At 73.1% G+C, this 56768-nt stretch carries 49 protein-coding genes (2 of these 49 cut by a window edge); 27 read left to right on the top strand and 22 right to left on the bottom strand.

The window, feature by feature from the left end:
• Window positions 1-364, top strand: the 3' portion of a protein-coding gene (locus tag ABZ135_RS07975; protein WP_356692946.1) for a hypothetical protein. 80 nt of this gene lie to the left of the window's left edge; only the last 364 of its 444 coding nucleotides appear in the window; its start codon lies off the left edge, out of view; it ends in the stop codon at window positions 362-364.
• A gap of 79 nt (window positions 365-443) precedes the next feature.
• Window positions 444-869, top strand: coding sequence for a hypothetical protein (locus ABZ135_RS07980; protein ID WP_356692948.1), 426 nt, complete (start codon window positions 444-446; stop codon window positions 867-869).
• A 67-nt stretch (window positions 870-936) separates the two neighbouring features.
• Here the strand turns inward: ABZ135_RS07980 and ABZ135_RS07985 are convergent, their stop codons facing one another.
• On the bottom strand, window positions 937-1383 hold the full coding sequence (locus ABZ135_RS07985) for an ATP-binding protein (RefSeq protein WP_356692950.1): 447 nt from the start codon (window positions 1381-1383) through the stop codon (window positions 937-939).
• A gap of 560 nt (window positions 1384-1943) precedes the next feature.
• Between ABZ135_RS07985 and ABZ135_RS07990 the strand changes: the two genes are divergently transcribed.
• Both ABZ135_RS07990 and ABZ135_RS07995 read left to right on the top strand, forming a co-directional pair.
• Entirely contained in the window at window positions 1944-2831 is an 888-nt protein-coding gene (locus tag ABZ135_RS07990; protein WP_356692952.1) for a helix-turn-helix transcriptional regulator, read from the top strand.
• Window positions 2828-3037 (top strand): DUF397 domain-containing protein, encoded by a 210-nt coding sequence (locus tag ABZ135_RS07995; protein ID WP_356692954.1) that lies wholly within the window; start codon window positions 2828-2830, stop codon window positions 3035-3037. Before ABZ135_RS07990 ends, ABZ135_RS07995 begins: the two co-directional genes overlap by 4 nt.
• Window positions 3038-3143: 106 nt before the next feature.
• Here the strand turns inward: ABZ135_RS07995 and ABZ135_RS08000 are convergent, their stop codons facing one another.
• From ABZ135_RS08000 to ABZ135_RS08015, 4 genes are read right to left on the bottom strand one after another with little or no spacing between them, the layout of a single operon-like run.
• Window positions 3144-4304, bottom strand: a complete 1161-nt coding sequence (locus ABZ135_RS08000) for an acyl-CoA dehydrogenase family protein (protein WP_356692956.1) — start codon at window positions 4302-4304, stop codon at window positions 3144-3146.
• Window positions 4305-4312: 8 nt separating this feature from the next.
• Entirely contained in the window at window positions 4313-5248 is a 936-nt protein-coding gene (locus ABZ135_RS08005) for a hydroxymethylglutaryl-CoA lyase (protein ID WP_356692958.1), read from the bottom strand.
• Entirely contained in the window at window positions 5245-7245 is a 2001-nt protein-coding gene (locus ABZ135_RS08010; RefSeq protein ID WP_356693097.1) for a biotin carboxylase N-terminal domain-containing protein, read from the bottom strand. The genes ABZ135_RS08005 and ABZ135_RS08010 overlap by 4 nt, the downstream gene beginning before the upstream one ends.
• A gap of 50 nt (window positions 7246-7295) precedes the next feature.
• A complete protein-coding gene (locus ABZ135_RS08015; protein WP_356692960.1) occupies window positions 7296-8903 on the bottom strand; it encodes a carboxyl transferase domain-containing protein in 1608 nt (535 codons plus the stop codon).
• 94 nt (window positions 8904-8997) lie between these two features.
• On the opposite strand from ABZ135_RS08015, the gene ABZ135_RS08020 reads away from it, so the two are divergent.
• Window positions 8998-9600: a TetR/AcrR family transcriptional regulator gene (locus ABZ135_RS08020; RefSeq protein ID WP_356692961.1), complete on the top strand. Its 603-nt coding sequence runs from the start codon at window positions 8998-9000 to the stop codon at window positions 9598-9600.
• A 74-nt stretch (window positions 9601-9674) separates the two neighbouring features.
• Window positions 9675-10457: a phosphatase gene (locus ABZ135_RS08025; RefSeq protein ID WP_356692963.1), complete on the top strand. Its 783-nt coding sequence runs from the start codon at window positions 9675-9677 to the stop codon at window positions 10455-10457.
• A gap of 35 nt (window positions 10458-10492) precedes the next feature.
• On the opposite strand, the gene ABZ135_RS08030 is transcribed toward ABZ135_RS08025, so the two are convergent.
• The 4 genes from ABZ135_RS08030 to ABZ135_RS08045 form a co-directional block, all read right to left on the bottom strand.
• Entirely contained in the window at window positions 10493-11458 is a 966-nt protein-coding gene (locus ABZ135_RS08030) for a cation diffusion facilitator family transporter (protein WP_356692965.1), read from the bottom strand.
• A gap of 23 nt (window positions 11459-11481) precedes the next feature.
• Window positions 11482-12351, bottom strand: a complete 870-nt coding sequence (locus ABZ135_RS08035) for an acyl-CoA thioesterase II (RefSeq protein WP_356692967.1) — start codon at window positions 12349-12351, stop codon at window positions 11482-11484.
• Complete coding sequence (locus ABZ135_RS08040) at window positions 12352-13509, bottom strand: acyl-CoA dehydrogenase family protein (RefSeq protein WP_356692969.1); 1158 nt, start codon at window positions 13507-13509, stop codon at window positions 12352-12354.
• Between the two features lie 76 nt (window positions 13510-13585).
• The gene (locus ABZ135_RS08045; protein ID WP_356692971.1) at window positions 13586-14782 is read right to left on the bottom strand and encodes a helix-turn-helix transcriptional regulator; all 1197 of its coding nucleotides are present in this window, start codon (window positions 14780-14782) and stop codon (window positions 13586-13588) included.
• 163 nt (window positions 14783-14945) lie between these two features.
• On the opposite strand from ABZ135_RS08045, the gene ABZ135_RS08050 reads away from it, so the two are divergent.
• Window positions 14946-15551 (top strand): hypothetical protein, encoded by a 606-nt coding sequence (locus ABZ135_RS08050; protein ID WP_356692973.1) that lies wholly within the window; start codon window positions 14946-14948, stop codon window positions 15549-15551.
• 18 nt (window positions 15552-15569) lie between these two features.
• Here the strand turns inward: ABZ135_RS08050 and ABZ135_RS08055 are convergent, their stop codons facing one another.
• Window positions 15570-17084 (bottom strand): PucR family transcriptional regulator, encoded by a 1515-nt coding sequence (locus ABZ135_RS08055; protein ID WP_356692975.1) that lies wholly within the window; start codon window positions 17082-17084, stop codon window positions 15570-15572.
• Between the two features lie 119 nt (window positions 17085-17203).
• Here ABZ135_RS08055 and speB point away from each other — a divergent pair, with 119 nt between their 5' ends.
• On the top strand, window positions 17204-18181 hold the full coding sequence (gene speB, locus ABZ135_RS08060) for an agmatinase (protein ID WP_356692977.1): 978 nt from the start codon (window positions 17204-17206) through the stop codon (window positions 18179-18181).
• A 212-nt stretch (window positions 18182-18393) separates the two neighbouring features.
• Entirely contained in the window at window positions 18394-20082 is a 1689-nt protein-coding gene (locus ABZ135_RS08065) for a thiamine pyrophosphate-binding protein (RefSeq protein WP_356692979.1), read from the top strand.
• A gap of 104 nt (window positions 20083-20186) precedes the next feature.
• On the opposite strand, the gene ABZ135_RS08070 is transcribed toward ABZ135_RS08065, so the two are convergent.
• Window positions 20187-20561 (bottom strand): hypothetical protein, encoded by a 375-nt coding sequence (locus tag ABZ135_RS08070; protein ID WP_356692981.1) that lies wholly within the window; start codon window positions 20559-20561, stop codon window positions 20187-20189.
• A gap of 150 nt (window positions 20562-20711) precedes the next feature.
• On the opposite strand from ABZ135_RS08070, the gene ABZ135_RS08075 reads away from it, so the two are divergent.
• The 4 genes from ABZ135_RS08075 to ABZ135_RS08090 all read left to right on the top strand — a co-directional run bounded on the left by ABZ135_RS08075 (window position 20712) and on the right by ABZ135_RS08090 (window position 27119).
• Window positions 20712-24563, top strand: coding sequence for an ABC transporter ATP-binding protein (locus ABZ135_RS08075; RefSeq protein WP_356692983.1), 3852 nt, complete (start codon window positions 20712-20714; stop codon window positions 24561-24563).
• A 48-nt stretch (window positions 24564-24611) separates the two neighbouring features.
• Window positions 24612-24992, top strand: a complete 381-nt coding sequence (locus ABZ135_RS08080; RefSeq protein WP_356692985.1) for a hypothetical protein — start codon at window positions 24612-24614, stop codon at window positions 24990-24992.
• Between the two features lie 45 nt (window positions 24993-25037).
• Window positions 25038-25472, top strand: coding sequence for a hypothetical protein (locus tag ABZ135_RS08085; RefSeq protein ID WP_356692987.1), 435 nt, complete (start codon window positions 25038-25040; stop codon window positions 25470-25472).
• Between the two features lie 183 nt (window positions 25473-25655).
• Window positions 25656-27119 (top strand): aminopeptidase, encoded by a 1464-nt coding sequence (locus ABZ135_RS08090; RefSeq protein WP_356692989.1) that lies wholly within the window; start codon window positions 25656-25658, stop codon window positions 27117-27119.
• 144 nt (window positions 27120-27263) lie between these two features.
• On the opposite strand, the gene ABZ135_RS08095 is transcribed toward ABZ135_RS08090, so the two are convergent.
• Both ABZ135_RS08095 and ABZ135_RS08100 read right to left on the bottom strand, forming a co-directional pair.
• A complete protein-coding gene (locus ABZ135_RS08095) occupies window positions 27264-29087 on the bottom strand; it encodes a glycoside hydrolase family 3 protein (protein ID WP_356692991.1) in 1824 nt (607 codons plus the stop codon).
• 92 nt (window positions 29088-29179) lie between these two features.
• The gene (locus ABZ135_RS08100) at window positions 29180-30091 is read right to left on the bottom strand and encodes a LysR substrate-binding domain-containing protein (RefSeq protein ID WP_356692993.1); all 912 of its coding nucleotides are present in this window, start codon (window positions 30089-30091) and stop codon (window positions 29180-29182) included.
• Between the two features lie 90 nt (window positions 30092-30181).
• Between ABZ135_RS08100 and ABZ135_RS08105 the strand changes: the two genes are divergently transcribed.
• Both ABZ135_RS08105 and ABZ135_RS08110 read left to right on the top strand, forming a co-directional pair.
• Window positions 30182-31147 (top strand): EamA family transporter, encoded by a 966-nt coding sequence (locus ABZ135_RS08105; RefSeq protein ID WP_356692995.1) that lies wholly within the window; start codon window positions 30182-30184, stop codon window positions 31145-31147.
• A 52-nt stretch (window positions 31148-31199) separates the two neighbouring features.
• Window positions 31200-31763 (top strand): AAA family ATPase, encoded by a 564-nt coding sequence (locus tag ABZ135_RS08110; RefSeq protein WP_356692997.1) that lies wholly within the window; start codon window positions 31200-31202, stop codon window positions 31761-31763.
• Window positions 31764-31823: 60 nt separating this feature from the next.
• Here ABZ135_RS08110 and ABZ135_RS08115 read toward each other — a convergent pair whose 3' ends face one another.
• On the bottom strand, window positions 31824-32879 hold the full coding sequence (locus ABZ135_RS08115; protein ID WP_356692999.1) for a LacI family DNA-binding transcriptional regulator: 1056 nt from the start codon (window positions 32877-32879) through the stop codon (window positions 31824-31826).
• 128 nt (window positions 32880-33007) lie between these two features.
• Between ABZ135_RS08115 and ABZ135_RS08120 the strand changes: the two genes are divergently transcribed.
• The 3 genes from ABZ135_RS08120 to ABZ135_RS08130 are packed head-to-tail and all read left to right on the top strand — an operon-like array spanning window position 33008 to window position 36167.
• Window positions 33008-34165: a Gfo/Idh/MocA family oxidoreductase gene (locus ABZ135_RS08120; protein ID WP_356693001.1), complete on the top strand. Its 1158-nt coding sequence runs from the start codon at window positions 33008-33010 to the stop codon at window positions 34163-34165.
• Window positions 34162-35367: a dihydrodipicolinate synthase family protein gene (locus ABZ135_RS08125; RefSeq protein ID WP_356693003.1), complete on the top strand. Its 1206-nt coding sequence runs from the start codon at window positions 34162-34164 to the stop codon at window positions 35365-35367. Before ABZ135_RS08120 ends, ABZ135_RS08125 begins: the two co-directional genes overlap by 4 nt.
• 26 nt (window positions 35368-35393) lie before the next feature.
• Window positions 35394-36167 carry a sugar phosphate isomerase/epimerase family protein gene (locus ABZ135_RS08130; protein ID WP_356693099.1) on the top strand — a complete coding sequence of 258 codons (774 nt, stop codon included), beginning with the start codon at window positions 35394-35396 and terminating at the stop codon, window positions 36165-36167.
• Window positions 36168-36292: 125 nt separating this feature from the next.
• Here the strand turns inward: ABZ135_RS08130 and ABZ135_RS08135 are convergent, their stop codons facing one another.
• Complete coding sequence (locus tag ABZ135_RS08135; protein ID WP_356693005.1) at window positions 36293-36742, bottom strand: hypothetical protein; 450 nt, start codon at window positions 36740-36742, stop codon at window positions 36293-36295.
• Between the two features lie 198 nt (window positions 36743-36940).
• Between ABZ135_RS08135 and ABZ135_RS08140 the strand changes: the two genes are divergently transcribed.
• Together ABZ135_RS08140 and ABZ135_RS08145 are read left to right on the top strand one after the other, a co-directional pair.
• Window positions 36941-39166, top strand: coding sequence for an ATP-dependent RecD-like DNA helicase (locus ABZ135_RS08140; RefSeq protein ID WP_356693007.1), 2226 nt, complete (start codon window positions 36941-36943; stop codon window positions 39164-39166).
• A 179-nt stretch (window positions 39167-39345) separates the two neighbouring features.
• Window positions 39346-40635, top strand: coding sequence for a citrate synthase (locus ABZ135_RS08145; RefSeq protein ID WP_356693009.1), 1290 nt, complete (start codon window positions 39346-39348; stop codon window positions 40633-40635).
• A 356-nt stretch (window positions 40636-40991) separates the two neighbouring features.
• Here the strand turns inward: ABZ135_RS08145 and ABZ135_RS08150 are convergent, their stop codons facing one another.
• Together ABZ135_RS08150 and ABZ135_RS08155 are read right to left on the bottom strand one after the other, a co-directional pair.
• On the bottom strand, window positions 40992-43244 hold the full coding sequence (locus ABZ135_RS08150) for a heavy metal translocating P-type ATPase (protein ID WP_356693011.1): 2253 nt from the start codon (window positions 43242-43244) through the stop codon (window positions 40992-40994).
• A gap of 76 nt (window positions 43245-43320) precedes the next feature.
• Entirely contained in the window at window positions 43321-43554 is a 234-nt protein-coding gene (locus tag ABZ135_RS08155; RefSeq protein WP_356693013.1) for a cation transporter, read from the bottom strand.
• A gap of 216 nt (window positions 43555-43770) precedes the next feature.
• Between ABZ135_RS08155 and ABZ135_RS08160 the strand changes: the two genes are divergently transcribed.
• Window positions 43771-44985, top strand: coding sequence for a cation:proton antiporter (locus ABZ135_RS08160; RefSeq protein WP_356693015.1), 1215 nt, complete (start codon window positions 43771-43773; stop codon window positions 44983-44985).
• Here the strand turns inward: ABZ135_RS08160 and ABZ135_RS08165 are convergent.
• On the bottom strand, window positions 44963-45652 hold the full coding sequence (locus ABZ135_RS08165; protein WP_356693017.1) for a TetR/AcrR family transcriptional regulator: 690 nt from the start codon (window positions 45650-45652) through the stop codon (window positions 44963-44965). The two genes, ABZ135_RS08160 and ABZ135_RS08165, sit on opposite strands and share 23 nt — an antisense overlap.
• A 240-nt stretch (window positions 45653-45892) precedes the next feature.
• Between ABZ135_RS08165 and ABZ135_RS08170 the strand changes: the two genes are divergently transcribed.
• Window positions 45893-48157 carry an MMPL family transporter gene (locus tag ABZ135_RS08170; protein WP_356693019.1) on the top strand — a complete coding sequence of 755 codons (2265 nt, stop codon included), beginning with the start codon at window positions 45893-45895 and terminating at the stop codon, window positions 48155-48157.
• A gap of 73 nt (window positions 48158-48230) precedes the next feature.
• Here ABZ135_RS08170 and ABZ135_RS08175 read toward each other — a convergent pair whose 3' ends face one another.
• Window positions 48231-48428 (bottom strand): MarR family transcriptional regulator, encoded by a 198-nt coding sequence (locus tag ABZ135_RS08175; protein WP_356693021.1) that lies wholly within the window; start codon window positions 48426-48428, stop codon window positions 48231-48233.
• 236 nt (window positions 48429-48664) lie between these two features.
• Entirely contained in the window at window positions 48665-49582 is a 918-nt protein-coding gene (locus ABZ135_RS08180; protein ID WP_356693023.1) for a sugar phosphate isomerase/epimerase, read from the bottom strand.
• Between the two features lie 145 nt (window positions 49583-49727).
• Between ABZ135_RS08180 and iolC the strand changes: the two genes are divergently transcribed.
• The 5 genes from iolC to ABZ135_RS08205 are packed head-to-tail and all read left to right on the top strand — an operon-like array spanning window position 49728 to window position 55686.
• Entirely contained in the window at window positions 49728-50759 is a 1032-nt protein-coding gene (gene iolC, locus ABZ135_RS08185; RefSeq protein WP_356693025.1) for a 5-dehydro-2-deoxygluconokinase, read from the top strand.
• 10 nt (window positions 50760-50769) lie between these two features.
• Entirely contained in the window at window positions 50770-51612 is an 843-nt protein-coding gene (gene iolB / locus ABZ135_RS08190) for a 5-deoxy-glucuronate isomerase (RefSeq protein ID WP_356693027.1), read from the top strand.
• On the top strand, window positions 51603-53465 hold the full coding sequence (gene iolD / locus ABZ135_RS08195; protein ID WP_356693101.1) for a 3D-(3,5/4)-trihydroxycyclohexane-1,2-dione acylhydrolase (decyclizing): 1863 nt from the start codon (window positions 51603-51605) through the stop codon (window positions 53463-53465). The genes iolB and iolD overlap by 10 nt, the downstream gene beginning before the upstream one ends.
• A gap of 11 nt (window positions 53466-53476) precedes the next feature.
• Window positions 53477-54979: a CoA-acylating methylmalonate-semialdehyde dehydrogenase gene (gene mmsA / locus ABZ135_RS08200; protein ID WP_356693029.1), complete on the top strand. Its 1503-nt coding sequence runs from the start codon at window positions 53477-53479 to the stop codon at window positions 54977-54979.
• Window positions 54980-55029: 50 nt separating this feature from the next.
• Window positions 55030-55686, top strand: coding sequence for a DUF4291 domain-containing protein (locus ABZ135_RS08205; protein ID WP_356693031.1), 657 nt, complete (start codon window positions 55030-55032; stop codon window positions 55684-55686).
• Here ABZ135_RS08205 and ABZ135_RS08210 read toward each other — a convergent pair.
• Both ABZ135_RS08210 and ABZ135_RS08215 read right to left on the bottom strand, forming a co-directional pair.
• On the bottom strand, window positions 55676-55930 hold the full coding sequence (locus tag ABZ135_RS08210) for a hypothetical protein (protein ID WP_356693033.1): 255 nt from the start codon (window positions 55928-55930) through the stop codon (window positions 55676-55678). The two genes, ABZ135_RS08205 and ABZ135_RS08210, sit on opposite strands and share 11 nt — an antisense overlap.
• Before the next feature lie 220 nt (window positions 55931-56150).
• On the bottom strand, window positions 56151-56768 hold the 3' portion of the coding sequence (locus ABZ135_RS08215; RefSeq protein WP_356693035.1) for a S8 family peptidase. It continues 561 nt past the right edge of the window; only the last 618 of its 1179 coding nucleotides appear in the window; its start codon lies off the right edge, out of view; it ends in the stop codon at window positions 56151-56153.

The raw sequence follows: 56768 nt of genomic DNA on the forward strand, positions 1-56768 counted from the left end.
GGCGTTCTGTGCCGAGGAGTACGAGCTCGACCCGGCGATGGCAGGTCGGGTCATGAACGAAGGGCTGGCGTTCCTCTGGACCATGGGGACGACCGGGAAGGGCGACGTGATGGCGCCCAGCAGGGACGTGGATCCGGCCTGGCACACGTTCATGCTCCACAGCCAGGAGTACGCCGAGTGGTGCGACGAGCACTTCGGCCGTTTCCTGCACCACGCGCCGAACTCCAAGACGCGTACCACCGGGCTCATGCTCGACGTCATGGACCTGATCCGCGACGCCGGGTTCGAGGTGGACCGGTCGCTGTGGGGGTTTGCCGCGGAGTGCAACGAGCCGGCGTGCTGTTCCGACGGCCCGTGTTGCTGATCTGACCCCCTCATCGGACGACGCGCGGCCCGGACGTGGAGAAGACGTCCGGGCCGTGCTGCTGAACGGAGTCGACGATATGCACGACAGCGCCGGCGTGGAAGGCCGCAGCCGGGCTTGCGTCTTCCGTCTGTTCGGGGCCGTCTTCGGCTACGCGACCCATCACCTCGACGGGCGGAGGCTGGGTGAGGTGGGGGTCGTCGAGCCACTGACTCCGGGTGTCGACTGGTCGAGGCTGTGGCAGTGGGCGGCCGACATGAACAAGGAGACGGCCACCGAGACGGAGAAAGGGCGGTGGATCATGCTCCAGGCCCACCGGGCCTTCGTCTGCGGCGATCTCCTCGCCCGGTGGGACCGGGTGGACTGGAAGCTGCAACCCGGAGGCCGGCGCATCGGCTTCGGTCACTCCTACTGCAACCGGTACGAACTGTGGACCGGCAACCTGACCGTCGAAGGCACCACACCGGACATGGTGGCGCCCCAGCCCTCGATCTACGGGGCGTAGAGCGGGAAAGGGCCCTGGCCGTCCGCCGGTAGGAATCCAGGCGGATGGCCAGGGCCGTTCGGTGGGGTCAGGAGTGATCCTCGTACGTGCCGGGGTGCTGCGATTGAGGCGTCAGCTCGGCCCAGACGAGCTTGCCCGAACCCTCTCGGTCGGAGACGCCCCACTTCTCCGAGAGCGTGTCCACGAGCGGAAGTCCCCAGCCGCCTCCGGCGTCAGCCGCGGGCAGGGCCATCAGTGGCCGATGCTCGGACGCGTCGTGGACCTCGATGCGGAGTCCGACGAGGTTCGAGACGAAGCGCGTCTCGATCTCCCGTCCCGGCACGCGTCCGTGCCGGACCGCGTTGGTCAGCAGCTCGGAGAGTACGAGCGCCGCCGCATCCTCGAGGTCCCGCAGCTCCCAGTCGGCCAGCGCCTTGCGCAGCGCGCGCCGGGCCAGCGGGACGCTCTTCGGGCCCTGGGGCCACCGCATGATGATCGGTTCGCGTTCGTGCGGGGTGGTGGAGGTCCGTTCCATCAGGCCGCCACCTCCACACCGTGGATCAGGCGCGGCCCCACGTCCACGCCATGAACGGCCAGCCACAGCGCCCGCCGCCTCTGCCGTTGCAAGCGGGCTCGCTCTCTTTCCTCGTGGGCAACGAGATAGGGGCGTACGAGCCGGCAGTCCTCGCCCCGGAGGGCGGGCACGCCACGAGGTGGAGGTGCCGCCGCCGTCACGGCGCGAGCGGAGTCGGCACACCGGCGTCGGCGGCCGGTCGGCGGCAGTAACAGCCGCAACAGCAGCCCGACGAGGCGGGCGATAGGGTGACGCATGTTGACGCTCCTCTGAAGCGTTGGCCATGCCCCCGGACCGGTCCCAAGTCGGTTGCGGGGGTCTCCTTTTCACAGGTGCGGCGCGCTGGTGAAAGCGGTGAGGGCGCGCCGTTGCACGTGGCGGACCACCGAGATCACGCTTCGTTCGGTGTCGCCTACGCTCAGTAGGATGCACGCAACGAAGAGATTGGGCAACGTTGCCCGACAGTTCTGTTGCCCAGGAGGGGTGACGGGCGAACTGGCGTCTGATAAACGGAGGTTGTGATGCAGGGGCGTCGAACACCCGAGAAGCCGTCCACCGTGCTCGGCCGCCAGCTCGGCGACGAGCTGCGGAAGTTCCGCGAGGCCGCCTCGATGACGACAGCCGACGCGGCGGCTCGACTCGACTGTACGAAAGGGAAGATCAGCCGTATCGAGAACGGCCGTGTGCCGGTACGGACGCCCGACCTTCTCGCCTTGCTCAGCGCGTACGGTGTTGATCCCGACGGCGAGACGGCCCAGCGCCTCACGGCGCTCGCCCGCACAGCGAACCGGAGGCGCCGCGCCGGCTGGTGGAACCAGTACGGGCCCGTGCTCGCGGATACCTACCGCGACTACATCGCCCTTGAGGCGACCGCTTCGAGCATCCGCACGTTCCAGGGTCAGCTCGTCCCCGGGCTCTTGCAGACCGCCGACTACGTACGGGCGGTGACGGTGGCGTCCAAGGCGTGGCAGACCCCGGACGAGATCGAGCGGTTCGTCGAAGTCAGGCTGGCGCGACAGGAACGGCTCACCGCGAGCGATCCGCTACGCCTGTGGGCGGTCGTCGCGGAAGGGGTGCTCTGGCAGGAGGTGGGCGGGCGGGACGTCATGCGTGCGCAGCTCGATCATCTGGTGCGGGCTGCAGATTTGCCCAACGTCGAGATCCAGATCCTGCCGTTCCAGCGCGGTGCGCACGCGAGTATGTTCGGCCCGTACCTCATACTCGGCTTCTCCGAAGGATCGGCACTGGACGTTGTGTTGGCCGACAACCCGACGGGGTCTATCTGGCTTGAGCAGGAGTCGGATGTCTCGCGCTACCGTGCGTTGTTCGATGACGCCCGGACGGCCGCGCTGTCGCCGGTGGAGTCGATCGCCCGGATTCGCAAGGTCGCCAAGGAGCACGGACGATGACAACCCCAAGCCGCCCCCTGCCCGATCTCACGGGTGCCCGCTGGCGCAAGAGCACGTACAGCGGCGGCAACAACGAGTGCCTTGAAGTCGCCGACGGTCTCAGCGGCGGCACCGTCCCCGTACGCGACAGCAAGACGCCGGACGGTGCGGTCCTGATATTCACGCCCAGGGCGTGGGGCGCCTTTGTCGCGGGGGTTCGCGACTGAGAGGCCCGGCCCCCCAGGGCGCGTCGCCGGCACGACGCCGTGAAAAGCAGCGTGCCCGTCGCCCCCCAGCAGGGGGCCGACGGGCACGCGGGGCAACGGGACCGGCTCAGCCGCCCAGGCCCAGCTCCCGTGCGATCAGCATCCGCTGGACCTCGCTCGTGCCCTCGCCGATCTCGAGGATCTTGGAGTCGCGCCACATGCGGGCGACCGGGTACTCGTTCATGAAGCCGTAGCCGCCGTGGATCTGGGTGGCGTCGCGGGCGTTGTCGACGGCGACCGTCGAGGAGTACAGCTTCGCGATGGCCGCCTCCTTCTTGAAGGGCTCGCCGAGGACTAGGCGGGAGGCCGCGTCGCGCCAGCCGATGCGGGCCATGTGGGCGCGGGTCTCCATGTCGGCGATCTTGAACTGGATGGCCTGGTTGTCGCCGATCGGGCGGCCGAAGGCGTGACGTTCCTTCGCGTACTTCACCGACTCGTCCACACAGCCCTGCGCGAGGCCCGTCGCCAGCGCCGCGATCGCCACCCGGCCCTCGTCGAGGATCCGCAGGAACTGCGCGTAGCCGCGGCCCTCCTCGCCGAGCAGGTTCTCCACCGGGACCCGTACGTCGTCGAAGGACAGCTCGCGCGTGTCCGAGGCGTTCCAGCCCACCTTCGAGTACGGGGCCGCGACCGTGAAGCCCGGCGTGCCGGAGGGGACGATGATCGAGGAGATCAGCGGCTTGCCGTCCGGCTTGCGGCCGGTGACCGCCGTGACCGTCACCAGGCCGGTGATGTCCGTACCGGAGTTGGTGATGAAGCACTTGGAGCCGTTGATGACCCAGTGGTCGCCGTCCCGGACTGCGGTGGTGCGGGTGCCGCCCGCGTCCGAGCCCGCGCCCGGCTCGGTCAGCCCGAACGCGCCCAGCATGTCGCCGGAACACAGCTTCGGCAGCCAGGCGCGCTTCTGCTCCTCCGTGCCGAAGCGGTAGACCGGCATCGCGCCCAGCGAGACGCCCGCCTCCAGCGTGATGGCCACTGAGGAGTCGACCCGGGCCAGCTCCTCCAGGGCGATGCCGAGGGCCAGGTAGTCGCCGCCCATGCCGCCGTACTCCTCGGGGAACGGCAGGCCGAACAGGCCCATGCGGCCCATCTCGGCGACGATCTCGTACGGGAACTCGTGCCGCTCGTAATAGTCGCCGATCTTCGGCGCCACGACGTCGTGCGCGAACTCCTCGACGGTACGGCGGAGTTCCTCGTGCTCTTCGGAGAGCCGGTGGTCGAGGGACATGGGTTTCGTCACTCCTTGTGGGAGAGGGCGCGGACGGTGCGGGACGGGCTCGGCCGGCCCAGGTGTTCGGCCATCCACGCGCTCGTGGCGGTGAGCTTGGCCAGATCGACCCCGGTCTCGATGCCGAGGCCGTCGAGCATCCACACGAGGTCCTCGGTGGCGAGGTTGCCGGTGGCGGACTTCGCGTACGGGCAGCCGCCGAGGCCGCCGGCCGACGCGTCGACCGTGGTCACGCCGTGCCGGAGCGCGGCGAGCGTGTTGGCGAGGGCCTGCCCGTAGGTGTCGTGGAAGTGCACGGCGATACGGGAGGTGGGCACCCCGGCCTCGTTCAGGGCCGTGAGCAGCGCCTGGACGTGGCCGGGCGTGGCGACGCCGATGGTGTCGCCGAGGCTGAGCTCGTCGCAGCCCATGTCGGCGAGGGCCTTGGTGACGCGGACGACCTGCTCGATCGGGACGGCGCCCTCCCAGGGGTCGCCGAAGCACATCGACAGATAGCCGCGGACCCTGAGCCCCGCCTCTATGGCCCGGGTGACGGTCGGCGCGAACATCGCGAGCGCCTCGTCGACGGTCCGGTTGAGGTTGGCCTTCGCGAAGGACTCGGTGGCGGAGGCGAAGACGGCGACCTCGCGGGCGCCGAGGGCGAGGGCCCGGTCGAGCCCCCGCTCGTTCGGCACGAGCACGGGCAGCCGCACGGGCAGGTCCCGCACCCGCGGGAACAGCTCCTCGGCGTCGGCCAACTGCGGCACCCACGTGGGGTGGACGAAGCTGGTCGCCTCGATCGTGGACAGGCCCGCCGCGGCGAGCCGCCGGACGAACTCGGCCTTCACCTCGGTCGGGACGGCGGTCTTCTCGTTCTGCAGCCCGTCGCGGGCCCCGACCTCGTGGATCCGGACCCGGGCGGGCAGCGCCGGGTCAGCCACGGTCATCGGCAGACCGGTGCTCATGCGTCCTCCTCGTCGCGGGGCGTCACCACGGCCAGGATCTGGTCCATGGCGACGGTCGTGCCGGGCCTGACGTCCAGCTCGGTGACGGTGCCGGCGTGCGGGGCGGAGATGACGTGCTCCATCTTCATCGCCTCCACCACGAGCAGGCTCTGCCCGGCCTCCACCTCGTCCCCGACCGCGACCTTCACGACCGTGACGGTCCCGGGCATCGGCGCGGCGAGCGTGTCGGCCCCGCCGTGCCGGGCGCCGGACAGCGCGGCGGCGACCGGGTCGTGGTCGAGCAGGTGCCAGGAGTCGCCGTCCCGGCCGAGCCACAGCCCCTCCGGCGAGGCGGCGACGGTGAAGCGGTGGGTGACACCGTCCACGGTCACGACCAGCGCGGAGCCGGTGGCGTCACCGGCGAGGGCGGCGGAGACGGTCTCGGTGTCCTCGCCGAGCAGCAGCTCCGCGCTCCGTGCCGCGCCCCGGGCCCGCACCGCGACCGGCTCGTGGCCGGGGACGCGGAAGTGCAGCACCGTCCAGGCCGGGGTGCCGCCGAGGCGCCAGCCCGTGCGGGCGTCGAACGGGTCGCGCCACGAGGAGCCGGTGCCGGCCGGGGCGGCCGGGAAATGACGTACCAGCGCCGCCGCCGCGTACACCTCCCGGGGGACGCCGGACGCGACCAGGCTCTCCACGTCCCGCTCCACCAGGCCCGTGTCCAGGTCGCCGGAGACCACGTCCGGGTGGGCGAGGAGACGGCGCAGGAAGCCCGCGTTGGTGGGCACGCCGAGTGTGACGAGCTCGCCGAGCGCCGCGCGCAGCTTGCGCAGGGCGGTGGGGCGGTCGGGCGCGTGGACGATGACCTTCGACAGCATCGGGTCGTAGAGGGACGAGACCTCCGTGCCTTCCGCGAGGCCCGAGTCGGTCCGTACGCCCTCACCGCTCGGCTCGCTCAGCGCGAGGACCGTGCCGCCGGACGGCAGGAAGCCGCGCGCCGGGTCCTCGGCGCAGATGCGGGCCTCGATCGCCCAGCCGTCCAGCCGGACGTCGTCCTGCCCGAAGGACAGCGGCTCGCCGGCCGCGACCCGCACCTGCCACTCCACCAGGTCCAGGCCGGTGATCAGCTCGGTGACCGGGTGCTCGACCTGGAGCCGGGTGTTCATCTCCATGAAGTAGTACGAGGAGGGGTCGCCGCCCGGGACGATGAACTCCACCGTCCCCGCGCCCACATAGCCGCAGGAGCGCGCCGCCTCCACCGCCGCCGCGCCCATCGCGGCCCGGATCTTCTCGTCGAGCAGGACGCTCGGCGCCTCCTCGATGATCTTCTGGTGGCGGCGCTGCAGCGAGCACTCGCGCTCGCCGAGGTGCACCACGTTGCCGTGCGCGTCGGCGAGGACCTGGATCTCGATGTGCCGGGGGCGGTCGATCCACCGCTCCACGAGCAGGGTGTCGTCGCCGAAGGAGGACCGGGCCTCGCGCCGGGCCGCCGCGATCTCGTCCGTCAGGACTGCGAGGTCCCGCACCAGGCGCATGCCCTTGCCGCCGCCGCCCGCCGAGGGCTTCAGCAGCACCGGGGCGCCCAGCTCGCGCGCGGCCGCCTCCAGTTCGGGATCGGCGGCGCCGGGGACGACGGGCACGCCGGCCGCCTTCACGGTCTCCTTCGCCCGGATCTTGTCGCCCATCAGGGAGATCGCCTCGGCGGGCGGCCCGATGAAGACGAGGCCCGCTTCCGCGCAGGCCCGGGCGAAGCCCGCGTTCTCCGCGAGGAAGCCGTAGCCGGGGTGGACGGCCTGCGCGCCGGTGCGGGCGGCCGCGTCGAGCAGGGCCGGCACGGAGAGGTACGACTCCGAGGCCGGGGCGGGCCCGATCCGTACCGCCGTGTCCGCCTCCCGTACGTGCCGGGCGTCGGCGTCCGCGTCGCTGTACACGGCCACCGAGCGCACGCCCATCGCGCGCAGGGTGCGGATGACGCGGACGGCGATCTCGCCCCGGTTGGCCACGAGGACGGTGTCGAACATGTGCTGCGTCTGAGGCTGCATCGTCTGAGGCTGCATCGCTCGGGGATCCCTCACATCCGGAAGACGCCGAACTGGGGGTCACCCAGGGGCGCGTTGGCACAGGCGGTCAGGGCCAGACCGAGGACCTGCCGGGTGTCCAGCGGGTCGATCACCCCGTCGTCCCACAGCCGGGCGGTCGCGTAGTAGGCGCTGCCCTGCGTCTCGTACTGCTCGCGGATCGGGGCCTTGAACTCCTCTTCCTCCTCGGCGCTCCACGCGTCGCCGAGCTGGTCGCGCTTGACGGTGGCGAGGACGGAGGCGGCCTGCTCGCCGCCCATCACCGAGATCTTGGCGTTGGGCCACATCCACAGGAAGCGGGGGGAGTAGGCCCGGCCGCACATCGAGTAGTTGCCGGCGCCGAAGGAGCCGCCGACGACGACCGTCAGCTTCGGCACGCGCGTGGTGGCCACCGCCGTCACCATCTTGGCGCCGTGCTTGGCGATGCCGCCGTGCTCGTACGCCTTGCCGACCATGAAGCCGGTGATGTTCTGCAGGAAGACCAGCGGGATCCCGCGCTGGTCGCACAGCTCGATGAAGTGCGCGCCCTTCTGGGCGGACTCGGCGAACAGGATGCCGTTGTTGGCGACGATGCCGACCGGGTGCCCGTGGATCCGGGCGAAGCCGGTGACCAGGGTCTGCCCGTACTCGGCCTTGAACTCCTGGAAGCGGGAGCCGTCCACCACCCGGGCGATCACCTCGCGCACGTCGTACGGGGTGCGGGAGTCCACCGGCACCGCGCCGTACAGCCCGTACGGGTCGACCTTCGGCTCCTCGACCGGCTCCACCGACCAGGGCAGCGGGCCGCGCTCGGGCAGGGTCGCGACGATGTTGCGCACGATCCGCAGCGCGTGGGCGTCGTCCTCCGCCAGGTGGTCGGTGACGCCGGAGATCCGGGAGTGGACCTCGCCGCCGCCGAGCTCCTCCGCCGTCACGACCTCGCCGGTGGCCGCCTTCACCAGCGGCGGGCCGCCCAGGAAGATCGTGCCCTGCCCGCGGACGATCACGGCCTCGTCGCTCATCGCCGGGACGTAGGCGCCGCCGGCCGTGCAGGAGCCCATGACCGCCGCGATCTGCGGGATGCCGGCGCCGGACATCCGGGCCTGGTTGTAGAAGATCCGGCCGAAGTGCTCGCGGTCGGGGAAGACCTCGTCCTGCATCGGCAGGAAGGCGCCGCCGGAGTCGACCAGGTAGAGGCAGGGGAGACGGTTCTCCAGCGCCACCTCCTGGGCGCGCAGGTGCTTCTTGACCGTCATCGGGTAGTACGTGCCGCCCTTGACCGTCGCGTCGTTGGCGACGATCACGCACTCGCGCCCGCCGACCCGGCCGATGCCCGCGATCACGCCGGCCGCCGGGGCCTGGTCGCCGTACATCCCGTGGGCGGCCAGCGGGGCCAGCTCCAGGAACGGCGAGCCCGGGTCGAGAAGCGTGTCCACGCGGTCGCGCGGCAGCAGCTTGCCGCGCGCGGTGTGCCGGGCGCGGGCCTTCTCGCCGCCGCCGAGCGCGGCCGCCGCGAGCTTGGCGCGCAGGGTCGCGGCCAGCTCGTGATGGGCCGCCTCGTTGGCCTGCCAGGCCGCGGACGCGGGATCCGCCGCGCTCGTCAGCACAGGTGCCTGCTGCATCCCTCGAGCTCCCTTGCTCGGTTAATGAGCGTTAACGCATGTCGTATGGCGCTCAGGTTAACGACCGCTAACCGGGTTGTCTAGAATCGAATCCATGACCACCACTTCCACCCCGACGACCGGCCGCGTCGACGCCCCGACGCGACGCGAGCAGATCCTCAAGGAGGCCGCCCGCCTGTTCGCCGAGCGCGGCTTCCACGGGGTGGGCGTGGACGAGATAGGGGCCGCGGTCGGCATCAGCGGCCCCGGCCTCTACCGCCACTTCCCCGGCAAGGACGCGATGCTCGCCGAGCTGCTCGTCGGCATCAGCGAGCGGCTCCTCGACGGCGGCCGGCTGCGGGTGGCCGAGTCGGACGGCGACCCACGCGCCCTGCTCGGCTCCCTCATCGACGGGCACATCGACTTCGCCCTCGACGACCGGCCCCTCATCACCCTCCACGACCGCGAGCTCGACCGCCTCAAGGACGAGGACCGCAAGCGGGTACGGCAGCTCCAGCGCCAGTACGTCGAGCTGTGGGTCGCCGTCGTGCGCGAGCTGTACCCCGACGCGGGCGAACCCCAGGTCCGCGCCGCCGTCCACGCGGTCTTCGGCCTCCTCAACTCCACTCCCCACCTCGGCGCCCCCCTCGGCCGCCCGGCCATGGAGACCCTCCTGCGCGACCTGGCGCACGGCGCCCTGGGAGCCCTGGCCGGCTGAGGTCCGCCCGGGGCCCGCCCCGGCGGCGGGAAACGGCGTACGGGGCGGGGCGGGTGCCCGGCAGAATGGGGGGCATGCCGATACTCAGCCGCGCCGCCCTCGTCGAGCACCTCGTCCGGACCCGTATCGCCGGGGACGTCGCCACGCCCCGCGACAACAACCTCAGCCACTACCGGAAGCTCGCCAACGGCGACCGGCACTACTGGCTCGGCCTGGAGTTCGGCGACCGCTGGAGCGACGAGCAGGACGTCCTCGCGGTGATGGCCGAGCGCTGCGGAGTCGTCGACGACCCGGCGCACCGCACCGGGCAGGACACCATCGACCCCGAGCTGACCGTCGCCGCCCTCGACCGCATGGCCGCCCGCCTCGCCAAGGCCGCCGCCGGGAAGGAGCGAGTGCTCTTCGCGACCGGCCACCCCGGCGCCCTGATCGACGCCCACAGCCGGGTCGCGGCGGCGCTGCGGGCCCGCGGCTGCGAGATCGTCCGCATCCCCGGCGGGCTGGTGGCCGACGAGGGATACGTGGTGCAGTTCGCCGACGTCGCCGTCTTCGAGCGGGGCGCCACCCTGTGGCACACCCACTCCCCGGAGCCGATGAACGCGATCCTGGACGCCCTGGAGTCCCTCGGCGAGCCCGCCCCGGACCTCGTGGTCGCCGACCACGGCTGGGCCGGCCGCGCGGCCCAGCGGGGCGTCGACTCCGTCGGCTACGCCGACTGCAACGACCCGGCCCTCTTCCTCGCGGAGGCCGAGGGCACCATGCAGGTCACCGTCCCCCTCGACGACCACGTCCTGGACCCGCGCTCCTACGAGCCGCTGACGGCGTACCTGCTGGACACGGCGGGCCTGCTGGACTGAGCCCCGCTCCGGCCCCCGGGCCCCGCCCGTCGCCGTCAACCGCGGCCCGGCGTCGGGTCCAGGTAGACGCGGCGGACTGCGGGGAAGCGGGTGCGGAGGCGGTTCTCCGCCTCTTCGCAGGCGCGTTCGATCTCCGCGGCCGTCGCCACGTCCCGGAAGTCGACCTTCGCCGCCACCAGGACCTCGTCCGGGCCCTGGATCAGGGTCGTGAGATCCAGGACGTCCACCACCTGCTCCACCGCGAGCAGCTCCTCGCGGACCGCGGCCCGCAGGGGGCGGGGGAGTGGCCGGCCGATGAGGAGTTGCGCGTTGGAGCGGCCGAGCACCCAGGCCACGTACACGAGCAGCGCGCCGATCAGGAGCGAGGCGACGCCGTCCCAGACGCCGGAGCCGGTGAGCTGGCCGCCGAGCAGGCCGCCGGCCGCCAGCATCAGGCCCGCGAGGGCGGCGGAGTCCTCCATGACGACGGCCTTGACCGTCGTGTCGGGGGTCAGGCGCAGATAGCGGGCGAAGGGCGCGTCCAGCCGGTCCGCCTCCGCCCTGACCTGCCGGACGGCGGTCCGCAGCGAGAAGCCCTCCAGGACGGCGGCGACGCCGAGCACGAGGTACGCGACGAGGGGGTCGCCCGGCTCCTCGCCGTGGATGAGGGTGTGGACGCCGTCGTACACGGAGAAGACCGCTCCGCCGACGAAGGTGGCGACGGCCGCGAGCATCGCCCAGACATAGCGCTCGCCGCCGTGCCCGAGGGGATGGTCCTCGTCGGCCGGCTTCTCGCTCCGCTTGAGCGCCGTGAGCAGCATGACCTCGGTGACCGTGTCGGCGACCGAGTGCGCCGCCTCGGAGAGCATCGCGCTCGACCCGGAGATCACGCCCGCCACGGCCTTGGCGGCGGCGATCCCGAGGTTCGCCGCCGCGGCCACGATCACGGTGAAGGTGCTCTCACCGTTCTCGCCGTTCCCACCGTTCTCGCCGTTCCCACCGCGCTTCCCGTTGTCCGCCATGAATCGGACGGTATGTCCGCTCGTCAGCGCGGGACGCGAACGACACCCTCCTGGATGACGGAGATCGCCAGGCGCCCGTCCTGCGTGTAGATCCGGGCCTGGCCGAGGCCGCGCCCGCCGGAGGAGGTGGGCGACTCCTGGTCGTAGAGGAGCCATTCGTCCGCCCGGAAGGGGCGGTGGAACCACATCGCGTGGTCGAGGGAGGCACCGACGACGTCGCCGAGCGCCCAGCCGCCCCGGCCGTGCGCGAGCAGGACCGAGTCGAGCAGCGTCATGTCGGAGACGTACGTGGCCAGGACGACGTGCAGCAGGGGGTCGTCGGCCAGCTTGCCGTTGGTGCGGAACCAGACCTGCGAGCGCGGCTCGCGCGGCTGCCCGACCGAGCCCCACGGCGGTACGTCGGCATAGCGCAGGTCCACGGCGGCGCGGGCCTCGATCAGCCGGTCCGCGACCTCCCGGGGGAGGTGCCGGGGCAGCATCTCGTCGGCCGTCGGCAGCGACTCCGGGTCCGGGGCGGGCGGCATGTCCGCCTGGTGCTCCAGGCCCTCCTCGTACGTCTGGAAGGACGCCGACAGGTGGAAGACCGGCTGGCCGTGCTGGACCGCGACCACCCGGCGGGTGGTGAAGGACCGGCCGTCGCGGATGCGGTCGACCGTGTACACGATCGGCGCGCCCGGGTCCCCGGGGCGCAGGAAGTACGCGTGCAGGGAGTGGGCGAGCCGGTCACCGGGGACGGTCCGCCCCGCCGCCACCAGCGCCTGGGCGGCCACCTGGCCGCCGAAGACGCGGGGGACGAGGGCGGAGCGGGACTCGCCCCGGAAGATGTCCTGCTCGATCCGCTCCAGGTCGAGCAGAGCGAGCAGGTCATCGAGTGCGGTGTGCGGGTCGGGCACTTACAGACCCATCGACTTGGCGATGATCGACTTCATGATCTCGCTGGTGCCGCCGTAGATGCGGTTGACGCGGTTGTCGGCGTACAGGCGGGCGATCGGGTACTCGTTCATGTAGCCGTAGCCGCCGTGGAGCTGGAGGCAGCGGTCGATCACGCGGTGGGCGACCTCGGTGCAGAAGAGCTTGGCGGAGGCGGCCTCCGCCGGGGTCAGCTCGCCCGCGTCCAGGGCCTCCAGGGCACGGTCGGCGACGGCCTCGGCGGCGTCGACCTCGGCCTGGCAGGCGGCCAGCTCGAACTTGGTGTTCTGGAAGTGTGCGACCGGCTTGCCGAAGACCGTGCGGTCGGTGACGTACTGCTGGGCGAAGCGGACGGCGGCCTTGGCCTGCGCGTAGGCGCCGAAGGCGATGCCCCAGCGCTCGGAGGCCAGGTTGTGGCCGAGGTAGGAGAAGCCCTTGCCCTCCTCGCCGAGCAGGTCCTCGGCCGGCACCTTGACGTCGACGAACGCCAGCTCGGCGGTGTCGGAGGTGCGCAGGCCCAGCTTGTCGAGCTTGCGGCCGATGGAGTAGCCCTCGGACTTGGTGTCCACGGCGAAGAGGGAGATGCCGAAGCGGCGGTCCTCGGCCGAGGGGGCGGAGGTGCGGGCGCAGACGATGACGCGGTCGGCGTGGACGCCGCCGGTGATGAAGGTCTTGGCGCCGTTGAGGACGTAGTGGGTGCCGTCCTCGGAGAGCTTGGCGGTGGTCTTCATGCCCGCGACGTCGGAGCCGGTGCCCGGCTCGGTCATCGCGAGGGCCCACATCTCCTCGCCGGAGACGAACTTCGGGAGGTAACGCTTCTTCTGCTCGTCGGTGGCGAGCATCTTGATGTACGGGAGCGCCAGGAGGACGTGCACGCCGGAGCCGCCGAACTGCACGCCCGCGCGGGCGGTCTCCTCGTAGAGGACGGCCTCGAACTTGTGGGTGTCCAGGCCGGCGCCGCCGAACTCCTCGGGCACGTTGATGCCGAAGACGCCCAGCTCGCCGAGCTTGTAGTAGAAGTCGCGGGGCGCCTGACCGGCGGCGAACCACTCGTCGTAGACCGGCACGACCTCGGCCTCGATGAAGGCCCGGATGGTCTCCCGGAACGCCTCGTGGTCCTCGTTGAATACGGTACGGCGCACGGTGCGACTCCTCCGGTGTCCGGGCTCAGTTTTCTAAGCGCTTGCTCAGTCGGTCGTCAACGAAGTTACCCAGCGGTCACCCGCCCTGTCCAGAGTCCTCACGTGTGATCCAGGCCCGCCCGACGGAGTCGTACCCGTACACCGGCCGCCCCTCGGCTCCGCTCGTCCGGAAGGGCGCGCCGTCCTCGTCCCCGATCCGGACCGTGCCCCGGCGCCCCTCCGAGCTCCACTCCAGCTCCAGGTACCAGCGGCAGTCACACCCGGCCGCCCCCGCCGAGATCAGCAGCTCCTCCGGCTCGGCGGCGCTGACCGCGTACGGGAAGGAGACCGCCGGGAGCGTGCGGCCCTCCTCCCCGGAGGCGTCGTACCCGTCCAGTGCCCGCGCCACCGGCCGCGGCCGGTCCAGGTCCACCTCGAAACGGCGCGGCGTCACCGCGCTGCCGCACCCGTCGTCCGTCCGGTACGCCGCCCACGGCAGCGGCGCGCCCCGCTCCACCACCCGCACGTGCAGCGCCTGGAGCACCACCGCCGCCGCGCTCTTCCCCTGCACCGACACGCGCACCAGCGTCCGTCCGCCGTCCACGGCCCGCTGCGCCGCCGCCCAGCTCCGCGCGTCGGCCGCCTGCGGCGGGGGAGGAGGCATCCGCTCCACGAGGTAGGTGTGCCCGCACCCGTTCTCCCAGAGGTGCGAGGCGACCGTCCACGTCAGCGGCGGCGGCGGTCCGGCGGCCGGCTCCCGGGTCTTCCCGGGCAGGAGTACGGCTCCGAGCGTCACCATCGCCACGACCGCCGGCACCACGCCGACCACGACCGCCCAGCCCCACCGGCGCCTCCGCCGCTCGGCCGGGAGGTCCGGCACGCGCGCGTGCACGGGTTCCGGCTCGGAGGCGGACGCGGGCTCCGGCGCGGGCGCGGGCTCCGGGGTCGGCCCGGGCTCGGGCTCCGGTGTCGGCCCGGGCTTGGGTGCCGGCTTCCGTACCGGGGCGGGCTCGGGCGCGTGGGCGGGCTGCGGCGCCGGAGGGCGGCGGGTGCGGTCCGCGCGGGTCCAGGCCGCCTCCAGGGCCCGCCGCTCCTCCTCGTCCGCCCCGCACAGCAGGGCGAGGCGGTCGACCACGGCGAACTCCTCCGGGACGGTCGCGCCCGAGCAGTAGCGGTGGAGTGTGGACGCGCTGACGCTCAGGCGCCGGCCCAGCGCCTCGTAACTCCTCCCGTCCCGTGCCTTGAGCGTGCGGACGAGCCCCGCGAATTCCTCGACGGCGGCGTCCTTCGGCATTCCATCCCCCTCGACCCTGCGTCCCACCCTTTACATCCCTGCACGTCAGCGGGGGTGGAATGGTTCCGGGACGGACGGTGGGCGCGTCACCGTTGCAGGCGGCGGGCGCCGGCCCGACGCTGGTCGAGCACTGACCGAACGACCCGACGGGGGATCCACCAGCATGAACAGGCTCCGTACCGCACTCGCCACCGCCGCCGCTGCCGCCCTGGGCCTCGCGGCCCTCGCCACGGCCCCGGCGCAGGCCGCCGCCCAGCCCGCCTTCCTCGCGGCCTCCCAGATGCCGCCGTCGTCGACGCCGTGGACCGCCACCCAGGTCTTCACCGGCGTCCCGGAGAACGGCGGCGCCCTCTGCGCCCCGTACAAGATCCCGGCGCAGAACACCCGCTACCGCGAGTTCACCACCGAGCTCGACACCAACGGCGTCCAGATCACCACCGTCGCCCGCACCGAGGCCGACGCCGTGAAGCTGGTCGACACCCTCCGCAAGGCCCTCGCCGGCTGCGGGCCCCTGCTCGAGCAGCAGAACCCCGGGCTGGACGCCGTCAGCGCGTACCACGGCAAGCTCGCCGTCGAGGAAGGCGCCTGGGTGTACAGCCTGGACACCGCCGACCCGCAGATCGGCAGCACCGACATCCACCTCTTCTCCGTCGGCCGCGACGGCCGCACCGTCACCTTCGTCCGCTGGGGCCAGATGGGCGACCTGAAGGACGCCCCGCTGACCGGCTTCCGCACCACGACGAAGACGGCCGTGAACAAGCTCCACTGAGCCGGGAGCTTCTCCCGGTCACACGGCCCGGAGGGCGAACCACAGCTCCATCCGGACGTCCGGGTCGTCCAGGTCCCGGTCGAGGAGCGCGGCGGCGCGGGCGATCCGCTGCCGGACGGTGTTGCGGTGGATGTCCATCGCCACCGCCGTCCGGTCCCAGCTTCCGTGCAGCGACAGCCAGGTCCGCAGCGTCTCGGTCAGCGGCCCCGGTCCGCCGAGCGGGGCGAGCAGTGCGCGGGCGTACGCGGCGGCCTCGTCCCGGTCCACGAGGCCGGCGAGCCCGGTCGCGCGGTGCCGGACCAGGGCGGCCCGGGTGGCCTGCGCCCGCCGCAGCGCCCGGGCCGCCTGCGCGTCGGCGGCGGGCAGGTCCGCCGCCTCGGCCGGGGCGCTGACCCCGAGGGTCCAGCCGGGCCGGGCGGTGACGGCCTCGTCGGCGGGGAGGAGCAGCCGTACGGCCTCGGAGCCGCCCTCCACCAGCGGCGTCCCGAGCGCCGCCGCCAGCGCCGCCGCCGCGAACGGGGTGCCGTCGCCGCCCCGGGCGTGCACGACCGTCCACGGGCCGGGGCCCAGGGCGCGCGCCGCCTCCGCCGGGGGCGCGCCGAGGAGCAGCCGGACCAGGGCGGTGTCCCGGGCGGTGACGTCGGCGGCGCGGTGCGGGGCGGTGAGGAGGGAGAGCAGGACGACCGCGACGCCCGCGATCGTGTGGTCGCCCGGTTCCAGGCGCTCGGTGGCCACGCCGAGGGTCGGCCCGTCGCCGCCGCCCAGCGCGTACGCGGCGAGCCGCAGCCCGCCGCCGTCACCGCTGGCCGACGCGGGGCCGCCCGGGCGGGGCCCGACCACCCCCGCGAGATCGGCGAGCGCCCGCGCCGCCTCGGGCGGGATCTCCCGGCCGGCCGCCGCCACTTCGGTACGGAGGGCGGTGCCCGGAGCGCCCGTGCCGCTCGGAGCGGCCGTACCGCCCGCGGCTGTGCCGGCCGGGCCGAACAGCACCGCGCGGCCGCGCAGGCGGGAGGCGAGCGCGCCGAGCACCGCCGGGACGGGCGAGGGGCGGGCGGCCGCGGCCGCCAGGGACTGCTGGGCCTCGCTCACCCGGCGCAGCTCGTGCAGCCGCGCCTCCGCCATCAGCCGCCACAGCGCCCGGGCCACGGCCGTGAACGGCGTCTTCGGAGGGACCTCCACGAGCGGCAGGCCCTGGCGCGCGCAGGCCGCGACGAGCTCCGGCGGCACCGTGTCGTACACCGGGGTCACGCCGAAGCCGAGCGCCGCCGCCCCCGCCTCCACCACCCGCTCCACGTAGCGCGCCGGGTCCGTGAGCTGCACGCCCGCCGTCATCAGGAGCTCGCCCCCCAGCAGATACGGGTAGGGGTCGGCCATCTCCGAGGTGTGCACCCAGTGCAGCGAGACGTCGTCGGGTCCCGTGAGCAGCCTGAGCCCCAGTTCCGCGCGGGCGAGCAGCGCGGACAGCGGGACCGGCGGTGCCGGGGGAGTGGAGCCGGGCTCCGGAGCAGCCGTCGCCGTCACGCTCATGGTCATGGACCCTTCGTACATCCCCCGTACGTACAGTGGAGGAAACGTACACTTCAGTGCCGCTCTCCGGCCACCTACTGTCGTGGCATCAAGGCAGAACATCCCAGTCCCAGGAGGACCCGACCATGAGCAGCAGCGACCAGAACGCCTTCCGCGGGCCGATCGACTCGTCCCGCATCCCGCGGTACGCCGGTCCCGCGACGTTCGCCCGGCTGCCGCGGCTCGACGAGGTCGGCACCGCCGACGTCGCCGTGGTCGGCGTCCCCTTCGACAGCGGCGTCTCCTACCGCCCCGGCGCCCGCTTCGGCGGCAACGCCATCCGCGAGGCGTCGCGTCTGCTGCGCCCGTACAACCCGGCCCAGGACGCCTCCCCCTTCGCCCTCGCGCAGGTCGCCGACGCCGGTGACATCGCCGCCAACCCGTTCAACATCAACGAGGCCGTCGAGACCGTCGAGGCCGCCGCCGACGACCTGCTCGCCACCGGCGCCCGCATGATGACCCTGGGCGGCGACCACACCATCGCCCTGCCGCTGCTGCGCTCCGTCGCGAAGAAGCACGGCCCGGTCGCCCTGCTCCACTTCGACGCCCACCTCGACACGTGGGACACCTATTTCGGTGCCGAGTACACCCACGGCACCCCGTTCCGCCGGGCCGTCGAGGAGGGCATCCTCGACACCGAGGCGCTGTCGCACGTCGGCACGCGCGGCCCGCTCTACGGCAAGCAGGACCTGACCGACGACGAGAAGATGGGCTTCGGCATCGTCACGTCGGCGGACATCTACCGCCGCGGCGCCGACGAGGTCGCCGACCAGTTGCGCCAGCGCATCGGCGACCGCCCGCTCTACATCTCCATCGACATCGACTGCCTCGACCCGGCCCACGCCCCCGGCACCGGCACCCCCGAGGCCGGCGGCATGACCTCCCGCGAGCTCCTGGAGATCCTGCGCGGCCTGTCCTCCTGCAACCTGGTCTCCGCCGACGTCGTGGAGGTGGCCCCCGCCTACGACCACGCCGAGATCACCGCGGTCGCCGCCTCCCACACGGCGTACGAGCTGACCACGATCATGTCCCGCCAGATCGCCGCCCAGCGCGCGGCGCAGTAAGGCGAGGGCAGACCGGCCCGCCGGGGGTCCCGAGCGGAGCCCCGGCGACCGGGGAGGGGTCGGGCTCACCGAGCCCGACCCCTCCCCGCGCAGCCGGACCGGCCCGACCCCGCCCGGGCCCGCCGCTCCGTACGCGCGATACTCGTGGCCGGAACGCCCCGGCCGCGCCCGTTGCCGGGCCGGGACCGACGTACACGTCTCGAGGGACTCCCATGACGCACGATCACGACCTCGTCCTGCGGCCCACCGCCGCGCAGACGGCCGCCGCGCTGGATCCGCCCGCCGGGCGGCACGGCGGGGATCTCGTCGTCGAGACGCTCGCCGGGCTCGGCGCGTCCACCGTGTTCGGGCTGCCCGGGCAGCACGCGCTCGGCATGTTCGACGCGCTGCGCCGGTCCTCGCTGCGGTACGTCGGCCTGCGCATGGAGAACAACGCGGGCTTCGCCGCCGACGCGTACGGCCGGATCACCGGCGAGGCCGCCCCGCTGCTGCTCTCGACCGGCCCCGGCGCGCTCATGTCGCTCGCCGCGCTCCAGGAGGCCGCCGCCGCCTCCGCGCCCGTGCTCGCCATCGGCAGCCAGGTCCCCGTCGCCGGGCTCGGCGGCGGCCGCCACGGCTATCTGCACGAGCTGCGCGACCAGCAGGCGTCGTTCCGGGACGTCGTGAAGTCCGTCCACACCGTCCGTACGCAGTCCCAGATCCCGTCCGCGCTCGCGGCGGCCTGGAAGTCGGCGCTCACCGCCCCGCACGGGCCCGTCTGGGTCGAGATCCCGCAGGACGTGCTGCTCGCGGAGACGACCCTGCCGGTCGTCACGGCGATGGACGCGACCCCGGACGAGATCGTGCCCCGCCCCGAACTGACCGCCGTCGCCGCCGACCTGCTCGCGAAGGCGGCCCGGCCCGCGATCATCGCGGGCGGCGGAGTCGTACGCTCCGACGCCTCCGGCAAGCTCCTCGCCCTCGCCGAGCGGATCAACGCCCCCGTCGTCACCACCTTCGGCGGCAAGGGCGCCTTCCCCTGGACGCACCCGCTCTCCCTCCAGTCCTGGCTGGAGGACCGGCACACCACCGACTTCCTGGAGGACGCCGACGTCCTCCTCGTCGTCGGCTCCGGCCTCGGCGAGCTGTCCTCGAACTACCACACCTTCGCCCCGCGCGGCCGGATCATCCAGATCGAGGCCGACGCCGGGAAGCTGGAGTCCAACCACCCCGCGCTCGGCATCCACGCCGACGCCCGGCTCGCCCTCCAGGCCCTCCTGGAGACCGTGGACGAGCGCCCGGACGACACCGCCCCCGCCCGGGTCCGTACCGTCCTTGCCAAGGTCGCCGACCGGATCGCCGCCCAGGACCTCGGCCTGGAGCAGCGGGTCGTCGCCGCCGTGCGGAAGGCGCTGCCGAACCGGGCCCCGAGCTTCTGGGACATGACGATCCTGTCCTATTGGGCCTGGTCCGCCTTCGACGCCCGGCACCCCAACACCATGCACTCCGCGCAGGGCGCCGGCGGCCTCGGCTACGCCTTCCCCGCCGCCCTCGGCGCGGCGGCCGCCGACCCGGGCCACCCGGTCCTCGCGGTCTCCGGCGACGGCGGCGCGATGTACTCGCTCGCGGAGCTGGCGACGGCCCAGCAGTACGGGCTCGACGTGACCTGGCTGATCGTCGACGACGGCGGCTACGGCATCCTCCGCGAGTACATGACGGACGCCTTCGGCGAGCCCGCCGCCGGCGCCACCGAGCTGTCCCGCCCGGACTTCGTCGCCCTCGCCGAGTCCTTCGGCGTCCCGGCCGCCCTCACCACCCCCGACACCCTCGCCGAGGACCTCTCCACCGCCCTGGCCACCCCGGGCCCCTCGGTCGTGGTCCTCCCGGCCCTGCTGCGGATGTTCGAGCCGACGCACCTCTGACCCGGGCCGTGCCGACCGTGCCCGGCCCCCGAGAGGCCGGGCACGGGTGCGTCCCGGCGGCCGTACGGCTGAGCCCGCCGGCTCGGCGGGCTCAGCCCGCGAGCTCAGCCCGCCAGCTCCGCCCACGCCTTCCGGTACGCGGCCACCCGGGCCTCGTACCCCTGCCGGAACTCTTCCGCCGCGCTCTGCCCCAGCCCGTGCAGCGGCATGCGCTCCGGGCGTATCAGCCTCCCGATGTCGGCGAACACCGCCGCGGCGGCCTCGGCGGTGCTCCCGCCCTTCTGCCGCGCGGTGAACACATGCCCGCCGACGCCCCGCAGACGGTCCTCGAAGACGCTCCGCGGCATGTACGCCGTCCGCCGCACCTGCTGCTCCGGCACCGCGGCGATCCTTCCGGTCACGGCGATGCCCTCCAGCACCAGCAGCGCCGCGTACAGCTCACCCCAGGCGTACGGCCTGCCTTCCTCGACCCGCGACACGGACCACCCCTTCCCCTCCGCTCGCCCGCGGCCGCCCGACGGCGGCCGTCTGATTCCTACCCACCGCGCCGCCGATTGTTGCGGCGGGATGAAATCGCACGTCGGGCGTGTTGGGCCTTCCGGTAGAGCAGGATCGACGGGAGGCGCCACGTGGCGGCGGTGGGGCAGGAAGAACAGACCAAGAGCGCCCGGCAGGGGTGGGCGCGCAGGCTGTGGGCGTACGCTTGGCGGTATCGGACGGACGTCGTGCTCGCGCTCGGCTCGTCCCTCGCCGGCATGGCCGTCCTCGCGCTCGTCCCCCTCATCACCAAGGTGATCATCGACGACGTCATCGGGGCCGGGACCCGGTCGCTCACCGTCTGGACCGGCCTCCTCATCGGCGCCGCCGTCCTCGTCTACGTCCTCACCTACATCCGCCGCTATTACGGCGGCCGTCTCGCCCTCGACGTCCAGCGGGACCTCCGCGACGACATGTACGCCACCATCGTGCGGCTCGACGGGCGGCGGCAGGACGAGCTGTCCACCGGGCAGGTCGTCGGGCGCGCCACCAGCGACCTCCAGCTCATCCAGGGCCTGCTGTTCATGCTCCCGATGACGATCGGGAACGTCCTGCTCTTCCTCATCTCGCTGGCCGTGATGGCCTGGCTGTCGATCCCGCTCACCCTCGTCGCCCTCGCCGTCGCCCCCGCCCTCTGGTACATCGCCAAGCTCAGCCGCACCCGCCTCCACCCTGCCACCTGGGCCGCCCAGCAGGAGGCCGCCGCCGTCGCCGGCGTCGTCGACGGGGCCGTGACCGGTGTCCGGGTCGTCAAGGGCTTCGGGCAGGAGGGGCAGGAGACCGGCAAGATCCGCGCCGCGGGCCGCCGCCTCTTCGCCGCCCGGCTGCGCACCATCCGGCTGAACGCGCTCTACACCCCCGCCCTCCAGGCCGTGCCCGCCCTGGGCCAGGTCGCCGTCCTCGCCCTCGGCGGCTGGCTCGCCTACCGGGGCCAGATCTCGCTGGGCACCTTCGTCGCCTTCTCCTCCTACCTGGCCTCGCTCGTCGGCCCGGTCCGCATGCTCGCGATGGTCCTCACCGTCGGCCAGCAGGCCCGCGCCGGCGTCGAGCGGGTCGTCGAGCTGATCGACACCGAGCCGGCGATCAAGGACGGCACGAAGGTGCTGCCGGCCGACGCGCCCGCCACCGTCGAGTTCGACGACGTCTCCTTCGCGTACGGGGACACCGGGCGCGACGGGGACACCGGGCCCGAAGGGGACTCCGGGGGCAGCGGCACCCGGCCCGTCCTCGACGGCTTCTCGCTGGAGATCCGGGCCGGCGAGACCGTCGCCGTCGTCGGCGCCTCCGGCTCGGGCAAGTCCACCGTCTCGCTGCTGCTTCCCCGCTTCTACGACGTGACCCGCGGCGCCGTCCTCGTCGGCGGCCACGACGTGCGCGAGCTGACTCTGGAGTCGCTGCGGGCCGCGATCGGCCTCGTCCCCGAGGACTCCTTCCTCTTCTCCGACACCGTCCGCGCCAACATCGCGTACGGCGTCCCCGACGCGACCGACGAGCAGATCGAGGCCGCCGCACGCGCCGCCCAGGCGGACCGTTTCATCGCCGAGCTGCCCGAGGGCTACGACACCAAGGTCGGCGAGCACGGCCTCACCCTCTCCGGCGGTCAGCGCCAGCGCATCGCCCTCGCCCGCGCGATCCTCACCGACCCGAGGCTGCTCGTCCTCGACGACGCCACCTCCGCCGTCGACGCCCGGGTCGAGCACGAGATCCACGAGGCCCTGAAGGCCGTGATGGCGGGCCGCACCACGCTGCTCATCGCCCACCGCCGCTCCACCCTCGGCCTCGCCGACCGCATCGCCGTCCTCGACGGCGGCCGGCTCGCCGACCTCGGCACCCACGAGGAGCTCCAGGAGCGCTCCGCGCTCTACCGGCAGCTCCTCACCGACCCCGACGAACTCGGCGGCGTCTCGCCCGGTCACACCCCGGCCGGCGCGGCCGAGGAGACGGACCAGGAGGACCGCGCCCTGCGGGCCGAGCTGGACGCCGAGTTCGACGCCGAGCGGGGCATCACCCCCGCCCTGTGGGTGCGCGAAGGCCGCCCGGACGGCGACGACCGCACGACCCGGGCCGCCGGGGCCACCCCCGAGCTGCTCGCGGCCGTCGAGGCGCTGCCGCCGGCCGACGGCACCCCGGACGTCGACGAGACCCGGGCCGTCGAGCCCGAGGAGACCTACGGGCTGCGCCGGCTGCTGCGCGGCTTCGGGCTGCCGCTCCTGGTCAGCCTCGGCCTGGTCGCCCTCGACGCCGGCGCCGGACTGTTCCTGCCCGTGCTGATCCGGCACGGCATCGACGAGGGCGTGAACCAGCTCGCCATCGGTGCCGTCTGGGCCGCCTCCCTGCTCGCCCTCGGCACCGTCGTCGTGCAGTGGGCCGCGCAGACCGCCGAGATCCGCATGACCGGACGCACCGGCGAGCGGGTCCTCTACGCGCTGCGCCTGAAGATCTTCGCCCAGCTCCAGCGGCTCGGCCTCGACTACTACGAGCGCGAGCTCACCGGCCGGATCATGACCCGGATGACGACGGACGTCGACGCCCTGTCGACCTTCCTCCAGACCGGTCTGGTCACCGCGTTCGTCTCCGTCGTCACCTTCTTCGGGATCATGGTGGCGCTGCTGGTGCTCGACCTCCAGCTCGCCCTGGTCGTCTTCGCGACCCTGCCGGTCCTCGCGATCGCGACCTACTTCTTCCGTCGCTCCAGCGTGAAGGCGTACGAGCTGGCCCGGGAGCGGATCAGCGTCGTCAACGGAGACCTCCAGGAGTCGGTCGCCGGACTGCGGATCGTGCAGGCATTCGGCCGGGAGCGATCGGGCGCCGAGCGCTTCGCCGAGCGCGGTGCCGCCTACCGGGACGCGCGCGTGCGCGGCCAGTGGCTGATCTCCGTCTACTTCCCCTTCGTGACGCTGCTGTCCTCGGTGGCGGCCGCCGCCGTGATGATCGTGGGCGCGAACCGGATCCAGGCGGGCACCCTCACCACCGGCGCCCTCGTCGCCTACCTTCTCTACATCGACCTCTTCTTCGCCCCGGTCCAGCAGCTCTCCCAGGTCTTCGACGGCTACCAGCAGGCCGCGGTCTCGCTGAAGCGGATGCAGGAGCTCCTCCAGGAGCCGACGTCCACCGCCCCCGCGGCCGCCCCGCTCGACGTGCCCTCGCTGCGCGGCGAGATCGCCTTCGAGAACGTCTCCTTCGGCTACGGCTCCGCCGACGGCGGCGAGGAGGCCCTGTCGGACATCGACCTGCGCATCCCGGCCGGGCAGACCGTGGCCTTCGTCGGCGAGACCGGCGCCGGCAAGTCGACGCTGGTCAAGCTGGTCGCCCGGTTCTACGACCCGACGGGCGGCCGGGTCACCGCGGACGGCACCGACCTGCGCGAGCTCGACCTCACCGCGTACCGCCACCGCCTCGGCGTCGTGCCGCAGGAGGCGTATCTCTTCCCCGGGACGGTCCGCGACGCCATCGCGTACGGGCGTCCCGACGCCACCGACGCGGAGGTGGAGGCCGCGGCCCGCGCGGTCGGCGCCCACGACATGATCGCCACCCTCGACGGCGGCTACCTCCACGAGGTCGCCGAGCGCGGCCGGAACCTGTCGGCGGGCCAGCGCCAGCTCATCGCCCTCGCCCGCGCCGAGCTGGTCGACCCCGACGTGCTGCTGCTGGACGAGGCCACCGCCGCCCTCGACCTGGCCACCGAGGCCCAGGTCAACGCGGCCACCGACCGCCTGGCCGGCCGCCGCACCACCCTGGTCGTGGCCCACCGCCTCACCACGGCCGCCCGCGCCGACCGGGTGATCGTCATGGACCACGGCCGGATCGCCGAGGACGGCACCCACGACGAACTGCTCGCCCGCGGCGGCCGCTACGCGGAGCTGTGGCGCACCTTCGTCGGCGAGTCCACCGACCGGGCCGACCGGCCTGCCGAGGAGGAACGGGCGGGCGCGGAGGCGATCTGAGTACGGCAGCTCATGCCGGGCGGCGGCGGGGCCGGTTCAATCGTTCCCATGAGCGACGAACTGCCGGCACCCGCCGCCCCTCCCACCCCTCCCGCCCCCGCACCCTCCGACGCGCGCCGGCTGCGCGTCCGTGCCCTATGGACCGGCCTCGGCCTGATTCCGGCGACCTTCCTGGTCGTGGTCCTCGCGCTCGCCTCCGAGAGCGGCACGCGCTGCGTGATGCAGGGCACCTGCGGCGACGTCCCCGGTTGGCTGACCGTGCTCTCCCTCGCCGTCGCGGCCGCCGCCTGGATCACGGCCCTGTGCACCCCGAGCGGCGCCCCGCCCGCCCCGGTCCGCACGGCGGCCTTCTGGATCATGGTCGGCGCCGAGGCGACCTTCCTCACCCTGGTCCTCGCCCACTTCACCGGGGGCGCCCCCGCGGGCTAGCCACCGCCGGCCGGCAACCGAATCCGCCCCGGCCGCGTCGTAAACATGTACGGCTGGAGCAGGGGAGGGGTGCGTGTGTTCGGTGGGGTTGCGGTGACGGCCGTCCGCAGGCTGTCCGCGTACGTGCTCGCCCTGGCCCTCGGCGCCGGTGTCCTGGTCCTGGCCGGACCGGGCGCGGGAAGCGCCGACGCCGCCTCCGTCTGCAACGGGCGCCCCACCCGCACCATCGGCTTCGCCACCGGAGAGCTGCGGCTCTACCGGACCCGGCAGTACGTGTGCGCGCTCGCCGTGACCAAGCGGCCGGGTCCCCGGCAGGCGATGTCGGTCTCGCTCCAGCCGCGCGGCGGGCGGGCCGCCGTCAACTCCGGCCGGTTCACGCGCCAGGCCGGGCCCGTGACCGTACACGCCCTCAACCGCTGTGTCCGGGCCTCCGCCTCCGTCGCCGGCCGCGGCACCTCCACCGGCTGGGTCCTGTGCTGAGACGCCCTGGGCCGGGACGTCCGGGCCGGGACGTCCGGGCCGGGACGTCCGTGCCGGGACCGACGGCGCCCGGATCCGTAGGCGATCCTGTGCACATCCATAGGTAAGTCCCCATCAGGTCTGGCGGCCCGCACATCGATCCCGCTAGGTTCGCGACACCGTTGTGAACCAAGGGGAGGGTGCATGCGCAAGTCGCTCAGATGGCTGCTGTCGCTGTCGGTGCTCATAGGCACCGTCGGGTCGACCGGTGTGGCTACCGCCGTGGAACCGGAGTCCGGCAGCACGTCCTTCGCCGACTCGCAGAGCGCGGACACGCAGGCCGCGGACATCAAGGACCGCATCCTGGCGATACCCGGGATGAGCCTGATCGAGGAGAAGCCGTACGCCGGCTACCGCTTCTTCGTCCTGGAGTACGAGCAGCCGGTCGACCACCACCGCCCGTGGGCGGGCACGTTCAAGCAGCGGATCTCGATCCTCCACAAGGACACGGACCGCCCCACCGTCTTCCGCACCAGCGGTTACGGGCTGAGCACCACGCCGAGCCGCAGCGAACCGACCCGGATCGTCGACGGCAACCAGGTCTCCATGGAGTACCGGTTCTTCACGCCGTCCCGGCCGCAGCCCGCCGACTGGTCGAAGCTGGACATCTGGCAGGCCGCCAGCGACCAGCACCGCATCTTCACCGCCCTCAAGGCGGTCTACGGCAAGAAGTGGCTCTCCACCGGCGCCTCCAAGGGCGGCATGACGGCCACCTACTACGAGCGCTTCTACCCGAAGGACATGGACGGCGTCGTCGCCTATGTGGCGCCCAACGACGTGGTCGAGCGGGAGGACTCGGCCTACGACCGGTTCTTCGAGAACGTCGGCACCAAGGAGTGCCGCGACCGGCTGAACGCCATGCAGCGCGAGGCCCTGGTCCGCCGCGAGCCGCTGCAGAAGAAGTTCGAGGACTGGGCGAAGACCGAGGGATACACCTTCAACACGCTCGGCTCGACCGACAAGGCGTACGAGGCCGTCGTCCTCGACTTCGTCTGGGGCTTCTGGCAGTACCACGGCGAGGACGTCTGCGACCAGGTCCCGGCCGCCGCCACCGCGAGCGACGACACCGTCTACGAGACGATCGACGCCTACGCCGGCTGGTCCGCCTACACCGACCAGGGCCTGGAGTACTACACCCCGTACTACTACCAGGCGGCCACCGAGCTCGGCTCGCCCAGCATCCGGCAGCCGCACCTCGACGGCCTGAGCCGCTACGGCTACCAGCCCGCCCGCAACTTCGTGCCGCGCGAGATCCCGATGAAGTTCAAGCCGTGGGTCATGCGCGACGTGGACGACTGGGTCCGCAAGAACGCCAACCGGATGCTCTTCGTCTACGGCGCCCACGACCCGTGGGGCGCCGAGCCGTTCCGGCTCGGCAAGGGCGCCCGTGACAGCTACGTCTACTACGCGCCGGGCGCCAACCACGGCGCCAACGTGGCCGGTCTCGTCGAGGCCGAGAAGGCGAAGGCCACCGCCCGCATCCTCGCCTGGGCCGGGGTCGACGCCCCGGCGGTGCAGGCGGCGCAGCCGCTGGCCCGCTTCGACGCCCGCCTCGACCGCCCGGTCGACGAGGAGGCCACCCGGGAGCACGGCCTGCGCCGCCCGTAGGCCGTTCCGGCGCCGCCCGTAGGCCGTTCCGGGGCCGCCCGGAGGCCGCCCGGTTCCGCCCGTACGACGACACGAGCCGGCGTCCCGTCCTTCCGACGGGGCGCCGGCTCCGCGCTCTTCCTCCGCGCTCTTCCTCGGCGGTCGTTACGCGTACGACAGGCCGTGGCCCACCGGGAAGAGCACCTTCGACGGGTCGTCGGCGCTCTGCACGGGGACGGGAAGCCGCCCGCGCGGCTCGGCCTGCCCGGCCAGCACCCGTACCGCCGCGCGCAGTTCGACGTCCGTCCAGGAGTAGGCCGCGAGCGTGGCCCGCTGCCCCCGGATCCGGGCCACGTCGTACGGGTTGCGGATCGCGATCGTCACCACGGGCACCCCGGTCGCGACGAGCCGGGCGACGAGGGTGCGCTGGGGGCTGGTCGCCGTGACGTTGTAGGTGCCGACGACGACCAGGTCCTGACCGGCCGCGGCCGCCACCGCCTCCTCGATCCGCGCGGCGGTCGGGGTGATCCCGGTGGACAGGGCCCGTGCGGTGAAGCCCAGTTCGGTGAGCGCGCCGGCCAGGGTGGTGGTCGGCGGCCCGGTGGTGCCGGACGGCGAGGCCGGGTCGGCGCCGACGACCAGGACCTTGGGGTGGCTGCGCCGGCTGACCGGCAGGAAGCCGCCCTCGTTGACCAGGAGGGTCGTGGTCCGCTCGGCGATCCGGTCGGCGTGCGCGAGGTGGGCCGCGGTGCCGACCGTCCGGTCGACCTCGGCGTGGGAGACGTACGGGTCCTTGAAGAGGCCCAGCCTCGCCTTGAGCCGCAGGATCCGCAGGATCGATTCGTCGAGCCGTTCCTCGGTCAGCTCGCCGTCCTTGACGGCCCGCAGGACCGCGTTCCAGGCGACCGACAGGTTCGGCGGGTTGAGAAGCTGGTCCACGCCCGCCTTCAGCGCGAGGACCGGGACGCGCTCGTCGCCGTACTTCGTCCGTACGCCCTCCATGCCGAGCGAGTCGGTGACCACCACGCCGTCGTAGCCGAGCTCTTCGCGGAGGATGCCGGTGAGGATCGGGCGGGACAGGGTCGCCGGGTCTCCGCTCGGGTCGAGCGCGGGTACGACGATGTGCGCGGTCATGATCGAGTCGATGCCGGCGGCGATCGCCGCGCGGAACGGCGGGGCGTCGAGCGCGTCCCACTGCGCGCGGGTGTGGGTGATGGTCGGCAGCCCGTAGTGGCTGTCGACGGCCGTGTCGCCGTGCCCGGGGAAGTGCTTGGAGGTCGCCGCGACCCCCGCCCGCTGATAGCCCTTGACCTGCGCGGCCACCAGGGCGGCGACGGCCTCGGGCTCGGAGCCGTAGGAGCGGACGCCGATCACCGGGTTGGCCGGGTTGACGTTGACGTCGGCCACCGGGGCGTAGTTCTGCCTTATGCCGACGGCCGCGAGCTCGGCGCCCGCGATCTGCGCCGCCTTGCGGGCGTCGGCGTGCGAGCCCCCGGCGCCGAGCGCCATCGCGCCGGGCAGCAGGGTGGCCGGCTCGCCGACCCGGCAGACGATGCCGTGCTCCTGGTCGGTGGAGATCAGCAGCGGGATCGGGGTGGCCTGGGCGAGGCCGGCCCGCTGGATGCCGTTGGACAGGTCCGCGATCTGGTGCGGGTCGCGGGTGTTGTGCGCCCAGGCGAAGTAGATGATGCCGCCGACGTGGTAACGCTCGATCAGCTCCGCGGCGGTGCGGACACCGATCTCCTTGAGGTTGGCGTCGACGTCGGCCTGGTCGGGGGCGGTGGCGGAGTGGCCGTAGACCCGCATGACGAAGAGCTGGCCGACCTTCTCCTCCAGGGACATCCGGGAGAGGAGGGCGCGCAGCTTGTCGTCCTGGCTGTCCTCGGCCGCGTACGCCGGGGTGGTCACGCCCGTGACGGCGGCCGCCGTCACGGCCGCCGTCACCGTGAGAAGGGTGCGTCTGGAGGGGGATGGGGCGCGGTGGGGCACTGGTGCTCCTTCCGTGAAGGAAACTGCCAAGGTGCCACGGATAGCCGGAAAGTAACTGCCAGGTCAAGGATCGGCGCAAGAATCGCCGCCCGTCACCCGGTCGCCGCAACCTCCGGCCACCGCTCCTGGAGCGCGCGGACGGTCTCCGTGATCGCCGGCCGCCGCGCCGCCCCCGCGCGCCACACGGCCCGCAACCGCCGCCTCGGCACCGGGTCGAGCAGCAGCGGCACGACCTCGGGCGGCAGCGTCCCGCGCCCGAGCCGCGGTACGAGGGCGATGCCGAGGCCCGCCGCGACCAGGGCGACCTGGGTGTGGTTCTCCTCGGCCTGATGGGCGACCCGCGGCGCGTACCCGGCCGCCCGCAGCGTCCGGACCAGCCAGTCGTGGCACACCGTCCCCGGCGGCTGGATGATCCACCGCTCCTCGACCAGCTCCTCCCGGCGCACCGCCTCCCGCGCCGCGAGCCGATGGTCGCGTGGTACGAGGATGTCGCACAGGTCGTCCCCGATCACCGCCTGCTCCACGCCCGGCGGCACCGGCAGCGGGGCGATGTCCCAGTCGTGCGCCACCGCCAGGTCGAGCACGCCCCGCGCCACCAGGTCCACCGAGAGGTGCGGGTCCACCTCCGAGAGCCGGGTGTCGAGCGCGGGGTGACGGCGGGCCAGCTCCGCGAGCACCGGCGGCATCAGCCCGCGCGCCGCGCTCGGGAAGCAGCCGATCCGCAGCTTGCCCGCCGGCAGCCCGCGCCCCTCCTCCAGCCGCACCTCGGCCTCCTCGACCAGCGAGAGCAGCCGCTCGGCGGTCTCGGCCAGCCGCTGCGCCTCGTCGGTCAGCCGCACGCCGCGCCCGCTGCGTTCGAGCAGAATCGTGCGGGTCTCCCGCTCCAGCTTGGCGATCTGCTGGGAGACCGCCGAGGGGGTGTAGCCGAGGGCGGCGGCGGCGCCTCCGACCGTGCCGTGCACGGCGACGGCGTGCAGCGCCCGCAGACGTCCGAGATCCAGCATGCGTACGCTCCTCGATGTAGCGGTGCTTCATCCAACCATGAAGGAATCCGTGCTGGTCCTACATGGTCCCGGCGGGTGATCCTCGTGCCTATGCGCCCCGCCCACATCGCCCTCGCCGCTTCGGTCACCGCCCTCTGGGGCGTCAACTTCGTCGTCATCGAGATCGGCCTCGACCACTTCCCGCCGCTGCTCTTCTCCGCGCTCCGCTTCCTCGTCGCCGCCCTGCCCGCCGTGTTCTTCGTGGGCCGGCCCAAGGTGGCCTGGAAGTGGATCATCGGCGTCGGACTGGCCCTCGGCGTCGCCAAGTTCGGCCTGCTCTTCACCGGCATGAGCGTGGGCGCGCCGGCCGGCCTCTCCTCCCTGATCCTGCAGGTCCAGGCCGTGTTCACGGCGCTGTTCGCCTTCCTCGCGCTGGGCGAGCGGCCGGGGCGGGTCAAGCTGCTCGGCATGGCCGTCGCCCTCGTCGGCATCGGGGTCGCCGCCGTCGACGAGGGCGGGTCGAGCTCGCTGACCGGCTTCGTCCTGGTGATCGCGGCCGCCGTCGGCTGGGGCGTCTCCAACGTCCTCACCCGCAAGGCCGCTCCGCCCGACGCCCTCAACTTCATGGTGTGGGTCTGCACGGTGCCCGTCCTGCCCCTCCTCGGCCTCTCCCTGCTCCTGGAGGGCCCCGAGCGCGACCTGGCCGCCCTGCGTGCCCTCGACCCGGTGGGCGTCGGCGTCATCGTCTTCATCGCCTGGGTCGCCACCGTCCTGGGATTCGGCGCCTGGGGCTGGCTACTGCGCCGCTACCCGGCTTCCTCGGTGGCGCCGTTCTCGCTGCTCGTCCCGGTCTTCGGGATGTCGTCGGCGGCCCTCTTCCTGGGCGAGGACATCACCCCGCTGCGGTGGTGCGCGGCGGCGCTGCTGGTCGCGGGCGTGGCCCTGACGTCGCTGGCGCCGGCGCGGAGGGACGGAGCGGTGGTGGCCGGTGCGGTGCCGGCCGCGGAGGGAGCGGACCGCGTGGCGGCCGGGGCCGGGGCCGGGGCTGCGGCGGGCGAGCGCTCACCGGCGTCCTGAGGTACGGAGGAAACTCCGGCGGCTCCGGGGGCGCGTGACCTACGCTGCCGGGATGGAACTCGTACCGGTCGACGACCGTCCCCCGGCCCCCGGAGTCGTCCTTCTCAGCGGCATCCCCGGCAGCGGCAAGTCCACGGTCGCCGCCGCCCTGGCGGCCCGGTTCCCGGCCTCCGCGCACATCGAGGTCGACGAGCTCCAGAACCTCATCGTCCAGGGCGGCCACTGGCCGACCCCCGACGGCGACCCCGAGGCGGACCGTCAGATCTTCCTCCGCGCCCGCAACGCCGCCCTCCTCGCGGACAGCTTCGCCACGGCCGGCTTCCTCCCGGTCGTCGACGACGTGGTCGTCCGCCGCTCCCACCTCGGCTTCTACCGCTCCCAGGTGACGACCCACCCGCTCCACGTGGTCTTCCTGGCCCCCGGCCCCGACAAGGCATGGGAACGCAACAACGCCCGCCACAAGCGCCTGACGACGAACTGGTCCTTCCTGGACGAGGCCATGCGCGCCGAACTGCCGGACGAGGGCGTCTGGATCGACAACGCCGACCTGACGGTGGAGGAGACGGTGGACGCGGTCCTGAAGGCGACGGGCCTGACGGGGCGGCCGACCGCCTGACCCGGCACGGGAGCGGGCGAGCCCCCGTCCCGGACCACGCATTCCGGACGACGTCGCGCCCTACCCCCGCGGCCGCGCCGTCGACCCCCGGACGACCACCTCCGCCGGGACGGTCGTCAGGCCGCCCGGTGGGGTCGGCTCCGCGCCCAGGGCCAGGCGGCCGGCGCGGGCGCCCGCGTCGTGCAGCGGCAGGCGTACGGTCGTCAGGGCGGGCACCACGTCGACCGAGAACGGCAGGTCGTCGAAGCCCGCAACGGAGACGTCGCCCGGGATGCTCAGGCCCCGGTCGCGCAGGGCCGCGCACACGCCGAGCGCGACCGTGTCGTTGGCGGCGACCACGGCCGTCAGGCCGGGGTCGAGGCGCAGGAGTTCGACCGTCGCGTCGTAGCCGGACGCCCGGTCGTACGGACCGTGCACCGTGGGCCCCTCGGCCACCCCGGCCGCCCGCAGCGCCTCCCGGTGGCCCTCCAGGCGGTGCCGGGTCGTCGTGCGGTCCGCCGGGCCCGCCACGTAACCGATGCGCCGGTGCCCGAGCGACAGCAGGTGCTCGGCGAGCCGGCGCGCCCCGGCCCGGTTGTCGAAGGCGAGGGTGGCGGCGCCCACGTGCGCCGCGTCCGGGCCCAGCGGCGGCCGCCCGCACAGCACCACCCGGGTGCCCGCCTCGGCGAGCCGGGCCAGCTTGGCGGTCACCGCCGCCAGGTGCTCGGGGTCCTCCAGGGAGCCGCCGGTGAGGATCACGGCGGCGGCCCGCTGCCGCTGGAGCAGGGTCAGATAGGTGAGCTCCCGCTCGGGCGAGCCGCCCGTGTTGCAGACGACGGCCAGCTTCTCGCCCCCGGCGCGGCCCGTCCCGCTCTCGCCGATCGCGCTCTGCGCCGCCCCGGCCATGATCCCGAAGAAGGGGTCGGCGATGTCGTTGACGAGGATGCCGACCAGGTCGGAGGTGGCGGCGGCGAGCGAGCTCGCGGGGCCGTTGGGCACGTAGTCCAGTTCGTCGACCGCGCGCATGACCCGTTCCCGGGTCGCGGCGGCGACCGGGTAGTTGCCGTTGAGGACGCGGGAGACGGTCGCGGGGGAGACCCGTGCGCGTGCGGCCACGTCCGCCAGGGTGACGGTCATCGCGTGCGTACCTCCAGGGCCCTTGTCGGCGGTGATGTCGGCAGGCTAGCGTCATCCGCGATAGAAAGCGCTTTCCATCGTGCGCTCGACACCTGAGGCACGGCTCGCCGGGGAGAGGAAACACCTTCGTGACACGCAGAACGGTCCGCATCGCCATGAACGGCGTCACCGGACGCATGGGCTACCGCCAGCACCTCGTCCGCTCGATCCTCGCCCTGCGCGAGCAGGGCGGACTCGACCTCGGCAACGGCGAGACCCTCTGGCCCGAGCCGATCCTCGTCGGCCGCCGCGAGCCCGCCCTGCGCGCCCTCGCCGAGCGGCACGGGCTGACCGAGTGGTCCACCGACCTCGACGCCGTCCTCGCCGACGACTCCGTCGACGTCTACTTCGACGCCCAGGTCACCTCCGCCCGCGTCGACGCCCTCACCAAGGCCATCGCGGCGGGCAAGCACCTCTACACCGAGAAGCCCACCGCCGCCGACCTCGACGGCGCCCTCCGCCTCGCCCGCCTCGCCCGCGACGCCGGCATCCGCCACGGCGTCGTCCAGGACAAGCTCTTCCTCCCCGGCCTGCGCAAGCTCAAGCGGCTGATCGACGGCGGCTTCTTCGGCGAGATCCTGTCCGTGCGCGGCGAGTTCGGCTACTGGGTCTTCGAGGGCGACTGGCAGGAGGCCCAGCGGCCGAGCTGGAACTACCGCGCGGAGGACGGCGGCGGCATCGTCGTCGACATGTTCCCGCACTGGGAGTACGTGCTCCACGAGCTCTTCGGCCGGGTCACCTCCGTCACCGCGCACGTCGCCACCCACATCCCGCGCCGCTGGGACGAGCAGGGCAAGCCGTACGAGGCGACCGCCGACGACGCCGCGTACGGCATCTTCCAGTTGGAGGGCGGCGCCGTCGCCCAGATCAACTCCTCCTGGGCGGTCCGCGTCCACCGCGACGAACTCGTCGAGTTCCAGGTCGACGGCACGCACGGCTCCGCCGTAGCCGGCCTGCGCGGCTGCCGCGTCCAGCACCGTTCGGCCACCCCCAAGCCGGTCTGGAACCCCGACCTCCCGCTCGACGCCGGCGCGTCCTTCCGCGACCAGTGGCAGCAGGTCCCCGACAACGCCGACTTCGACAACGGCTTCAAAACCCAGTGGGAGCTCTTCCTGCGCCACGTCGTCCTCGGCGAGCCGTACCACTGGGACCTGCTCGCCGGCGCGCGCGGTGTCCAGCTCGCCGAACTGGGCCTGCGCTCGGCCGCCGAGGGCCGCCGCCTGGAGGTCCCGGAGGTGACCCTGTGATCCGGCTGCCGCAGGCGGGCGGGGGCGTACGGGAGTACCAGCCGCGCACCGAGCCCCTGGCCCTCACCACGAGCGGCCCCCTCACCTCCCGTACCGTCTTCTCCGCCGCGCACGTCGTCGCCGACCCGTACGCCGACACCACCCCCGACTCCCCGGCCGCCGTCGACTGGGACGCCACCCTCGCCTTCCGCCGCCACCTGTGGTCCCACGGCCTCGGCGTCGCCGAGGCGATGGACACCGCCCAGCGCGGCATGGGCCTCGACTGGGCGGGCGCCGCCGAGCTGATCCGGCGCAGCGCCGCGGAGGCGAAGGCGGTCGGCGGCCGGATCGCCTGCGGCGTCGGCACCGACCAGCTCCCCGCCGGCTCCGGCCGATCCGCCGCCGGCTCCGGCCGATCCGCCGGCGCCCCGGCCCTGAAGGAGATCCGCGCGGCGTACGAGGAACAGCTCGCCGTCGTCGAGGAGTCGGGCGCCCAGGCGATCCTGATGGCCTCGCGCGCGCTGGCCGCCGAGGCCACGGGCCCCGAGGACTACGCCGAGATCTACGGCCATCTGCTGCGGCAGGCGAGCGAGCCGGTGATCCTGCACTGGCTCGGCCCCATGTTCGACCCGGCGCTCGAAGGCTACTGGGGCTCGGCCGACCTCGACGCGGCCACCGACGTGTTCCTGGAGGTCATCGCCGCCCACCCCGACAAGGTCGACGGCATCAAGGTGTCCCTCCTCGACGCCGGCCGCGAGGTCGCCCTGCGCCGCCGCCTCCCCGAGGGCGTCCGCTGCTACACCGGCGACGACTTCCACTACCCGGAGCTGATCGCGGGCGACGAGCCCTCGGCGGGCGGGCGCTTCAGCCACGCGCTGCTGGGGATCTTCGACCCGCTGGGCCCGCTGGCCGCCGAGGGGGTCCGGGTGCTCGACACCGGCGACAGGGACGGCTTCCGGGCGCTCCTCGACCCGACGGTCGAGCTGTCCCGCCACCTCTTCCAGGCCCCGACCCGCTTCTACAAGACGGGCGTGGTCCTCCTCGCCTGGCTGGCCGGCCACCAGGACCACTTCGCGATGGTCGGCGGCCTCCAGTCCGCCCGCTCGCTCCCGCACCTCGCCCGGGCGTACGAACTGGCCGACGCCCTCGGCCTGTTCCCCGACCCCGCGCTCGCCGAGTCCCGGATGCGGTCCCTCCTCACGGTGTACGGAGTCCCCCGGTGAACCGCGACCGCTTCAGCGTCAACCAGATGACCGTGCGGCAGCTCCCGCTGCCCGAGCTCGTCGCCCACTGCGTCCGCCTCGGCGTCCGGGGCGTCGGCCTGTGGCGCGAACCGGTGCGGGAGTACGGGATCGAGGCCGCCGCCGCCCTCGTACGGGACGCGGAGCTGACCGTCACCACCCTGTGCCGGGGCGGCTTCTTCACGCGCGAGGGGTGGGAGGAGGACAACCGGGCGGCGATCGACGAGGCGGCGGCCCTCGGCACCGACACCCTCGTCCTCGTCTCCGGCGGCCTGCCGGCGGGCAGCCGCGACCTGCCCGCCGCCCGCGCCCTGATCGCCGACGCGATCGGCACGCTCGCCCCGTACGCGGGGGAGCGGGGCGTACGGCTCGCGATCGAGCCCCTCCACCCCATGTACGCCTCGGACCGCTGCGCCGTCTCCACCCTGGACCAGGCCCTGGAGATCGCCGAACGCTTCCCGGCCGAGCAGGTGGGCGTGGTCGTCGACACCTACCACCTGTGGTGGGACGAGCGCGCCCCCGCGGCGGTCGCCCGCGCCGGCGCCGCCGGCCGCATCCACTCCTTCCAGCTCGCCGACTGGACCACCCCGCTCCCGGCCGGAGTCCTCAACGGCCGGGGCCAGTTGGGCACGGGCGCGATCGACCTCGCGGCCTGGGCCGCCCTCGTCGAGAAGGCCGGCTACACCGGCCCGGTGGAGGTCGAGCTCTTCAACGACGCCCTGTGGGCCAGGGACGGCGCGGAGGTCCTGGAGGAGACCCTGGAGGCGTTCACGGCGGTCTGACCGCCTCGCCCCCGCCCCGGCCGCGCGGCGCCGTAGCGCCCGTACGGCCGGGGGGCAGGGGGCCGGGAGTGTGCGCGCGGCCCGGCACGGAGGGGTGCGGCCCTCAGGGGGCGGGCAAGCCCCTCCTAGCGCTTCCCGCCGCCCAGGATGTCCCCGAGCGCGCCGGCCTTTCCGCCCGCGGCCCGCTTGCCGATCACCGCGAGGACCACCGGGAGCAGGAGTTCGATCGTGCGGGTGACGGCCGGGGCCGGGAGGCCGGTCCTCCTCGCGACCGCGTCGGCCGCGGGCCTGGCCAGCTTGGCCAGGGCGCCGGCCATCAGGCCGCCGCCCACCAGTCCGCCGAGCGTGGCGACGCCCTCGAGCGGAAGCCCGGGCGCGGAGACCTCGTCGGCGCCGACCGGTTCCGCGGCGGCCGAGCGCAGCTCGTCGGAGAGCTCCGAGACCGAGCTGCCGACGAACCGCTGCGCCCCCTCGGCGTCGGTGCCGAGCAGGTCGGCGAGCTCCAGGAGCCGCTCTTCGCCGAGCTCGTTCAGGACCTCGTCCTGGAAGGAGGATTCCCGTGAGGTTTCGCTCATGCCGGAAACGCTACGACCTGCCCCTTTCGTCGGCATGCCGAGTGCGGGCGTGCGGGCGAGGCGGGAACCGCCCGGACCCCGGCGGCCGACCCGACCTCCTCGCCCCGTCGCCCACCGGACGTAGCGCACCGCCCGTTGTCCACAGGCCGTCGTCCACAGGGGCCGCGCGGTGTCCGAGCCCTTCGCTACGGTCGGATCATGTCCAATGAGGGTCGGGGTCTGGCGGTGGTCACTGGTGTCCTGGAGCGGATCACCTACGCCAACGAGGAGAACGGGTACACGGTCGCCCGCGTCGACACCGGCCGTGGCTCCGGCGACCTCCTCACGGTCGTCGGGTCGCTGCTCGGCGCCCAGCCCGGGGAGTCCCTGCGGATGGAGGGCCGCTGGGGCTCCCACCCGCAGTACGGGCGGCAGTTCACCGTGGAGAACTACACGACCGTCCTGCCCGCCACCGTCCAGGGCATCCGCCGTTATCTCGGCTCCGGCCTCATCAAGGGCATCGGCCCGCGCATAGCCGAGCGGATCGTCGACCACTTCGGGACGGACACCCTCGACGTCATCGAGACCGAGCCGGAGCGCCTCATCGAGGTGCCCGGGCTCGGCCCCAAGCGGACGAAGCTGATCGGCGCGGCCTGGGAGGAGCAGAAGGCGATCAAGGAGGTGATGGTCTTCCTCCAGGGCGTCGGCGTCTCCATCTCCATCGCCGTGCGGATCTACAAGAAGTACGGCGACTCCTCCATCTCCGTCGTGCGGAACCAGCCCTACCGCCTCGCCGCCGACGTCTGGGGCATCGGCTTCCTCACCGCCGACCGGATCGCCCAGGCCGTCGGCATCCCGCACGACAGCCCCGACCGGGTCAAGGCCGGCCTGCAGTACGCCCTGTCGCAGTCCACCGACCAGGGCCACTGCTTCCTGCCCGAGGAGCGGCTGATCGCCGACGCCGTGAAGCTGCTCCAGGTCGACACGGGACTCGTCATCGACTGCCTGGGCCTGCTCGCCGAGGACCCCGAGGGTGTCGTACGGGAGAAGGTGCCCGGGCCCGAGGGGCTGCCCGTCACGGCGGTGTACCTGGTGCCGTTCCACCGGGCCGAGCTGTCCCTCGCCGGACAGATCCGGCGCCTGCTCGGCGCGGAGGAGGACCGGATGCCGGCCTTCCGGGACGTGGCCTGGGACAAGGCGCTGGCCTGGCTCGCCGAGCGCACGGGGGCCTCGCTGGCGCCCGAGCAGGAGGAGGCCGTGCGCCTCGCCCTGACCCGCAAGGTCGCCGTGCTCACCGGCGGCCCCGGCTGCGGCAAGTCCTTCACCGTCCGGTCGATCGTCGAGCTGGCCCGGGCCAAGCGGGCCAAGGTGGTGCTCGCGGCGCCGACCGGCCGGGCCGCCAAGCGGCTGGCCGAGCTCACCGGCGCCGAGGCGTCCACCGTCCACCGCCTCCTGGAGCTGAAGCCCGGCGGCGACGCCGCCTACGACCGGGACCGGCCGCTCGACGCCGACCTGGTCGTGGTCGACGAGGCGTCCATGCTGGACCTGCTGCTCGCCAACAAGCTGGTCAAGGCCGTCGCGCCGGGCGCCCACCTGCTCCTGGTCGGGGACGTGGACCAACTGCCCTCGGTCGGCGCGGGCGAGGTCCTGGGCGATCTGCTCGCCCCGGACGGTCCGGTCCCCGCGGTCCGGCTCACCCGGATCTTCCGGCAGGCCCAGCAGTCCGGGGTGGTCACCAACGCGCACCGGATCAACGCCGGCGAGCCGCCCCTCACGACCGGTCTGCCGGACTTCTTCCTCTTCGCCGAGGAGGAGACCGAGGACGCCGCTCGGGTGGCCGTCGAGGTCGCGGCGCGACGGATTCCCGCCAAGTTCGGCCTCGACCCGCGCCGCGACGTCCAGGTCCTCGCCCCCATGCACCGGGGCCCGGCCGGTGCCGGCGCGCTCAACGGGCTGCTCCAGCAGGCGATCACCCCGGCCCGCCCCGACCTGCCGGAGAAGCGGTTCGGCGGCCGGGTCTTCCGCGTCGGCGACAAGGTCACCCAGATCCGCAACAACTACGAGAAGGGCGCCAACGGCGTCTTCAACGGCACCGTGGGCGTGGTGACCTCCCTGGACCCCGTCGAGCAGCGGCTCGTCGTGCGTACCGACGAGGACGAGGAGGTGCCGTACGACTTCGACGAGCTGGACGAGCTGGCCCACGCGTACGCCGTGACCATCCACCGCTCCCAGGGCAGCGAGTACCCGGCGGTGGTGATCCCGGTCACCATGAGCGCCTGGATGATGCTCCAGCGGAACCTGCTCTACACGGCCGTCACCCGCGCCCGGAAGCTCGTGGTCCTGGTCGGCTCCCGCCGCGCGATCGCCCAGGCGGTCCGTACGGTTTCGGCCGGTCGCCGCTTTACCGCACTCGCGTATCGGCTCACAGGGGGCACCGTCGTGTGAAAGATCACGGGGGACTTCCGGAACCGGGGCGAAGGGGGCAGGATGAGCAGGTTGGCGGCACTGAGTGCCGCCGATTGGCCCAATGGTCGACCCCGAGTGCACTCTCCTGAGCCAAATGGGGGATGGTAGAGACAGTCAGGGCACCTCGAAGAAGAGGCACTACGTCGGTGAGGGATGACGTGAGCGACAACTCTGTAGTACTGCGGTACGCGGACGGTGAATACACCTACCCGGTGGTCGAGAGCACCGTCGGCGACAAGGGCTTCGACATCGGGAAGCTCCGAGCCCAGACCGGTCTGGTCACCCTGGACAGCGGATATGGCAACACCGCCGCCTATAAATCCGCCATCACCTACCTGGACGGCGAGAAGGGCATCCTGCGGTACCGCGGCTACCCCATCGAGCAGTTGGCCGAGCAGTCCACCTTCCTGGAGGTGGCGTACCTGCTGATCAACGGCGAGCTGCCGAAGGCCGACGAGCTCGCGACCTTCCAGACCGAGATCACCCAGCACACGCTGGTGCACGAGGACGTCAAGAACTTCTTCCGCGGCTTCCCGCGGGACGCGCACCCGATGGCGATGCTGTCCTCCGTGGTCTCCGCGCTGTCCACCTTCTACCAGGACAGCCACAACCCGTTCGACGAGAAGCAGCGCCACCTGTCCACGATCCGGCTGCTCGCCAAGCTGCCGACGATCGCGGCGTACGCGTACAAGAAGTCGATCGGCCACCCCTTCGTCTACCCGCGCAACGACCTCGGGTACGTCGAGAACTTCCTGCGGATGACCTTCTCGGTCCCGGCGCAGGAGTACGAGCTGGACCCGGTCGTGGTGTCCGCGCTCGACAAGCTGCTGATCCTGCACGCGGACCACGAGCAGAACTGCTCGACCTCCACCGTGCGTCTGGTCGGCTCCTCGCAGGCGAACATGTTCGCCTCGATCTCCGCCGGCATCTCGGCCCTGTGGGGCCCGCTGCACGGTGGCGCCAACCAGTCGGTCCTGGAGATGCTCGAGGGCATCCAGGCCAACGGCGGCGACGTCGACTCCTTCATCACCAAGGTGAAGAACAAGGAGGACGGCGTCCGCCTGATGGGCTTCGGCCACCGGGTGTACAAGTCCTTCGATCCGCGCGCCAAGATCATCAAGGCGGCGGCGCACGACGTCCTGTCGGCGCTCGGCAAGTCCGACGAGCTGCTGGACATCGCGCTGAAGCTCGAGGAGCACGCGCTCTCCGACGACTACTTCGTCTCGCGCAACCTCTACCCGAACGTGGACTTCTACACGGGTCTGATCTACCGCGCGATGGGCTTCCCGACGGAGATGTTCACCGTGCTGTTCGCCCTGGGCCGCCTCCCGGGCTGGATCGCCCAGTGGCACGAGATGATCAAGGAGCCGGGTTCCCGCATCGGTCGCCCGCGCCAGATCTACACCGGTGTGGTCGAGCGCGACTTCGTTCCGGCCGAGGCCCGCTGACCTCAGCCGCCGCGGATGGCGAAAGCGCCCCGCCGCCGATCCCCCCACGGGTCGGCGAGCGGGGCGCTTTCCATATCCCCGGTGCGGATTCCCCCCACGGGATCCGGGCCGGGCGTCTGCTCGCGCGGTCTGCCGGGGTACGTACGGGAGGGCCGCTCAAAGCTCCCCGGTGCACGTGCCCCGGCCGCGCTTGCCTGGGACGTCCCCCAAGACATCCCATGAACGTCCCCCAAGACGTTCTTGGCATCGCCCACTTAGACTCGCGAACAGCCCAGATGGTTACCCCCAAATATCTGTGATCTAGGTCTCTTTGTGAAGGTCCTGTGCGTCACGTGTAGGTGAATTCGCGTGATCACTCAGCGGAAGCGGCGCAGGCGCAGGCTGTTGGTCACCACGAACACGGACGAAAAGGCCATCGCGAGCCCGGCGATCATCGGATTGAGCAGCCCGGCCGCCGCGAGCGGCAGCGCGGCGAGGTTGTAGCCGAAGGCCCAGCCGAGGTTCCCCTTGATCGTCGCGAGGGTCCGCCGGGCGAGCCGGATGGCGTCCGCCGCGACCCGCAGGTCCCCGCGGACCAGGGTCAGATCGCTCGCCTCGATGGCCGCGTCCGTGCCCGTGCCCATGGCGAGGCCCAGGTCGGCCGCCGCCAGGGCCGCCGCGTCGTTCACCCCGTCGCCGACCATCGCCACCGTGCGCCCCTCGGCCTGGAGCCGCCGGATCGCGTCCACCTTGCCCTGGGGCAGCACCTCCGCGACGACCTCGTCGATGCCGACCTCCGTCGCCACCTTCTCGGCCACGGCCCGGCCGTCCCCGGTGAGCAGCACCGGCCGCAGACCGAGGGCGCGCAGCCGGGCGACCGCCTCCGCGCTGGTCTCCTTGACCGCGTCGGCGACGGTCAGGGTGCCGCGGGCCCGCCCGTCCCAGGCCACGTGCACCACGCCGGGCCCGGTCTCCCCGGGCACGTCGATCCCCTCGGCGGTCAGCAGCGCGGCCCGTCCGACGACGACGAGATGGCCGTCGACGGAGCCGCGCACGCCGAGTCCGGGCACGTTCTCGAAGGTCTTCGGTACGGGCAGCTCGCCCACGCGGGCGGTGGCGCCGGCCGCCACGGCCCGGGCGACCGGGTGCTCGGAGGAGTGCTCCAGGGCGCCGGCGAGCCGCAGCAGCTCGGTCTCGTCGGCGCGCCCGGTGCCGTAGGCGCCGCCGTACATGTGTACGCCGACGAGTTCCATGCGGCCGGTGGTGACGGTGCCGGTCTTGTCGAGGACGACGGTGTCGACGCGGCGGGTGGACTCCAGCACCTCGGGGCCCTTGATGAGGATGCCGAGCTGGGCGCCGCGGCCGGTGCCGACCATGAGGGCGGTCGGGGTGGCGAGGCCCAGGGCGCACGGGCAGGCGATGATCAGCACGGCGACCGCGGCCGTGAAGGCGGCCGTGATGTCGCTCGTCAGGAGGAGCCAGCCGACGAGGGTGCCGAGGGCGATGAGGACGACGGCGGGCACGAAGACGGCGGAGATCCGGTCGGCGAGCCGCTGCACCTCGGCCTTGCCGTTCTGGGCGTCCTCGACGAGCTTGGCCATCCGGGCGAGCTGGGTGTCGGCGCCGACCCGGCCGGCCTCGACGAGGAGGCGGCCGGAGGTGTTGACGCAGCCGCCGGTGACGGGGTCGCCGGGGGTGACGTCGACGGGCACGGATTCGCCGGTGAGCAGGGACGCGTCGACGGCGGAGGCGCCCTCGACGACGGTGCCGTCGGTGGCGATCTTCTCCCCGGGCCGTACGACGAAGAGGTCGCCGACCGCGAGGGCGGCCACCGGGATCCGTACCTCCGAGCCGTCGCGCAGGACGGCCACGTCCTTGGCGCCGAGCCGCATCAGGGCGTGCAGGGCGGCGCCGGCCTTCCGCTTGGCGCGGGCCTCCAGGTAGCGGCCGAGGAGGATGAAGGTGACGACCCCGGCGGCGACCTCCAGGTAGAGGGTGCCGGCGGCGTGCTCGCGGGCGACGGTGAGGTCCACGTCGTGCCGCATGCCGGGCATGCCGGCGTCGCCCAGGAAGAGCGCCCACAGCGACCAGCCGAAGGCGGCGAGGGTGCCGAGGGAGACCAGGGTGTCCATGGTGGCGGCGCCGTGCCGCAGGTTGGTCCAGGCGGCGCGGTGGAAGGGGAGTCCGCCCCAGACCACGACGGGGGCGGCGAGGGTGAGCGAGAGCCACTGCCAGTTGTCGAACTGGAGGGCCGGGACCATCGCGAGGAGCACGACGGGCAGGGCGAGGACGGCGGAGACGGTGAGGCGCCGGCGCAGGGCGGCGAGCTCCGGGCTCTCGTCCCGTACGGCCGGGGAGCCCGTGTCCGCCCCTGCCTCCGGTTCCGTCTCCGGCGGCGCGGGCTCGGGTTCCGGCGGCGGGGGCTCCTCGGCGGTGTAGCCGGTCCTGACGACGGTGGCGATCAGGTCGCCGACCGCGACCTCCGGGGGATGTTCGACGCGCGCCTTCTCGGTGGCGTAGTTGACGGTCGCGGTCACCCCGTCCATCCGGTTGAGCTTCTTCTCGACGCGGGCCGCGCAGGAGGCGCAGGTCATCCCGCCGATCGTCAGCTCGGTGATCGTGGAGGTCATCAGCGTTTCCCAACGGGAGCAGGGCCGTACGTAGCAACCGTACGGCCCTGCGGCGCTGCTGCGGCGAGCGGTCCGCTCAGGCGCGGCCGACCAGCTCGTAACCGGCCTCGTCGACGGCGGCGCGGACGGCCTCCTCGTCGAGCGGGGCGGTCGAGACGACGGTGACCTGGCCGGTGGCCGCGACGGCCTTGACCGAGGAGACCCCGTCGATCTCGGAGATCTCACCGGCCACCGCGCCCTCGCAGTGGCCGCAGGTCATGCCCTTGACCTGGTAGACGGTGGTGAGTTCGGTCTTCGTCTCGGCGGTCATGACGTTCTCCTCTTCGAGGGCGGTGCGGTGCGGGGTCCCGCCGGTGCGCGGGGCCGTACGTCGTAGTAACACAGATCATACCCCTAGGGGGTATGGATTGCACGGCTGTCCGACCCGTGGCGCGCCGACGGACCGGTGAGTGGACGGGTGGGCGCCGCCGCGTCGGGCGGGCGGCCGGTCCCGCGCGCCCGCCGGTGCCCATGGTAGATACCCGACATGTCGCATTCGGGGACCACGCTGATCCTGATCATGGCGATCGCCGTCCTGGCGCCGCTGCTCGCCTACCGCGTCGGCCGCCGGCTCCCCGTACCCCTCGCCGTCTTCGAGATCCTCCTCGGCATCCTCATCGGCCCGGACGTCCTCGGCTGGGCGAAGCCCGACGCCCTGATCGACGGCCTGTCCGAGCTCGGCCTCACCATGCTGATCTTCCTCGCCGGTTACGAGATCGAGTTCGGCAAGGTCCGCGGCGACACCCTCAGGCGCTCCGCCGTGGCCTGGCTGCTCGCCCTCGCGCTGGGACTCGGCCTCGGCGTGCTGCTCGGCGGCGGCTACGACACGGGCGTGTTCATCGGGGTGGCGCTCACCAGCACCGCCCTCGGCACCGTCCTGCCCGTGCTGCGCGACACCGGCGAGCTGCGCGGCCGCTTCGGCTCCGTGGTCATGGCCTTCGGCGCCGTCGGGGAGTTCGGGCCGATCATCGCCATGGCGCTGCTGCTCAGCGGCCGGGGCGCGGCCGAGTCGACCGCGCTCCTCGCCGTCTTCGCCGCCCTCACCGCCGGGGCCGTCGTCTGGGCGATGCGCCCGCGCCCGCCCTGGTTCTCCACGGTCATCGCCAGGACCCTGCACAGCAGCGGCCAGTTCGCGGTCCGCTTCGTCTTCCTGCTGCTGGCCCTGATGCTGGGCGCCTCGACGGCGCTCGGGCTCGACGTGCTGCTCGGCGCCTTCGCCGCCGGTCTGATCACCCGTCTCGTGCTCACCGGGGCGGCGCCGGAGTCGGGCCCGCAGATCCTGGAGAAGGTCGAAGCCGTCGGCTTCGGCTTCCTCGTGCCCGTCTTCTTCGTCGTCACCGGCGTCGAGTTCGACCTCGACTCGCTGCTCTCCGGCGGCCGTACGCTGCTGCTCCTGCCGCTCTTCCTGGTGCTGTTCCTGGTGGTCAGGGGCGGCCCGATCCGGTTCCTGGCCCCGCGCGACCTCGGCCGGCGCGACCGGGCCGGGCTCGTCCTCTACGGCTCCACGGCGCTGCCGCTGGTCGTCGCCATCACCACCATCGGCGTGGACGACAAGGCGCTCGCGGCGGGGGAGGCGGCCGCCCTGGTCGGCGCGGCGATGGTCTCGGTGCTCGTCTTCCCGCTGCTCGCGCTGCGGCTGCGCGCGGGACGGGAGCCCGGGTCCCGGCCGGCCGAGCCGGTCACCGGCTCGGAATCGTGGTGAGGGCCCGGCCGATGACCGGGTCGAGGTAGCGCAGCAGGACCGTCTTCGTCTCGGCGATCACCGCGTCGCGCTCGGGACCCTCGGGCGCGGCCAGGATCAGGGCGAGCCCTGCCTTCACGATCGCGAAGGTCATGTCGGCGATCCGGGAGCGCTCGGCGGCCTCGCTGCCGGGCATGTAGTGGGCGAGCAGGTCGCCGACCCGGGCGAGCAGCGAGGCGTGCAGGGCGTCGTGCTCCTCGGCGATCCTGCCGGGGATCTCGGAGCCGTGCATGAGGGCGAGGAAGACCGGGTTCTGGCAGTTGAAGGCGATGAGCGGGTCGAGGACGGCGTCGATGAGCTCGGGCAGCGGGAGGGCGAGGTTCTCGGGTGTGAACGCCTGGCCGTGGGCCTCCCGCATCCGGGCCAGCAGCCGGTCGCCCAGTTCGAGGGCGATGGCCTCCTTGTTCGGGAAGTACTGGTAGAGCGTGCCGGGGGAGACGCTCGCCTCGCGCGCGATCGCGTTGGTGCTGGTCGCCGTGTAGCCGTGGGCGCAGAAGACGTTGGCGGCGGCCTGGAGCAGTTGGGCGATGCGGCGTTCGCCGCGCGCCTGGCGGCGGCGCGGCTTCACGTCACCGGACGGGGCGCCGTCCCCGGCCTTTTCCCCGGACCTCTCGCCGGACTTTTCCACAGACCTCTCCGCGGTCGCCTCCGCGGACGTGTCCCTCGCCTCCGCGGACTGCGCCGCGTGCCTGTCCTCGGGCATGGCTGTCCCCAGCTCTCTGAACGCGATTGACAAATGCGAGAGGTCGCTCGCATTCTTGAGAAACGCGAGTGATCACTCGTGTTTGCCAGTCTATTGGGCAATGGGCGACCCCTGCCCCGCGCCGGAGAGCGCGCGCACGGGTCACGGTGAAGGGGACACCGCGTCATGGCCGAAGTCAAGAAAACGCAGCCCACGGGGGGTGCGGGGGTTGCGTCCGGCGGATGGGCGCGGTTCGTCACGGCGAGACCGCGGCTGACCCTGCTCGTCGCCCTCGTCCTGACCGCGCTCGCGGTGTTCGCCGGCGGCGGTGTCGCCGACCGGATGGGCAGCGGCGGCTGGGAGGACCCCGACGCCGAATCCACGTACGCGCTGAAGGTCCTGGAGCGCGAGTTCCCGGCCTCCCAGCCCAATCTGCTGCTCCTCGTCGACGCGGGCGAGGCCGGGGTGGACGACCCCGCCGTCGCCGCCGAGGCCCGGCGCCTCGCCGAGCGGCTCGACGCCCGGCCGGATGTCGACGGCGTCGGCTCGTACTGGCTGACCGGCTCCCCGGCCCTGCGCTCCGAGGACGGCCGGCAGGCCCTGATCGCCGCCCGCGTCCACGGCGACGAGAAGACGGCCGGCGAGGCCCTGGAGCGCCTCGCGCCCGAGTTCCGCGGCGGCCACGGACCCGTGGAGGTCTCCCTCGGCGGCCCGCTCGCCGTCCGCCACGAGATGCAGACGATCATCCAGGAGGACCTGCTGCGGGCCGAGCTGATCGCCCTGCCCCTCACCCTCGTCCTGCTCGTCATGGTCTTCGGCAGCGCCGTCGCCGCCCTGCTCCCGCTCGGCATCGGCATCGTCGCCATCCTCGGCACCAACGCCGTGCTGCGCGGCCTCACCGAGTTCACCGACGTCTCCGTCTTCGCCCAGAACCTCACCACCGCCCTCGGCCTCGGACTCGCCATCGACTACGCCCTGTTCGTGGTCCGCCGCTTCCGCGAGGAGCTGGCCGCGGGCGCCGACACCCGGGCCGCAGTCGCCACCACCCTGCGCACCGCCGGGCGGACCGTGCTGTTCTCCGCCCTCACCGTCGCCGTCTCACTCGCCGCGATGCTGGTCTTCCCGCAGTACTTCCTGCGCTCCTTCGCCTACGCCGGCATCGCCGTCGTCCTGCTCGCCGCCGCAGCGGCCCTCGTCCTGCTGCCCGCCGCGCTGCTGCTGCTCGGCGACCGGGTCAACGCCCTGGACCTGCGCCGGCTCCTCCGCCGCCGCCGGCCCGCCGGTGCGGCCGCGACGGGCGGGACGGCCGTGACGAGCGGGGCGGCGGACGGTGCCGGCTGGGCGCGGACCGCGGCCCTGGTGATGCGGCGGGCACCGCTGTTCGCCGTCGCCACCGCCACCGGGCTCGTCCTGCTCGGGCTGCCCTTCCTCGGGGTGAGGTTCGGCACCGCCGACGACCGCCAGCTCCCGGCCACCGCGCAGTCCCGCGTGGTCCAGGACGAGCTGCGCGAGGGCTTCCCCGGCAGCCCCGGCGGGGCGCTCACCGTTCTCGCCGAGGGCCCCGCCACCCCCGGGCAGTACGCCGCCTACCGGGAGCGGATCGAGCGGCTCGACGGGGTCGTGCGGGTCGACGGGCCGCTGACCTCCGGTTCCGGCGAGCGGACCCACGCCTCCTTCACCGTCGTCCCCGAGGGCGAGGGCGTCGGCGAGGACGCCCAGCGGCTGGTCGGCGAACTGCGTGGCCGGCAGGCCCCCTTCGACACCTCCGTCACCGGCGCGGCGGCCGTCCTCGTCGACTCCAAGGACGCCATAGGCGAGCGGCTCCCCTGGGCGGCCGGCATCATCGCCGTCGTCACCCTGGTCCTCGTCTTCCTCCTCACCGGCAGCCTCCTGATCCCGCTCCAGGCGGTCGTGCTCAACGCGCTCAGCCTCACCGCCATGTTCGGCGCGGTCGTCTGGGTCTTCCAGGACGGCCATCTCTCCGGCCTGCTCGGCTTCACCGCCACCGGCGACATCGAGACCACCCTGCCCGTCCTCATGTTCTGCGTGGCCTTCGGACTCTCCATGGACTACGGGGTGTTCCTGCTCTCCCGGATCAAGGAGGAGTACGACGCCACCGGCGACCACGAGCACGCGGTCCGCTTCGGACTGCGCCGCACCGGCGGCCTGATCACCGCGGCCGCCGTGATCCTGGCCGTGGTGATGGTGGCGATCGGCACCTCCCGGGTCACCAACACCAAGATGCTCGGACTGGGCGTCGCCCTCGCCGTCCTCATGGACGCCATGGTGGTGCGCAGCCTCCTCGTCCCCTCCGTGATGAAACTGACCGGGCGCCTCACCTGGTGGGCCCCCGGGCCGCTGCGCCGCTTCCACGCGCGCTTCGGCATCAGCGAGGGCGGTGCGATACCCGAGGCACCCGGGCCGGAGCGGGTGCCGGAGAAGGTCGGATAGCGCCGCCGGAGACGGGCCGGGGCCCCGCACCGCGGGTGCGGTGCGGGGCCCCGGAGGGACGGCGGTAGGGGGGTCAGTCCCGGCGGCTCCGGTTCCCGGGGCGGTTGGCCACCCAGGCGCGGATGGTGTCCGCGTACCAATAGGGCTTGCCCGACTCCACTTTGTCGGGCGCCGGCAGCAGCCCGTGCTTCCGATAGGAGCGGACCGTGTCCGGCTGCACCTTGATGTGCGCGGCGATGTCCTTGTACGACCAGAGCCTTCTGTCCGTCATGTGTGGCACCTCTCCTGCGTGCCCGGCAGCGTCGGCGGGGGTGCCGTCGGGGGAGCTGCCGGGCGTCACTGGTGATCACTGGCGATCACTGGCTGGTGATCACTGAGCCTGTGCCCGGTGAACGGCCGCCACGGACCGAAGGAGAGCGGCTGTCGATCGGCTGTGACGGAAAACCCGCGTAATGGAGATATGCGTGACGAAGAGGAGATGGATGTGACATCAGTGATGCATCGTCATCAGACGCCGCAGGAGCGGAGGAAGCGACGGGTGCGCACCGCGATGGGGAAGGGCCGGTCCGGCTCGCACGGGTACATGTCCTGCTCCACGATGGCGAACAGGTCCACGTCCAGGGCTTGCGCCGCGGCCAGGACCGGTTCGAGGGCCGGCACCCCCGAGGGCGGCTCGCACATCACGCCGCGCGCCACCGCCGGGCCGAACGGCACCTCGTCCGCGACCACCTCGGCGAGGATCCGAGGGTCGACCTGCTTGAGGTGGAGGTAGCCGATCCGTTCGCCGTAGGTCTCGATCAGCTTGACGCTGTCGCCGCCGCAGTAGGCGTAGTGGCCGGTGTCCAGGCAGAGCGCGACCAGCTCCGGATCGGTGGCGTCCAGGAAGCGGGTGACGTTCTCCTCGCCGTCGATGTGGGTGTCGGCGTGCGGGTGGACCACGACCCGCAGCCCGTAGCGCTCCCGGACCTCATGGCCCAGGCGTTCGGTGAGACCGGTCAGATGCCGCCACTGCTCGGCCGTCAGGGTGCGGTCCTCCAGGACCTCGCCCGTGCGGTCGTCCCGCCAGAAGGAGGGGATCACCACCAGATGCTCCGCGCCCATCGCCTGGGCGAGCGCCGCGTTCTCGGCCACATGGGCCCAGGTCCGCTCCCACACCGCCGGGCCGTGGTGCAGCCCGGTGAACACGGTCGCCGCCGACACCTTCAGGCCGCGGCGGGCGGTCTCCTCGGCGAGCACCGCCGGATCGGTGGGCAGATAGCCGTACGGGCCGAGCTCGATCCAGGTGTAACCGGCGCTCGCCACCTCGTCCAGGAACCGCTGCCAGGGCACCTGCCGGGGGTCGTCGGGAAACCACACGCCCCAGGAGTCCGGGGCGGAACCGATACGGATGCGGGACAGCGGCGACCGGTTCGTCGGGTTCGTCATGCATGCCACCTTGGCGGCGGTCTGCGACGAGCGTCAAGACACCGTCCGGACCCGCGTCCGGACGCGGGACACGGCGTTGACAGGGGAGGGGGCCGTGGATAGACCTGGGACGTGGGCCCGGCGGGGCCGAGGAGAGGTGCGTGGCATGACGGCGGAGCCGTACGACCGGCCGTACGACCTGATCACGATGGGCCGCCTCGGCGTGGACCTCTACCCGCTGCAGAGCGGCGTGGAGCTGGCCCGGGTGGAGAGCTTCGGCAAGTTCCTCGGCGGCTCCCCGGCCAACGTCGCCGTCGCCGCCGCCCGGCTGGGGCGGAGCGTCGCTCTCGTCAGCCGCACCGGGGCCGATCCCTTCGGCGCCTACCTCCACCGCGAGCTGCGCGCCTTCGGCGTGGACGACCGCTGGGTGACGGAGGTGACGGAGTACCCCACCCCGGTCACCTTCTGCGAGATCTTCCCGCCCGACCACTTCCCGATCCACTTCTACCGCCGCCCCAAGGCCCCCGACCTGGAGATCCACCTCCACGAGCTCGACCTGCCCGCCCTCCGGGCCGCCCGCGCCTTCTGGGCGACCGGCACCGGCCTGAGCGCCGAGCCCAGCCGCACCGCCACCCTCGCCGCGCTCCGCGAGCGCGCCGACGCGGCCGGGCCGGACGCGCTCACCGTCCTCGACCTGGACTGGCGGCCCGCCCTCTGGGACGGCGCCACGCCGGCCGACGAGGCCCGGCCGCTCTACCGGGAGGCCCTGCGGCACACCACCGTGGCCGTCGGCAATCTCGACGAGTGCGAGGTCGCCACCGGCGAGCGCGAGCCGCACGCCGCCGCCCGCGCCCTGCTCGCCGCCGGAGCGCGCCTCGCCGTCGTCAAGCAGGGCCCCAAGGGCGTCCTCGCGCTGGCCGCCGACGGCACCGCGGCCGAGGTGCCGCCGCTGCCGGTCGAGGTGGTCAACGGCCTCGGCGCGGGAGACGCGTTCGGCGGGGCGCTCGCCCACGCGCTGCTCGCCGGCCGTGACCTGGAGGATGTGCTGCGCTACGCCAACGCGGCCGGCGCGATCGTCGCCGGCCGGCTCGCCTGCTCGCCCGCGATGCCCTACGACGACGAGATCGCCCTCGCCCTCGCCACCGGCACCGGCTCCGTCCCCGCGCGCGACCGGGAGAGCGGCCCGGCCGAGGGGTAGGGACAGGACCATGGACACCACGCCCTCGACCCGCTCCCTCCACCTGCCCGCCGGGACGGCGGCCCGCGGCCCGTACGCCGTCGACGTCGACCCCGGGCGGGCCGGCTGGACGCACAGCGCGCTGCGCGTCATCGACCTCCCGCCCGGCGGCACCCACACGTACCTGACGGGGAACAGCGAATGGGTGGTGCTTCCGCTGTCCGGGGGCGGTACCGTGCGCGTCGACGGGGAAATCCTCGAACTCGTGGGCCGCGCGAGCGTGTTCGACGGAGTCTCGGACTTCGCCTATGTGCCCAGGGACGCCCACGCCCAGATCGCCTCCGGTGCGGGAGGCCGCTTCGCTTTGGCAGGAGCGAAGTGCGAGCGACGACTCCCCGCCCGCTACGGCCCCGCGCCGGAGGTTCCCGTCGAGACCCGCGGCAGCGGCAACCGCACCCGCGAGGTGCGCAACTTCGCCGCCGCGGACGTCTTCGCCTGCGACCGGCTGATCGCCGTCGAGGTGATCACCCCGGGCGGCAACTGGTCCTCCTACCCGCCCCACAAGCACGACGAGCACCACCCCGGCCGGGAGTCCGTCCTGGAGGAGATCTACTACTACGAAGTGGCGGGCGGAGCCGAAGGAAGCGGCACCGGATACGGCTACCAGCGGATCACCCCCTCCCGCCCCGGCGGCGCCGAGCTCCTCGCCGAGATCCGCACCGGCGACACCGTCCTCGTACCCGACGGCTGGCACGGCCCGTCCATCGCCCAGCCCGGCCACCCGCTGTACTACCTCAACGTCATGGCGGGCCCCGGACCCGAGCGCGAGTGGCGGATCAGCTTCCACCCCGACCACACGGAGGGATACAAGTGAGGCGCTTGACCGTCGCCCAGGCCCTGGTGCGCTTCCTCGCCGCCCAGCACACCGAGCGCGACGGCGTGCGGCAGCGGCTGATCACCGCCACCTGGGGCATCTTCGGCCACGGCAACGTCGCCGGGATCGGCCAGGCGCTCGTCGAGTACCCCGGGCTCATGCCGTACCACCAGGGACGCAACGAACAGGCCATGGTGCACGCGGCCGTCGGCTACGCCCGCCAGTCCCGCCGCCTCCAGACCCATGCCGTCACCACCTCCATCGGCCCCGGCGCCACCAACCTGGTCACCGGCGCCGCGCTCGCCACCATCAACCGGCTGCCCGTGCTGCTGCTGCCCGGCGACACCTTCGCCACCCGGCCCGCCGACCCCGTCCTCCAGCAGCTCGAAGTGCCCTACGCCGGCGAGGTGTCCGTCAACGACTGCCTGCGCCCGGTGTCGCGGTACTTCGACCGGATCACCCGCCCCGAGGCGCTGATCCCGGCCGCGCTCGCCGCCGTACGGGTCCTCACCGACCCGGCGGAGACCGGGGCCGTCACCCTCGCCCTGCCGCAGGACGTGCAGGCCGAGGCGTACGACTGGCCCGAGGAGTTCCTCGCCGAGCGGACCTGGACCGTGCGCCGGCCCCGGCCCGACACGGCCGAGCTCGACGCGGCGGTCCACGCGATCAGGGCCGCCGAGCGGCCGCTGATCATCGCGGGCGGCGGGGTGAAGTACAGCGCCGCCGAGGACGCCCTGCGCACCCTCGCCGAGCGGGCCGGCCTCCCCGTCGCCACCACCCAGGCCGGCAAGGGCGTCCTGCCGTACGACCACCCCTGCGACGTCGGCGGCATCGGCCACACCGGCACCGCCACCGCCGACGAGCTCGCCCGCACCAGCGACCTGGTCATCGCCGTCGGCACCCGCCTCACCGACTTCACCACCGCCTCCGGCACCCTCTTCCGCCCCGACACCCCCCTGCTCCACCTCAACATCACCGGCTTCGACGCCCACAAGCAGGCCGCGAGACCCCTCGTCGCCGACGCCCGCGAAGGGCTCACCGCCCTCACCGAGGCGCTCGGCGACCACCGCCGGGACCCCGCGCGGTGGACGTCCTCCCGGCGCGACTGGCAGCAGCGGACCGACCGCGCCTTCGCCGCCCCCGACGACCACGCCCGCCCCACCCAGACCCAGGTGCTCGGCGCACTCGACACTCTGGTCACCGGGGACGACATCCTGATCAACGCGGCCGGCTCGCTCCCCGGCGACCTCCACAAGCTGTGGCGGGTCCGGTCCGCCGACCAGTACCACGTCGAATACGGCTACTCCTGCATGGGATACGAGATCCCGGCCGCCATCGGCGTCTCCCTCGCCGCGCCCGGCCGCCCCGTCTGGGCACTCGTCGGTGACGGGACGTACCTGATGAACCCCACCGAAATCGTCACCGCCGTCCAGGAGGAACTGCCGATCAAGGTCGTGATCCTCGACAACCACGGCTACGCCTCCATCGGCGGCCTCTCGGAGGCGGTCGGCGCCGAGCGCTACGGCACCGACTACCGCCTCCGCGCCCCCGACGGCTCCTTCACCGGTCCGCCGCTGCCTGTCGACCTGGCGGCCAACGCCGCCTCCCTCGGCCTGCGGGTGCTGCGCGCCCGCACCGTGCGTGACCTGCGAGAAGCCCTCGCGGACGCACGGGAGGCGACGGTTCCCACATGTGTCTACGTCGAGACCGAAACGGCAGACAGTGTGTCGGGCGCGCCCCCCGCCCAGGCGTGGTGGGATGTGCCCGTGGCCGAGACGTCGACCCGCCCGTCGGCGGTCAAGGCCCGCGAGGAGTACGACCGGCACGTCACCGCCCGACGCCGCCATCTGTGAAGGAGTACGCAATGACGAAGACCGTCAACCACTGGATCGGTGGCAAGACCGTCGAAGGCACGTCGGGCAACTGGGGCCCGGTCACCGACCCGGCCACCGGCGCCGTCACCACGCGGGTCGCGCTCGCCTCCGTCGACGAGGTGGACGCCGCCGTCGCCGCCGCCAAGGCGGCCTTCGAGACCTGGGGCACCTCCTCGCTGGCCCAGCGCACCACCATCCTCTTCCGCTTCCGCGCGCTGCTCGACGCCAACCGCGACGCGATCGCCGAGCTGATCGTCGCCGAGCACGGCAAGGTGCACTCGGACGCGCTCGGCGAGGTCGCCCGCGGCCTGGAGATCGTCGACCTGGCCTGCGGCATCACCACCCAGCTCAAGGGCGAGCTGTCCACCCAGGTGTCCAACCGGGTGGACGTGGCCGCGATCCGCCAGCCGGTCGGCGTGGTGGCCGGCATCACCCCGTTCAACTTCCCGGCGATGGTGCCGATGTGGATGTTCCCGCTCGCCATCGCCTGCGGCAACACCTTCGTCCTCAAGCCGAGCGAGAAGGACCCGTCGCCCTCCCTGAAGATCGCCGAACTGCTCGCCGAGGCCGGCCTGCCGGACGGCGTCTTCAACGTCCTCCACGGCGACAAGGTGGCCGTCGACCGGCTGCTCGAGCACCCGGACGTCTCCGCGATCTCCTTCGTCGGCTCCACCCCGATCGCGAAGTACATCCACACCACCGCCTCCGCCCACGGCAAGCGCGTCCAGGCGCTCGGCGGCGCCAAGAACCACATGCTGGTCCTGCCCGACGCCGACCTGGACGCGGCGGCCGACGCGGCGGTCTCGGCCGCGTACGGCTCGGCCGGCGAGCGCTGCATGGCGATCTCCGCCGTCGTGGCCGTCGGCTCCATCGGCGACGAGCTGGTGCAGAAGATCCGCGAGCGCGCCGAGAAGATCAAGATCGGTCCCGGCACCGATCCCACCTCCGAGATGGGCCCGCTCATCACGGCCGTCCACCGCGACAAGGTCGCCTCCTACGTGCACGGCGCGGCGGAGGAGGGCTGCGAGGTCGTCCTCGACGGCACCGGATACACCGTCGAGGGCCACGAGAACGGCCACTGGATCGGCCTGTCCCTCCTGGACCACGTGCCCACCACGGCCAAGGCGTACCAGGACGAGATCTTCGGCCCCGTGCTGTGCGTGCTGCGCGCCGACACGTACGAGGAGGGCCTGGCCCTCATCAACGCCTCGCCGTTCGGCAACGGCACCGCCATCTTCACCCGGGACGGCGGCGCGGCCCGCCGCTTCCAGTTGGAGGTCGAGGCGGGCATGGTCGGCGTGAACGTGCCGATCCCGGTGCCGGTGGGCTACCACTCCTTCGGCGGCTGGAAGGACTCGCTCTTCGGCGACCACCACATCTACGGCAACGACGGCGTCCACTTCTACACCCGCGGCAAGGTCGTCACGACCCGCTGGCCCGACCCGTCCGAGGCCCCGGCCGGCGTCGACCTGGGCTTCCCGCGCAACCACTGAGATCCGAAAACGCAGTGGCCCCGGGGCGCGCGACCGCGCACCCTGGGGCCATGTCCGTTCCACCGAAGCACCAGATCCGCGCCGCCCACACCGACACGACGGTGACCGTCTACCAGGCGTACCGCCCGGAGATCGGCCTCGCGGCCGCCCGCGACGGCCGCTTCCCGCCCGTGTGGAAGCGGGACCGGATGACCTGGATCAAGCCCTCGTTCCTGTGGATGATGTACCGCTGCGGCTGGGGCCTGAAGGAGGGCCAGGAGACCGTGCTCGCGGTGGAGATCACCCGCGAGGGCTTCGAGTGGGCGCTGCGTCACGCCTGCCTGTCCCACTACGTCCGCGGCTTCCACCCCGACCGCGCCGCCTGGCAGCGCGAGCTGAAGCGCTCCCCGGCCCGGGTCCAGTGGGACCCGGAACGTGACCTCCACCTGCGCCCGTTGCCGTACCGCTCCCTGCAACTGGGGCTGGCGGGCGAGGCGTCCGGGCGTTACGCGGACGAGTGGACGGTCGGCATCCGCGACGTGACCCCGCTCGCCCACGAGATCCACGGCCTGGTGCGGGCGGGGCGCCTGGCGGAGGCGGAGGCACTGCGGCCCCAGGAGCGGCCGTACCCGGTGGGGGACGGGCTCCTCGGGCGGGTGGTGCCCTCGGAGTCCCCAGTGCCCTCGGAGCCTGCGGAGGCTTCGGGCCCCGCCCACGTCAGTCGCTGACGTCCCACCAGGCCGGGGACACGCTGAGTTTCGTCACCAGGGACATCGCCTCCGGGGTGCCGGGGGCCACCCGGGTGAAGACCCGGACGCCCGACTCGCGCACGCGGTAGCGGCGGAAATCGGTGGCCGGGCCGTCCTCGTCCGGTTCGACCGTGACGCCCAGGGCGGCGACGGCGGCCGTCAGGTCGCCGAGGCGCACGGACGGTCCGAAGGAGCCGTACGCGTCGCGCAGGGCCGGCGGCACGGCCGCCTCCGGATCCCACCGGAGCCGGTTTCGACCCGGACGCCGATGCCGAAGCACGGCCAGGACCCGTCCCGCTCCTGCTGGAACGACAGCTCCACCAGCCCGTAGTCCCGGCGCAGGAGCCCCGCGTCCCCGTCGTGGACGGGGATTGTCCACCATCCGCAGCCGGTGGCGGTTCCGGCCGCGGACGGCAGTGCGCGCCGCCATCGGCGCGCCACGGTCACCAGCGCGAGTACAGGAGCTTGTTCGGGGAGCCGGTCCGCGGGTCCTGGACCTTGCCGGAGGTCGCGTTGGCGGCCAGGGCGCTGCTCACCTGGGCCGGGGTGGCCGTCGGGTGGGTGGCGAGGTAGAGGGCCGCGACGCCCGCGGTGTGCGGGGTGGCCATCGAGGTGCCGGAGATGGTGCTGGTCGCCGTGTCGTTGTCCTTCCACGCCGACGTGATGCTCACGCCGGGCGCGAAGAGGTCCACGCACGTGCCGTAGTTGGAGAACGAGGCCCGCTTGTCCGCGGAGTCCGTCGCGCCGACCGTGATCGCCTCGGGGACGCGGGCGGGGGAGTAGTTGCAGGCGTTCGCGGGCCAGCCGAGGATGTTGCCGTTGCCGGCGGCGATCGCGTACGTCACCCCGGAGGCGATCGAGCGCTTCACCGCGTCGTCCAGCGAGGTGTTCGCCCCGCCGCCCAGGCTCATGTTGGCGACGGCGGGCTTGACCGCGTTGGCGGTGACCCAGTCGACACCCGCGATGACCCCGGCCGTGGTGCCCGAGCCGGAGCAGTTGAGGACCCGGACGCCGACCAGCTTCACGCCCTTGGCCACGCCGTACTTCGCGCCGCCGACCGT

The sequence above is a fragment of the Streptomyces sp. NPDC006339 genome, from assembly GCF_040612775.1.
Taxonomy (GTDB): Bacteria; Actinomycetota; Actinomycetes; order Streptomycetales; family Streptomycetaceae; genus Streptomyces.

Bases quoted from the DNA above. Each gene is read 5' to 3' on its own strand.
- ABZ135_RS08180 (WP_356693023.1), bottom strand. From the start codon at position 49,582: ATGACGAACCCGACGAACCGGTCGCCGCTGTCCCGCATCCGTATCGGT.
- ABZ135_RS08130 (WP_356693099.1), top strand. From the start codon at position 35,394: ATGACCGTGCGGCAGCTCCCGCTGCCCGAGCTCGTCGCCCACTGCGTC.
- ABZ135_RS08140 (WP_356693007.1), top strand. From the start codon at position 36,941: ATGTCCAATGAGGGTCGGGGTCTGGCGGTGGTCACTGGTGTCCTGGAG.
- ABZ135_RS08150 (WP_356693011.1), bottom strand. From the start codon at position 43,244: ATGACCTCCACGATCACCGAGCTGACGATCGGCGGGATGACCTGCGCC.
- ABZ135_RS08005 (WP_356692958.1), bottom strand. From the start codon at position 5,248: ATGAGCACCGGTCTGCCGATGACCGTGGCTGACCCGGCGCTGCCCGCC.
- ABZ135_RS08205 (WP_356693031.1), top strand. From the start codon at position 55,030: ATGTCCGTTCCACCGAAGCACCAGATCCGCGCCGCCCACACCGACACG.
- ABZ135_RS07985 (WP_356692950.1), bottom strand. From the start codon at position 1,383: ATGGAACGGACCTCCACCACCCCGCACGAACGCGAACCGATCATCATG.
- iolB (WP_356693027.1), top strand. From the start codon at position 50,770: ATGGACACCACGCCCTCGACCCGCTCCCTCCACCTGCCCGCCGGGACG.
- ABZ135_RS07995 (WP_356692954.1), top strand. From the start codon at position 2,828: ATGACAACCCCAAGCCGCCCCCTGCCCGATCTCACGGGTGCCCGCTGG.
- ABZ135_RS07980 (WP_356692948.1), top strand. From the start codon at position 444: ATGCACGACAGCGCCGGCGTGGAAGGCCGCAGCCGGGCTTGCGTCTTC.
- ABZ135_RS08090 (WP_356692989.1), top strand. From the start codon at position 25,656: ATGCGCAAGTCGCTCAGATGGCTGCTGTCGCTGTCGGTGCTCATAGGC.
- ABZ135_RS08025 (WP_356692963.1), top strand. From the start codon at position 9,675: ATGCCGATACTCAGCCGCGCCGCCCTCGTCGAGCACCTCGTCCGGACC.
- ABZ135_RS08175 (WP_356693021.1), bottom strand. From the start codon at position 48,428: ATGACGGACAGAAGGCTCTGGTCGTACAAGGACATCGCCGCGCACATC.
- iolC (WP_356693025.1), top strand. From the start codon at position 49,728: ATGACGGCGGAGCCGTACGACCGGCCGTACGACCTGATCACGATGGGC.
- ABZ135_RS08160 (WP_356693015.1), top strand. From the start codon at position 43,771: ATGTCGCATTCGGGGACCACGCTGATCCTGATCATGGCGATCGCCGTC.
- ABZ135_RS08065 (WP_356692979.1), top strand. From the start codon at position 18,394: ATGACGCACGATCACGACCTCGTCCTGCGGCCCACCGCCGCGCAGACG.
- ABZ135_RS08020 (WP_356692961.1), top strand. From the start codon at position 8,998: ATGACCACCACTTCCACCCCGACGACCGGCCGCGTCGACGCCCCGACG.
- ABZ135_RS08100 (WP_356692993.1), bottom strand. From the start codon at position 30,091: ATGCTGGATCTCGGACGTCTGCGGGCGCTGCACGCCGTCGCCGTGCAC.
- ABZ135_RS08170 (WP_356693019.1), top strand. From the start codon at position 45,893: ATGGCCGAAGTCAAGAAAACGCAGCCCACGGGGGGTGCGGGGGTTGCG.
- ABZ135_RS08055 (WP_356692975.1), bottom strand. From the start codon at position 17,084: ATGACCATGAGCGTGACGGCGACGGCTGCTCCGGAGCCCGGCTCCACT.
- ABZ135_RS07990 (WP_356692952.1), top strand. From the start codon at position 1,944: ATGCAGGGGCGTCGAACACCCGAGAAGCCGTCCACCGTGCTCGGCCGC.
- ABZ135_RS08045 (WP_356692971.1), bottom strand. From the start codon at position 14,782: ATGCCGAAGGACGCCGCCGTCGAGGAATTCGCGGGGCTCGTCCGCACG.
- ABZ135_RS08155 (WP_356693013.1), bottom strand. From the start codon at position 43,554: ATGACCGCCGAGACGAAGACCGAACTCACCACCGTCTACCAGGTCAAG.
- ABZ135_RS08135 (WP_356693005.1), bottom strand. From the start codon at position 36,742: ATGAGCGAAACCTCACGGGAATCCTCCTTCCAGGACGAGGTCCTGAAC.
- ABZ135_RS08110 (WP_356692997.1), top strand. From the start codon at position 31,200: ATGGAACTCGTACCGGTCGACGACCGTCCCCCGGCCCCCGGAGTCGTC.
- mmsA (WP_356693029.1), top strand. From the start codon at position 53,477: ATGACGAAGACCGTCAACCACTGGATCGGTGGCAAGACCGTCGAAGGC.
- ABZ135_RS08115 (WP_356692999.1), bottom strand. From the start codon at position 32,879: ATGACCGTCACCCTGGCGGACGTGGCCGCACGCGCACGGGTCTCCCCC.
- ABZ135_RS08050 (WP_356692973.1), top strand. From the start codon at position 14,946: ATGAACAGGCTCCGTACCGCACTCGCCACCGCCGCCGCTGCCGCCCTG.
- speB (WP_356692977.1), top strand. From the start codon at position 17,204: ATGAGCAGCAGCGACCAGAACGCCTTCCGCGGGCCGATCGACTCGTCC.
- ABZ135_RS08085 (WP_356692987.1), top strand. From the start codon at position 25,038: ATGTACGGCTGGAGCAGGGGAGGGGTGCGTGTGTTCGGTGGGGTTGCG.
- ABZ135_RS08010 (WP_356693097.1), bottom strand. From the start codon at position 7,245: ATGTTCGACACCGTCCTCGTGGCCAACCGGGGCGAGATCGCCGTCCGC.
- ABZ135_RS08000 (WP_356692956.1), bottom strand. From the start codon at position 4,304: ATGTCCCTCGACCACCGGCTCTCCGAAGAGCACGAGGAACTCCGCCGT.
- ABZ135_RS08080 (WP_356692985.1), top strand. From the start codon at position 24,612: ATGAGCGACGAACTGCCGGCACCCGCCGCCCCTCCCACCCCTCCCGCC.
- ABZ135_RS08015 (WP_356692960.1), bottom strand. From the start codon at position 8,903: ATGCAGCAGGCACCTGTGCTGACGAGCGCGGCGGATCCCGCGTCCGCG.
- ABZ135_RS08030 (WP_356692965.1), bottom strand. From the start codon at position 11,458: ATGGCGGACAACGGGAAGCGCGGTGGGAACGGCGAGAACGGTGGGAAC.
- ABZ135_RS08105 (WP_356692995.1), top strand. From the start codon at position 30,182: ATGCGCCCCGCCCACATCGCCCTCGCCGCTTCGGTCACCGCCCTCTGG.